This is a genomic window from Pseudomonas sp. SDO5215_S409, assembly GCF_054071325.1.
This window is the reverse complement of sequence record NZ_JBSVWN010000026.1, coordinates 1-56,094: the sequence shown is the minus strand read 5'-3', so window position 1 is coordinate 56,094 and position 56,094 is coordinate 1. Positions and strand designations below refer to the sequence as shown.

51 protein-coding genes and 3 tRNA genes (1 of these 54 only partly in view) are annotated in these 56,094 nt (G+C 63.7%); 19 read left to right on the top strand and 35 right to left on the bottom strand.

Going from position 1 to position 56,094, the window contains the following annotated elements; all coding sequences use genetic code 11:
- The 11 genes from ACW9H9_RS15255 to ACW9H9_RS15205 all read right to left on the bottom strand — a co-directional run.
- On the bottom strand, positions 1-2 hold a 2-nt sliver of the coding sequence (locus ACW9H9_RS15255; protein WP_457344009.1) for a Zn-dependent hydrolase. Its footprint begins 1,267 nt before the window's first position; just 2 of its 1,269 coding nucleotides fall inside the window; only part of the start codon is in view: it crosses the left edge, with 2 bases visible at positions 1-2; its stop codon lies off the left edge, out of view.
- Positions 3-15: 13 nt separating this feature from the next.
- Positions 16-711, bottom strand: coding sequence for an ABC transporter ATP-binding protein (locus ACW9H9_RS15250; RefSeq protein WP_457344010.1), 696 nt, complete (start codon positions 709-711; stop codon positions 16-18).
- On the bottom strand, positions 711-1,460 hold the full coding sequence (locus tag ACW9H9_RS15245) for an ABC transporter ATP-binding protein (RefSeq protein ID WP_457344011.1): 750 nt from the start codon (positions 1,458-1,460) through the stop codon (positions 711-713). The genes ACW9H9_RS15250 and ACW9H9_RS15245 overlap by 1 nt, the downstream gene beginning before the upstream one ends.
- Positions 1,457-2,467, bottom strand: a complete 1,011-nt coding sequence (locus tag ACW9H9_RS15240; RefSeq protein WP_457344012.1) for a branched-chain amino acid ABC transporter permease — start codon at positions 2,465-2,467, stop codon at positions 1,457-1,459. Before ACW9H9_RS15240 ends, ACW9H9_RS15245 begins: the two co-directional genes overlap by 4 nt.
- A gap of 1 nt (position 2,468) precedes the next feature.
- The gene (locus tag ACW9H9_RS15235; protein ID WP_457344013.1) at positions 2,469-3,329 is read right to left on the bottom strand and encodes a branched-chain amino acid ABC transporter permease; all 861 of its coding nucleotides are present in this window, start codon (positions 3,327-3,329) and stop codon (positions 2,469-2,471) included.
- 62 nt (positions 3,330-3,391) lie between these two features.
- A complete protein-coding gene (locus ACW9H9_RS15230) occupies positions 3,392-4,594 on the bottom strand; it encodes an ABC transporter substrate-binding protein (protein ID WP_457344014.1) in 1,203 nt (400 codons plus the stop codon).
- A 105-nt stretch (positions 4,595-4,699) separates the two neighbouring features.
- Positions 4,700-5,467 (bottom strand): FadR/GntR family transcriptional regulator, encoded by a 768-nt coding sequence (locus ACW9H9_RS15225; RefSeq protein ID WP_457344015.1) that lies wholly within the window; start codon positions 5,465-5,467, stop codon positions 4,700-4,702.
- 103 nt (positions 5,468-5,570) lie between these two features.
- Positions 5,571-6,284 (bottom strand): alpha/beta hydrolase, encoded by a 714-nt coding sequence (locus tag ACW9H9_RS15220; protein WP_457344016.1) that lies wholly within the window; start codon positions 6,282-6,284, stop codon positions 5,571-5,573.
- Positions 6,285-6,393: 109 nt separating this feature from the next.
- Positions 6,394-7,791, bottom strand: coding sequence for an efflux transporter outer membrane subunit (locus ACW9H9_RS15215; protein ID WP_457344017.1), 1,398 nt, complete (start codon positions 7,789-7,791; stop codon positions 6,394-6,396).
- A complete protein-coding gene (locus tag ACW9H9_RS15210; protein WP_457344018.1) occupies positions 7,784-9,751 on the bottom strand; it encodes a MacB family efflux pump subunit in 1,968 nt (655 codons plus the stop codon). The genes ACW9H9_RS15215 and ACW9H9_RS15210 overlap by 8 nt, the downstream gene beginning before the upstream one ends.
- Before the next feature lies 1 nt (position 9,752).
- Positions 9,753-10,925 (bottom strand): efflux RND transporter periplasmic adaptor subunit, encoded by a 1,173-nt coding sequence (locus tag ACW9H9_RS15205; RefSeq protein ID WP_457344019.1) that lies wholly within the window; start codon positions 10,923-10,925, stop codon positions 9,753-9,755.
- A gap of 269 nt (positions 10,926-11,194) precedes the next feature.
- Between ACW9H9_RS15205 and ACW9H9_RS15200 the strand changes: the two genes are divergently transcribed.
- The 4 genes from ACW9H9_RS15200 (at position 11,195) to ACW9H9_RS15185 (ending at position 15,331) form a co-directional block, all read left to right on the top strand.
- The gene (locus ACW9H9_RS15200) at positions 11,195-11,677 is read left to right on the top strand and encodes a sigma-70 family RNA polymerase sigma factor (protein WP_457344020.1); all 483 of its coding nucleotides are present in this window, start codon (positions 11,195-11,197) and stop codon (positions 11,675-11,677) included.
- Positions 11,678-11,817: 140 nt separating this feature from the next.
- On the top strand, positions 11,818-13,155 hold the full coding sequence (locus ACW9H9_RS15195) for a lysine N(6)-hydroxylase/L-ornithine N(5)-oxygenase family protein (RefSeq protein ID WP_457344021.1): 1,338 nt from the start codon (positions 11,818-11,820) through the stop codon (positions 13,153-13,155).
- 101 nt (positions 13,156-13,256) lie between these two features.
- A complete protein-coding gene (locus tag ACW9H9_RS15190) occupies positions 13,257-14,477 on the top strand; it encodes a putative DNA modification/repair radical SAM protein (protein WP_457344022.1) in 1,221 nt (406 codons plus the stop codon).
- Positions 14,474-15,331 (top strand): TIGR03915 family putative DNA repair protein, encoded by an 858-nt coding sequence (locus ACW9H9_RS15185; RefSeq protein WP_457344023.1) that lies wholly within the window; start codon positions 14,474-14,476, stop codon positions 15,329-15,331. The genes ACW9H9_RS15190 and ACW9H9_RS15185 overlap by 4 nt, the downstream gene beginning before the upstream one ends.
- 119 nt (positions 15,332-15,450) lie before the next feature.
- Here the strand turns inward: ACW9H9_RS15185 and ACW9H9_RS15180 are convergent, their stop codons facing one another.
- The 5 genes from ACW9H9_RS15180 to ACW9H9_RS15160 form a co-directional block, all read right to left on the bottom strand.
- Entirely contained in the window at positions 15,451-16,470 is a 1,020-nt protein-coding gene (locus ACW9H9_RS15180) for a branched-chain amino acid aminotransferase (protein ID WP_457344024.1), read from the bottom strand.
- A gap of 104 nt (positions 16,471-16,574) precedes the next feature.
- Positions 16,575-17,954, bottom strand: coding sequence for a dihydrolipoyl dehydrogenase (gene lpdA / locus ACW9H9_RS15175; RefSeq protein ID WP_457344025.1), 1,380 nt, complete (start codon positions 17,952-17,954; stop codon positions 16,575-16,577).
- 3 nt (positions 17,955-17,957) lie between these two features.
- A complete protein-coding gene (locus tag ACW9H9_RS15170; RefSeq protein ID WP_457344026.1) occupies positions 17,958-19,187 on the bottom strand; it encodes a dihydrolipoamide acetyltransferase family protein in 1,230 nt (409 codons plus the stop codon).
- Positions 19,188-20,246 carry an alpha-ketoacid dehydrogenase subunit beta gene (locus ACW9H9_RS15165; protein WP_457344027.1) on the bottom strand — a complete coding sequence of 353 codons (1,059 nt, stop codon included), beginning with the start codon at positions 20,244-20,246 and terminating at the stop codon, positions 19,188-19,190.
- A 1-nt stretch (position 20,247) separates the two neighbouring features.
- On the bottom strand, positions 20,248-21,483 hold the full coding sequence (locus tag ACW9H9_RS15160; RefSeq protein ID WP_457344028.1) for a thiamine pyrophosphate-dependent enzyme: 1,236 nt from the start codon (positions 21,481-21,483) through the stop codon (positions 20,248-20,250).
- A gap of 194 nt (positions 21,484-21,677) precedes the next feature.
- Between ACW9H9_RS15160 and bkdR the strand changes: the two genes are divergently transcribed.
- A complete protein-coding gene (gene bkdR / locus ACW9H9_RS15155) occupies positions 21,678-22,166 on the top strand; it encodes a Bkd operon transcriptional regulator BkdR (RefSeq protein ID WP_457344029.1) in 489 nt (162 codons plus the stop codon).
- Between the two features lie 33 nt (positions 22,167-22,199).
- On the opposite strand, the gene ACW9H9_RS15150 is transcribed toward bkdR, so the two are convergent.
- Positions 22,200-23,063, bottom strand: a complete 864-nt coding sequence (locus ACW9H9_RS15150) for an MBL fold metallo-hydrolase (RefSeq protein ID WP_457344030.1) — start codon at positions 23,061-23,063, stop codon at positions 22,200-22,202.
- 95 nt (positions 23,064-23,158) lie between these two features.
- Here ACW9H9_RS15150 and ACW9H9_RS15145 point away from each other — a divergent pair, with 95 nt between their 5' ends.
- From ACW9H9_RS15145 to ACW9H9_RS15125, 5 genes are all read left to right on the top strand, one after another.
- Positions 23,159-23,494 carry an ArsR/SmtB family transcription factor gene (locus tag ACW9H9_RS15145; protein WP_060756802.1) on the top strand — a complete coding sequence of 112 codons (336 nt, stop codon included), beginning with the start codon at positions 23,159-23,161 and terminating at the stop codon, positions 23,492-23,494.
- Positions 23,495-23,545: 51 nt separating this feature from the next.
- Positions 23,546-24,790 (top strand): FAD-dependent oxidoreductase, encoded by a 1,245-nt coding sequence (locus ACW9H9_RS15140; protein ID WP_457344031.1) that lies wholly within the window; start codon positions 23,546-23,548, stop codon positions 24,788-24,790.
- Positions 24,791-25,597: a sulfite exporter TauE/SafE family protein gene (locus tag ACW9H9_RS15135; protein ID WP_457344032.1), complete on the top strand. Its 807-nt coding sequence runs from the start codon at positions 24,791-24,793 to the stop codon at positions 25,595-25,597.
- A 70-nt stretch (positions 25,598-25,667) separates the two neighbouring features.
- The gene (locus ACW9H9_RS15130) at positions 25,668-27,314 is read left to right on the top strand and encodes an MFS transporter (protein ID WP_457344033.1); all 1,647 of its coding nucleotides are present in this window, start codon (positions 25,668-25,670) and stop codon (positions 27,312-27,314) included.
- Positions 27,311-28,453 (top strand): HlyD family secretion protein, encoded by a 1,143-nt coding sequence (locus tag ACW9H9_RS15125; protein ID WP_457344034.1) that lies wholly within the window; start codon positions 27,311-27,313, stop codon positions 28,451-28,453. Before ACW9H9_RS15130 ends, ACW9H9_RS15125 begins: the two co-directional genes overlap by 4 nt.
- 53 nt (positions 28,454-28,506) lie before the next feature.
- Here ACW9H9_RS15125 and ACW9H9_RS15120 read toward each other — a convergent pair whose 3' ends face one another.
- From ACW9H9_RS15120 to copC, 8 genes are all read right to left on the bottom strand, one after another.
- Positions 28,507-29,787 carry a TRAP transporter large permease gene (locus ACW9H9_RS15120; protein ID WP_457344035.1) on the bottom strand — a complete coding sequence of 427 codons (1,281 nt, stop codon included), beginning with the start codon at positions 29,785-29,787 and terminating at the stop codon, positions 28,507-28,509.
- Complete coding sequence (locus tag ACW9H9_RS15115) at positions 29,787-30,314, bottom strand: TRAP transporter small permease (protein ID WP_457344036.1); 528 nt, start codon at positions 30,312-30,314, stop codon at positions 29,787-29,789. Before ACW9H9_RS15115 ends, ACW9H9_RS15120 begins: the two co-directional genes overlap by 1 nt.
- 68 nt (positions 30,315-30,382) lie before the next feature.
- Positions 30,383-31,354, bottom strand: a complete 972-nt coding sequence (locus tag ACW9H9_RS15110) for a TRAP transporter substrate-binding protein (RefSeq protein ID WP_457344038.1) — start codon at positions 31,352-31,354, stop codon at positions 30,383-30,385.
- A gap of 51 nt (positions 31,355-31,405) precedes the next feature.
- Complete coding sequence (locus ACW9H9_RS15105) at positions 31,406-32,281, bottom strand: SMP-30/gluconolactonase/LRE family protein (RefSeq protein WP_457344039.1); 876 nt, start codon at positions 32,279-32,281, stop codon at positions 31,406-31,408.
- Between the two features lie 34 nt (positions 32,282-32,315).
- On the bottom strand, positions 32,316-33,137 hold the full coding sequence (locus tag ACW9H9_RS15100; RefSeq protein ID WP_457344040.1) for an NAD-dependent epimerase/dehydratase family protein: 822 nt from the start codon (positions 33,135-33,137) through the stop codon (positions 32,316-32,318).
- 88 nt (positions 33,138-33,225) lie between these two features.
- Positions 33,226-34,485 (bottom strand): OprD family porin, encoded by a 1,260-nt coding sequence (locus ACW9H9_RS15095; protein ID WP_457344041.1) that lies wholly within the window; start codon positions 34,483-34,485, stop codon positions 33,226-33,228.
- Between the two features lie 245 nt (positions 34,486-34,730).
- The gene (gene copD / locus ACW9H9_RS15090; protein WP_457344042.1) at positions 34,731-35,588 is read right to left on the bottom strand and encodes a copper homeostasis membrane protein CopD; all 858 of its coding nucleotides are present in this window, start codon (positions 35,586-35,588) and stop codon (positions 34,731-34,733) included.
- 3 nt (positions 35,589-35,591) lie between these two features.
- Positions 35,592-35,957, bottom strand: a complete 366-nt coding sequence (gene copC / locus ACW9H9_RS15085; RefSeq protein WP_457344044.1) for a copper homeostasis periplasmic binding protein CopC — start codon at positions 35,955-35,957, stop codon at positions 35,592-35,594.
- A gap of 227 nt (positions 35,958-36,184) precedes the next feature.
- Between copC and ACW9H9_RS15080 the strand changes: the two genes are divergently transcribed.
- A complete protein-coding gene (locus ACW9H9_RS15080) occupies positions 36,185-36,805 on the top strand; it encodes a TetR/AcrR family transcriptional regulator (protein WP_457344045.1) in 621 nt (206 codons plus the stop codon).
- Positions 36,806-36,843: 38 nt separating this feature from the next.
- Here the strand turns inward: ACW9H9_RS15080 and preA are convergent, their stop codons facing one another.
- From preA to hydA, 3 genes are all read right to left on the bottom strand, one after another.
- Positions 36,844-38,118: an NAD-dependent dihydropyrimidine dehydrogenase subunit PreA gene (preA, locus tag ACW9H9_RS15075; RefSeq protein WP_457344046.1), complete on the bottom strand. Its 1,275-nt coding sequence runs from the start codon at positions 38,116-38,118 to the stop codon at positions 36,844-36,846.
- Positions 38,118-39,485, bottom strand: coding sequence for an NAD(P)-dependent oxidoreductase (locus tag ACW9H9_RS15070; protein WP_457344047.1), 1,368 nt, complete (start codon positions 39,483-39,485; stop codon positions 38,118-38,120). The genes preA and ACW9H9_RS15070 overlap by 1 nt, the downstream gene beginning before the upstream one ends.
- Before the next feature lie 112 nt (positions 39,486-39,597).
- Positions 39,598-41,037, bottom strand: coding sequence for a dihydropyrimidinase (hydA, locus tag ACW9H9_RS15065; RefSeq protein ID WP_457344048.1), 1,440 nt, complete (start codon positions 41,035-41,037; stop codon positions 39,598-39,600).
- Between the two features lie 598 nt (positions 41,038-41,635).
- On the opposite strand from hydA, the gene ACW9H9_RS15060 reads away from it, so the two are divergent.
- Both ACW9H9_RS15060 and ACW9H9_RS15055 read left to right on the top strand, forming a co-directional pair.
- Complete coding sequence (locus ACW9H9_RS15060) at positions 41,636-43,138, top strand: NCS1 family nucleobase:cation symporter-1 (RefSeq protein ID WP_457344049.1); 1,503 nt, start codon at positions 41,636-41,638, stop codon at positions 43,136-43,138.
- 25 nt (positions 43,139-43,163) lie between these two features.
- The gene (locus ACW9H9_RS15055; protein ID WP_457344050.1) at positions 43,164-44,444 is read left to right on the top strand and encodes a Zn-dependent hydrolase; all 1,281 of its coding nucleotides are present in this window, start codon (positions 43,164-43,166) and stop codon (positions 44,442-44,444) included.
- A gap of 10 nt (positions 44,445-44,454) precedes the next feature.
- On the opposite strand, the gene ACW9H9_RS15050 is transcribed toward ACW9H9_RS15055, so the two are convergent.
- Genes ACW9H9_RS15050 through ACW9H9_RS15040 form a run of 3 tightly spaced genes read right to left on the bottom strand, consistent with a single transcriptional unit; the run spans position 44,455 to position 50,234 of the window.
- Complete coding sequence (locus tag ACW9H9_RS15050) at positions 44,455-45,873, bottom strand: efflux transporter outer membrane subunit (protein WP_457344051.1); 1,419 nt, start codon at positions 45,871-45,873, stop codon at positions 44,455-44,457.
- Positions 45,857-47,023, bottom strand: a complete 1,167-nt coding sequence (locus ACW9H9_RS15045; RefSeq protein WP_457344052.1) for an efflux RND transporter periplasmic adaptor subunit — start codon at positions 47,021-47,023, stop codon at positions 45,857-45,859. Before ACW9H9_RS15045 ends, ACW9H9_RS15050 begins: the two co-directional genes overlap by 17 nt.
- A complete protein-coding gene (locus ACW9H9_RS15040) occupies positions 47,013-50,234 on the bottom strand; it encodes an efflux RND transporter permease subunit (protein ID WP_457344053.1) in 3,222 nt (1,073 codons plus the stop codon). Before ACW9H9_RS15040 ends, ACW9H9_RS15045 begins: the two co-directional genes overlap by 11 nt.
- Positions 50,235-50,447: 213 nt before the next feature.
- On the opposite strand from ACW9H9_RS15040, the gene ACW9H9_RS15035 reads away from it, so the two are divergent.
- On the top strand, positions 50,448-50,858 hold the full coding sequence (locus ACW9H9_RS15035; protein ID WP_457344054.1) for a PA0061/PA0062 family lipoprotein: 411 nt from the start codon (positions 50,448-50,450) through the stop codon (positions 50,856-50,858).
- Positions 50,859-50,862: 4 nt separating this feature from the next.
- Here ACW9H9_RS15035 and ACW9H9_RS15030 read toward each other — a convergent pair whose 3' ends face one another.
- On the bottom strand, positions 50,863-51,021 hold the full coding sequence (locus ACW9H9_RS15030; protein WP_457344055.1) for a hypothetical protein: 159 nt from the start codon (positions 51,019-51,021) through the stop codon (positions 50,863-50,865).
- A 210-nt stretch (positions 51,022-51,231) separates the two neighbouring features.
- On the opposite strand from ACW9H9_RS15030, the gene ACW9H9_RS15025 reads away from it, so the two are divergent.
- A complete protein-coding gene (locus ACW9H9_RS15025) occupies positions 51,232-51,906 on the top strand; it encodes a peptidase C39 family protein (RefSeq protein ID WP_457344056.1) in 675 nt (224 codons plus the stop codon).
- 42 nt (positions 51,907-51,948) lie between these two features.
- Here the strand turns inward: ACW9H9_RS15025 and pbpG are convergent, their stop codons facing one another.
- Together pbpG and ACW9H9_RS15015 are read right to left on the bottom strand one after the other, a co-directional pair.
- A complete protein-coding gene (pbpG, locus tag ACW9H9_RS15020) occupies positions 51,949-52,884 on the bottom strand; it encodes a D-alanyl-D-alanine endopeptidase (protein ID WP_457344057.1) in 936 nt (311 codons plus the stop codon).
- A gap of 209 nt (positions 52,885-53,093) precedes the next feature.
- Positions 53,094-53,384, bottom strand: a complete 291-nt coding sequence (locus ACW9H9_RS15015; protein ID WP_457344058.1) for a hypothetical protein — start codon at positions 53,382-53,384, stop codon at positions 53,094-53,096.
- A 105-nt stretch (positions 53,385-53,489) separates the two neighbouring features.
- Between ACW9H9_RS15015 and ACW9H9_RS15010 the strand changes: the two genes are divergently transcribed.
- Positions 53,490-54,455 (top strand): GlxA family transcriptional regulator, encoded by a 966-nt coding sequence (locus ACW9H9_RS15010; protein WP_457344059.1) that lies wholly within the window; start codon positions 53,490-53,492, stop codon positions 54,453-54,455.
- Positions 54,456-54,514: 59 nt separating this feature from the next.
- Here ACW9H9_RS15010 and folD read toward each other — a convergent pair whose 3' ends face one another.
- Positions 54,515-55,369, bottom strand: coding sequence for a bifunctional methylenetetrahydrofolate dehydrogenase/methenyltetrahydrofolate cyclohydrolase FolD (folD, locus tag ACW9H9_RS15005; protein WP_457344060.1), 855 nt, complete (start codon positions 55,367-55,369; stop codon positions 54,515-54,517).
- A 275-nt stretch (positions 55,370-55,644) separates the two neighbouring features.
- On the opposite strand from folD, the gene ACW9H9_RS15000 reads away from it, so the two are divergent.
- From ACW9H9_RS15000 to ACW9H9_RS14990, 3 genes are all read left to right on the top strand, one after another.
- Positions 55,645-55,721 (top strand) — tRNA-Arg (locus ACW9H9_RS15000).
- A 32-nt stretch (positions 55,722-55,753) separates the two neighbouring features.
- Positions 55,754-55,829 (top strand) — tRNA-His (locus tag ACW9H9_RS14995).
- 57 nt (positions 55,830-55,886) lie between these two features.
- Positions 55,887-55,971, top strand: a tRNA-Leu gene (locus ACW9H9_RS14990).
- Positions 55,972-56,094: the final 123 nt, after the last annotated feature.

Genomic DNA, 56,094 nt, shown 5'->3' with positions numbered 1-56,094 from the left:
ATCAGCGGTCTCCGGTCAGGCACTCAGGGCCAGGTAGCGGTTCTTGATCGTGGGGTCGGCGCGGAACGCAGCAGCGCTGTCTTCGTACACCACGCGGCCCTGTTCGAGGACGTAATGGCGGTCGGCGAGCGTGTCGCAGACCATCAGGTTCTGTTCCACCAGCAACACCGGCAGGCCTTGTTCCTTGACCGTGCGCAGGATCTTCACCAGCTCGTCGACGATCACCGGCGCCAGGCCCTCGGTGGGCTCGTCGAGGATCAAAAGCTTGGGGTCGTTGAGCAGGGCGCGGGCGATGGCGAGCATCTGTTGCTCGCCGCCCGACAGCGCATGGCCGGCATTTTTGCGGCGCTCTTTAAGGCGCGGGAACATCGTGTACACATCGTCCATCTGCCAGCGGCTGCGCTTGCGCACGGCAATGCGCAGGTTTTCCTCGACGCTGAGCAGGCGGAAGATCCCGCGGTTTTCCGGCACCAGCGCCAGCCCCTCACGGGCGATTTCGAAAATCTTGCGCCCCACCAGGGGCTGGCCGTTGAAGTGGATCTGCCCCTGGCGCGGGCAGATGATCCCCAGGATGCTGCGCAGGGTGGTGGTCTTGCCGGCGCCGTTGCGCCCCAGCAGGGTCACCAGCTCGCCAGGGTTGACGCTCAGCGACACGCCTTCGAGTACGTGGCTTTTGTCGTAGTAGGAATGGATATTGTCGACAGTCAGCATCAGGCGGCCTCCCCCAAATAAGCGCTGCGCACGCGCGCATCGTTGCGCACGAACTGCGGTGTGCCTTCCACCAGGATCTGCCCGTGGCTCATCACAGTGATGCGCTGGCTGATGGTCATGACGATGCTCATGTTGTGTTCGATCAACAGCACCGTGTGATCGCGACCCAGGTCGCTGATCAGTTGGGTCATGATCGGGATGTCATCGATGCCCATGCCCGAGGTGGGCTCGTCGAGCATCAACAGCTTGGGCTTGGCGCAGATCGACATGCCCACCTCCAGCACCCGCTGTTGGCCGTGGGACAACTCGCCCGCCAGGGTGTGGGCGCGTGCGGTGAGCTGCAGGCGCTCCAGCACCTGGTCGGCGGTTTCAAGGTGCTCGCGCGCGCTGTCCACGTGTCGCCAGAAATTCAGCGCCCGCATGCCGTCACGGCCCTGTGCGGCCAGGCGCAGGTTTTCGCGCACGCTGAGGTTCTGGAACAGGCTGGTGAGCTGGAACGAGCGGGCCATGCCCAGCGCCACACGGCCGTGGGCCGGTTTGCGCATCAGGTTCTTGCCATTGAACAGGATCGCCCCGGCGGTGGCCTGGCGTTCGCCGGTAAGGCAGTGGAACAGGCTGGTCTTGCCCGCGCCGTTGGGGCCGATGATGGTGTGGATGGTGCCGGCTTCGACCTTGAGGTTGACGCCGTTCACCGCATGGAAGGGGCCGTAGGCCAGCTTCAGGTCGCGGGTTTCCAGGAGTAGGCTCATGACAGTTCCTCCGGGCGGGTAACAGGCGCTTTGCGCCCGCCGCGTACACGTTCGAATAACGACGACAGCCCGCCCCACAGACCGCCGCGCATAAAGATGACCACCAGGATCAGGATCGCCCCCAGCAGCATCAGCCAGCGTGGCCACAGGTCGGAGAGAAAGTCCCCCAGCAGCACGATGGAGCCTGCGCCCAGCAACGAGCCGAACAGCGAGCCGGTGCCGCCGACGATGGTCATGATCAGAATGTTTTCGGACATCGCCAGGTCGATGTTCGACAGCGGCACAAAGTGCAGCAGCATCGCGTACAGCGCCCCGGCCATGCCGGTGACGGCGCCGGACAGCACAAACACCAGGATCTTGAAGTGGCGGGTGTCGTAGCCGATGGCCGAGGCGCGGGTTTCGTTTTCGCGAATCGCCATGAGGGTGCTGCCAAACGGCGAGGCGATCACCCGGCGGGCGCCGATGAAGATCAGCAGGAACACCACCGCCACGAACACGTAGAAGGCATGCGCGTCGGCGAGGGACAGCAGCACGTGGTCGCCCACGCGGATCTCCGGGCGTGGCACGCTGAGCAGGCCGTTGTCGCCGCCGGTCCAGTCGCTCAAGGTGTAGGCGACAAAGTAGGCCATCTGGCTGAACGCCAGGGTCAGCATCACGAAGTAGATGCCGGTGCGGCGGATCGCCAGGGCTCCGACCAAAAACGCCAGCACGCCCCCGGCGAGCGCAGCGCCCAGGAGCGCGCTGAACAGGCCCAGGTGCAGGTGCATCATCAACAACGCGGCGCAGTAGGCGCCGCCGCCAAAAAAGATGCCCTGGCCGAACGACAACAGCCCGGTGTAGCCCAGCAGCAGGTTGCAGGCCAGCGCCGCCATGGCAAAGATCAAAATCTCGGTGGCCAGCGTCGCCGAGGGCAACACCCACGGCAGGCCGATCAGCACGGCGAGCACCAGCAGCAGCAAGTAGCGCGACTGGGTGCGGGCGAACGGCATTGGGTTTTTATCGCTCATGTCAGGCTCTCCCGAACAGGCCGTAAGGCCGCACCAGAATCACCACGGCCATCGCACCGTAGATCATCAGACTCGCGCCTTGGGGCCACAGGCTGGTCATCAGGCTTTGCACCACGCCCACCAACAAACCGCCGACCAGCGCGCCGCCAAAGGAGCCCATGCCGCCGATCACCACCACCACAAAGGCCACGCCGAGAATCTCCGGCCCCACAAAGGGCTGGGCACCGCGCAGCGGGGCGAACAGCACACCGGCCACACCGGCCAGGGCCACGCCCAGGGCGAAGGTCATGGAGAATAGGCGGAAAATATTGGTGCCCAAGAGCGACACGGTTTCAGTGCTTTCACTGCCCGCGCGCACCAGGGCGCCAAACGTGGTGCGCTCGAGCAGCAACCACAGGCCCAGGCCGATCAGCGCCGAGAACGCAATCAGGAACAGGCGGTAATGGGGGTAGACGAAGTCGCCGACGATCAGCACCCCGCGCAGCAGTTCCGGCACGGCGACGCTTTTGCCCACCGGGCCCCAGATCATCACGCTGGCTTCCTGGATGATCAGCGCGATGCCCAGCGTCACCAGGATCTGGAACATGTGCGGCAGGTGATAAACCCGCTGGATCAGCACCCGCTCGATCACCCAGGCCAGCGCGGCCACCACCAGCGGCGCGATCAACAGCGCCAGCCAGAAGTTGCCGGTGAGGCTGACGGCGGTGTAGCACAGGTAGGCGCCGAGCAAAAAGAACGCGCCGTGGGCGAAGTTGACGAAGTTGAGCAGGCCGAAAATGATCGTCAGGCCCACCGCGATCAGAAAGTAGATCATCCCCAGCCCAAGGCCGTTGAGGATCTGGAACAGGTAAAGATTGAGCATGCAGGAACCCTCGGGCCGCAGGTCACGGCCCTTGCTGTGCTACCAGGTAGGTGACGGGGGAATCAGGCCAGCGTGCAGCCGGTGTCGGTGACCGGCGGGAACGACTGGCCGGCACTCAGCACTTTGGCCAGGTCGTCCTTGTCGGCCATCTCGCTCGCGGCCTTGCCCACCATCAGGTAGTAGTCCTTGATCACCTGGTGGTCGCCCGCGCGGATCGACTCCTTGCCGGTGGGGCCTTCGTAGCTCAGGCCTTGCAGGGCCTTGGCCACGGTGGGGCCGTCGAAGCTCTGGGTGGCCAAGATGGTGTCGAGCATGATCTTGGTGCTGATGTAGTCGGCGGCCAGCGGGTAGGTGGGGTTGATGCCGTATTTGGCCTGGGTGATTTTCACCAGCTCGCGGTTGAGCGGGGTGTCGACCTGATGCCAGTACTGCGCGCCCAGGTACACGCCTTCGAGCACGTCGCTGCCCAGTTCCTGGAACTGGTCCAGCCCTGCGGACCACACCAGCAGCACCTTCATGCGCGACTTGATGCCGAAGTTCACCGCCTGGCGCAGGGTGTTGGACGACTGGCTGCCAAAGTTGAGCAGCACCAGTACGTCGGGCTTGGCGGCGATGGCGTTGGTGAGGTAGCCGGAGAACTCCTGTTCCTGCAACGAGTGGTAGCTGTTGCCGGTGTGCTCCAGGCCATGTTCCTGCAGCACCGCCTTGGCACCTTCCAGCAAGGCTTCGCCAAACACGTATTGCGGGGTGATGGTGTACCAGCGCTTGGCGTCGGGCAGCAGTTTGATCAGCGGCACCAGGGTTTCGCGGATTGCACCGTAGGTGGGCACCGACCAGCGGAACGTCGCGGCATTGCAGTCCTTGCCGGTGACTTCGTCGGCGCCCACCGGGGTCATGAACACGCCGTCCACCTTGGCCACTTCCTTGGCCACCGCCAGTGCCGATGACGACAGCGTGCAGCCCTGGAAGAAGCGCGCGCCGTCTTGCTGGATGGCCTCCTGGACCTTGCGCACGGCTTTGCCGGCGTTGCCTTCGGTGTCGATCACCTTGTAGTTCAGCGGCCGGCCAAGCACCTCGGGGTACTGGGCCACGGCCAGGCGCGAGCCCATGTCGGCGAACTTGCCGTAACTGGCAAACGCGCCGGACATCGACTTGAGGCCGTAAAAGGTAAAGGGCTCGGCGGCGAACGCAGACCGCACGCTCAGCGGAAGGCTGAGGGCGGCTGCGGCGGTGAGGCTGGCTTTCAACAACGTACGACGCTGCATGGGGTGACTCCCTTTGTGTGGTTTTATTGGCAGGAGCGGCAAGGGCGATACGGTGGAGCAGGGCCTGTGGGCAGGCCTGTTATTGGGTTGGGGGACGCGGGTGTTTCAGTGGCGGTCGAACTCCAGCAAAAAGTGCGGGCTGACTTCGCCTTCCAGGGCGGTCATGTGGTGTTCGGCGTCGCACATGTGTTCATGCATCAGGCTGCGAACCGCCGCTTCATCGTTGGCGCGAAACGCCAGCAGCAGTTGCTTGTGGTAGTCCAGGTTGGCGGCGTCGAACTGCTTGCGCTTGGGCTTGTAGGCTTTTTTCAGCACCACCAGGTCGCGCAGCAAGTCGTTGAGAAATTGCGCCATGAAACTCAGCAGCGGGTTGGGGCACGCCCGGGCCAGCAGGTTGTGAAACTCCAGCTCGGCAATGCGCTGCTCGCGTTGGCCGGCTTCGCTGTCTTCGGGGGCGCTGCAAAAGTCCACGTTGTCTTGCAGGGCCTGGTAGTCGGCCTCGCTCAGACGGCCCAGCACCGACACCGCCAATTCCACTTCGATGACCTTGCGCAACTGGTAGACCTGCTCGCCGTCCAGGTGCTGGAAGTGCAGGTAATTGCGCAACGCCCGGCTCGCCGGTTCCGTGCCGGCCTGGTTCAGGTAGGCCCCGCCGCTGGGGCCGGTGCGGGTGTTCACCAGGCCTTCGACTTCCAGCGCCTTGAGCGCCTCGCGGGCCGAGCCTTTGGAGCACTGGAAGCTTTCCATCAGCTCGCGCTCGGTGGGCAGGCGGTCGCCGGGCTTGAGCGCGTCAGTGACGATGGAGCGCTTGACCGACTCGACGATCACATCGGAAAGCTTTTGGCGTTTGCGTCGCAGGGGGCGGCTGAGCATGGTGTCGATTTATCGTATTAATGCGGATTAATACAACTTAATGAGCCGGGCGCCGGGGCGTCAATCAAGGCTGTCGTTTTCAGCCAATAAAGGTCGTAAACGGTTACTCGGCGACAGCGTTGGCCCCGCAACGGGCGCGCGTGCCCTGGGCCAGGTAATTCGCCACCGCCTGCGTCAGGCAGGCATCGGTGCCTTGCCAATACGCGCCCTTGAGCCGCAGCCAGGGGCCGGCAGGGGCGTCGCTGTCGAGCAGCACCATGCGGTTCACCCGGCCGGGATACAGCTGGGCATAACGCACGCCGAGCCGGGCCGTGTCGGCGCTGCCCAGGTAGTTGAACTGCTCATCGGCCAATTGCGTGCGCACCAATTCCAGGTCACGGGCGGACTGTTCCAACTGCGCCGCGTCGTCCAGGTTGCGCGGGCTCAGCTCAATGAGGTCGTAGCGGTTGGCCAGCGTGCGGTCGGCTGGCGTGTCGTGGTACTGCCACAGGCTGGCCAGGTGCACGGCGAGTACACCGCGGGGCACGCGGCTGTGTTGTGCCACCACCACACCCAGGCGGTTGTGCGGCTGCAAGGCGCCGACCCGGGTGAGGGTCAGGTGCAGGTTGCCGCGTTCGGGGGCCTGGTGGTCGCGGGGGACGGTGACGGTGGCGCATTGGGTGCGGGCCAGTACGTGCGGGTTGGGGGCCCGGCCGGGCAGCGGTGGGCAGTCCACTTGCCAGTCGATGGGCGATTGCGGCCATTTATCGACGGCCTCGGCGCAGGGGCTGAGCACGCCGGTGAAGACCACGAGGGCCATGGTTTTTAAGTCGATCATCCGCGCACCCGGCCAGCCGTCTCAGTCAGAGAGGCTTTTTACCAAGGCACACAGCGAAGCAATGCAGGAAGGGGAGCATGCAGGTTGTGAGAAAACGGATTTTTACCCGTCAGGGGGACGCCCACCCACCCCCCAACGCCTTGTACAACGCAATGCTCGCCTGCAACCGCTGCAGGCGCAGTTGCACCGTCATGTCTTGCGCCGCGTACAGCGTGCGCTGGGTGTCGAGCACGGTCAGCCAATCTTCGGCGCCGTCCTGGTAGCGGCGCTGGGCAATCTGGAAGGCGTTTTGCGCGGCTTGCAGTTCCTCAGCTTGCCAGTGGCGCTGTTGGTCCAGGCGTGTGATGGCGCTGAGGGCTTTTTCCACGTCGGCAAAGCCGTTGATGATCGCGGCTCTGTAGGTGTGCAGCAGTTCTTGCTGGCGGGCGCTGGCCTTGTCGCGTTCGGCGCTCAGGCGGCCGTTGTTGAAGACCGGGGCGATCAGCCCGGCGGTGAGGGTGTAAAACGGGCTGCGCAGCAGGTCGGCGGCCTGGTAGGCACCTGAACCCACCGTGGCCCCCAGGGTGACAGTGGGCAGCAGCGCGGCGCGGGCGACGGTGACGTCGGCGCTCGCGGCCGCCAGTTGTGCTTCGGCCCGGGCGATGTCCGGGCGCCGACGCAGCAGCTCGCTTGGCACGCCCGCGCCGAGGCTGGGCCAGCGCAGCGCCTGGAAGGGCTCGTCGCCCAGGTCGACGGCTTGCACCGGCTGGCCAAGCAGGGCGGCAAGGGTGATTTGCGCGTCTTCGGCCTGTTGCTGGATCAGCGGCAATTGCCGTTGCTGGCCGGCCACCAGGCTGCTTTGTTGGGCCAGTTCCAGCGCGGTGGCGGCGCCGGCGTCGTAGCGGGTCTGCACCACGCCCAGCACTTGGCGGGCATTGGCCAGGTTGCGTTCGGCGATGCGTTGGCGTTCACGTGCTGCCAGGGTTTGCGCGTAGCGGTCTGCGACGTTGCTGAGCACGGTGAGTTCCACCGTGGCTCGGTCGAACTCGCTGGCGCGCAGGGTGTGCAGGGCGCTGTCACGGGCGGCGGTGCGGGCGCCCCAGAAGTCCAGCTCGTAGCTGGCGGTGAAGTTGGCGCCGTAGCTGTTGACGGTGTGGTTGTCTGCGTTGGCATCGAGGTCGGCGTTACCGGCGCCGCGCAGCAGTTTTTCACGGCTGGCGCTGAGGTCCAATTGCACCTGGGGCAACAGCGGCGCGCCAGCGATCACGGCGCTGGCCTGGGCCTGGCGCACCCGTGCGGTGGCGGCGGCCACGTCGAAACTGTCGCGCCGCGCCTGTTCGATCAGGCGGTCGAGCTGTGGGCTTGCGAACTGCGTCCACCACTGTTGGTTGACGGCCTGGGCTGCGTCGCGCTCGGCGAATTGCCAGGCCGTGGGCACCACGAGCGGCGCGTCTGTACCGGCGGGCGTGCCGCTGCAGGCCGAGAGCAGCAGGCCTAGGAGCGGCAGGTAGAACGAAGGTTTATTCACGGGTCAACGCCTTGACTGGATCGAGCCGGGCCGCTTTGCGGGCGGGCATGAAGCCGAATACAACACCGGTGACCAGCGCGCAGCCAAAGGCGCCCAGCACCGCCGGCAGGGAAAACTGCACGGCCACCTTGGCCAGCACCAGCACGCCGCCCACCAGCAGGGCCAAGGCCACGCCGCACAGGCCGCCGACCACCGACAGCATCACCGCCTCGGTGAGAAACTGGCGCAGGATGTCGCGCTGGCGGGCGCCGGTGGCCATGCGGATACCGATCTCACGGGTGCGCTCGCGCACGGTCATCAACATGATGTTCATCACGCCGATGCCGCCCACCAGCAGCGAAATGGCGGCAATCGAGCCCAGCATCAGCGAAAGGGTGTTTTGGGTGCGGGCCTCGGCCTGGATCATCGCGGCGTTGTTGGTCAGCTCAAAATCGTGCTTGTCGTTGTGCAGGCGCAGCAGCAGGTCGTTGATCGCCACTTCGGCGTTGCGCACATCACGGGCATCGGCGGCGGCGATGACCACGTATTCGGGGTTGTAGCTGCCGAACAGGCGCACGCTGGCGGCGTTGTAGGGGATGGCGACGCGGTCGTCGCTGTCTTTGTCGCCGGAGCTGGAGCCTTTTTCGGCGAGCACGCCCACCACCTGGAACGGCACGTTTTCGATCAGGATGTATTGGCCGATGGGGTTCAGCCCGTCCTTGAACAGCTTGTCGCGCACGCGCTTGCCGATCACGGCCACGGTGGCGCCGTTGCGCTCGTCGGCTTCGGTGAAGTAACTGCCTTCGACCACTGGCCAGTTGAAAATCGCCGGGAAGTTGGTGTCGTTGCCGCCCACATACGCCAGGTGATCGACGTTGCCAAAGCGCACCCCCGCCTCGGCGCCGTTGACCGGCATGATGCGCTTGACCTGGGGCAGCGCGGCGATGGCGGCCACATCGTTCAGGGTGATGACGCCGCGCGGCGTTCGCGGGTTGGGCGCCGAGCCGCCCACGTAGAGGATGTTGGAGCCAAAGGCGCCCATCTGCGCCATGACCTGGCGCTTGCTGCCTTCGCCCACCGCCAGCATCACCACCACGGAGGCCACGCCGATGACAATGCCGAGCAACGTCAGGGCGGTGCGAAAGCGGTTGATCCACATCACCCGCCAGGCCGCGTGCACCGCGTCCAGCAGTTCGGCTTTCCAGGCGCCGTTGTGTTCGGCGCCGTCGACCAGGCGCTGGCGCAACTCCACCGCTTGCAGTGCACCGCCAGCGGCCACGGGTGGGGCGCTGCCCTGGGCGCTGTCGCTGATGATCTGGCCGTCGCGGATTTCGATGATGCGCTGGGCGCGGGCCGCCACTTCGCGGTCGTGGGTAATCAGGATGACCACGTGGCCCTGGCTGGCGAGCTCGTCGAGCAGGCTCATGACCTCGGCGCCGCTGTGGCTGTCAAGGGCGCCGGTGGGTTCGTCGGCCAGAATGATGTGGCCGCCGTTCATCAACGCCCGGGCGATGGATACCCGTTGCTGTTGCCCGCCCGACAATTGGTGCGGGCGGTTGCCGGTGCGCTCGGCCAACCCCAGGCGCGTGAGCAGGGCGCTGGCGCGGGCGTGGCGCTCGGCGGCGCTGATACCGGCGTAGATCGCCGGCATTTCGACGTTTTCCTGGGCCGAACCGGACGGGATCAAATGGTAGCCCTGAAACACAAACCCGAAGGCCTCGCGACGCAGCCAGGCGAGGGCGTCGCTGTCCAGGTGCGCGACGTTTTCCCCGGCGAACAGGTACTGGCCTTCGCTGGGGCGGTCCAGGCAGCCGAGGATATTCATCAACGTGGACTTGCCGGACCCGGACGCGCCGACAATCGCCACGAATTCCCCGGCGTGAATCGCCAGGTCCACGCCGCGCAGCACGTCTACCTGCGGGCTGTCGCCGCCGCCGTAGGATTTGCGGATGCCCTTGAGTTCGATCAACGGGGTGGTCACATCAACCCCCGTTGCCGCGGGCGGGGCCGATCAGCAGGTGTTCACCCTCGCTCAGGCCGTCCAGCACCTGCACGCGCAGGCGGTCGCTGATGCCCAGGCGGATCTCGCGTTGCTCGATGTCACCGTTTTTAGCCACCACCCGGGCGATTTGCCGCTCGGCATGGGCCGAACCTTGCAGGGCGGCGACCGGGGCGGTGAGGGCGTTCTTGACGCTGCTGGCGACAAAAAACACCTGGGCGGTCATGTCGGCCATCAGGGTGTTGTCGCTGTTGTCCACGTCCAGTAACACCGTGTAGAGCACCACCCGGCCGGTGCCGCTCTTGCTCGAACTGCTGGGGCTGCCGCTGCCTTGGGCGGTTTCATTCAACGGCTTGGGCGGCACCGGCAAGATCTGCCGCACGGTGCTCGTCCAGCGCCGTCCGGCACCGCTCAAGGTGGTGAAGTAGGCGTTCATGCCGGGTTTGACGTGGCCGATGTCGGCTTCCGAGACTTCGGCCCATACGGTCATGGGCGACAGTTTGGCGATGCGCAGGATCAGCGGGGTTTGCTGCTGGGCATTGAGGGTCTGGCCGACGCGTGCGTCCACCGCCACCACGGTGCCGCTCATGGGCGCGTAAATGCGCGTGTAGCCAAGCTCGGCTTCGTCGCTGCGCAGGCTGGCCCTGGCCTGGCCGATCTGCGCCACAAACATGTCGACCCGTGCCTGGGTGGCGCTGAGCTCGGCCCGGGCGGTTTGCACGTCTTCTTCACGGGTGGCGTTGCCGCTGGCCAGGCGCTGCTGGCGTTGGTATTTCTGCCGCGCCAGGGCGTGCAGGGCTTTTTGCTCTTGCAACTGGGCTTGCAGGTTTTCGATGGCGTAGCGGCTGGCGTCGAGCTTGGCCTGTTGCGTGGACGGGTCGATTTCGACCAGCAGTTGGCCTTCCTTGACCTGATCGCCAGCCTCCACATGGATCTTGCGGATCTGCCCGGAGGCTTGCGCGCCCACGTCTACGTAGCGCCGGGGTTGCAGGGTGCCTAGGGCGGTGACGCTGCTTTCGATGTCGCCACGGGTCACGGTGACGGTGGCCAGCTGGTCACGGCCCGACGGCAGGGCCTGCCAGGCGGCAACAGCGATGACGGGGATCAGGCACGCGACCACAAGCAGGGCGCGTCGGGCAGGGCGAGGGCGTTTCATGCTTGGGTTCCAGCCGGGAAAAATCGGACCGCAAGGAGCGGGAGGCTGTGAGGTAAACGAGGTCAATGCGTGGGAATTTAGCCCGAAAAATATGCAGTTACAGGTACAACAAGTAAAAAAAAGCGTTTTGACGTGAAGTCTTCTTTAAAAGTAGATGAGAATTACTATAAATTGCATCCGTGCAAACTGCCATCATGGTGGGCGGCACCGATCAACTGTCATTTTCTGCACGCAAGGGCCTGGGGCCGCCTCGCGGGCGGTGGGGAGTCATGTTGGAAAGCTACTATCGCGAGCTGGTGTGTTTTCTCAATGCCAAGCTGGGCAACCGTCAGGTGGCCGAAGATGTGGTGCATGACGCGTATGTGCGGGTGCTGGAGCGCTCCAGCGACACCCCCATCGACCAGCCGCGCGCGTTTCTGTACCGCACCGCGTTGAACCTGGTGATCGACGGCCATCGGCGCAATGCCGTGCGCCAGAGCGAACCGCTGGAAGTGCTGGACAGCGAGGAACGGTTTTCCACGGCCTCGCCCCACGCAAGCTTCGACCACGGTCAACAGGTGGACATGCTCGACCGCGCACTGGCCGAGCTGCCGGCGTTGTGCCGCGACAGTTTTCTTTTGCGCAAGCTCGATGGCCTGTCGCACGTGCAGATCGCCGAACGCCTGTGCATCTCCCGCGCCCTGGTAGAAAAACACATCGTCAACGCCATGAAGCACTGCCGCGTGCGGATGCGCGAGTGGGACGCGCACTGAGCCGGTGCGCCGAAACAGCCTGTGGCTAAATTTTTTTTCACTGTCCTCGTCTCCTATCAACACACGACCTGTTGAGCTGCCTTCAGGTCTCTGCGGTTTTTCCGCCCCACTGCCCCGGGGCTTATCCAGAGGACACTGGAATGACACAGGCAATTGCATCGCCCGCGGTTCACGACCTGATCGGTATTGGCTTCGGCCCTTCGAACCTGGCGCTGGCCATCGCCCTGCAGGAGCGCGAAAAGGCCCAGGGCAAACTCGACGTGCTGTTTCTCGACAAGCAGGCCGACTACCGCTGGCACGGCAATACCCTGGTCACCCAGAGCGAATTGCAGATCTCGTTCCTCAAAGACCTGGTGACCTTGCGCAACCCCACCAGCCCGTACTCGTTCGTCAATTACCTGAAGGCCCATGGCCGTCTGGTGGACTTCATCAACCTGGGCACTTTTTACCCGTGCCGCATGGAGTTCAACGACTACCTGCGCTGGGTCGCCGGGCAGTTCCAGGCGCAGAGCCGCTACGGTGAGGAAGTGCTGGCCATCGAGCCGATCCTGCACCAGCAGCAAGTTGAAGCGTTGCGGGTGATTTCCCGCGATACCCACGGCGAGCAGCACGTGCGCACCACTCGCTCGGTGGTGGTCAGCGCTGGCGGCACGCCGCGGGTTCCGGAGTCGTTCAAGGCGCTCAAGGACGATGCACGGGTGTTCCACCACTCCCAGTACCTGGCGCAAATGGCCAAGCAGCCGTGCGTGGACGGCAAGCCGATGCGCATCGCGATCATTGGCGGTGGCCAGAGCGCCGCCGAAGCCTTTATCGATTTGAATGACAGCTACCCGTCGGTGCAGGTCGACATGATCTTGCGCGGTTCGGCGCTCAAACCTGCCGATGACAGCCCGTTCGTCAACGAAGTGTTCTCGCCGGCGTTCACCGACCTGGTGTTCCAGCAGGCCGGCAGCGAGCGCGAGCGGCTGGTCAACGAGTACCAGAACACCAACTATTCGGTGGTGGACCTGGACCTGATCGAGCGCATCTATGGCATTTTCTATCGCCAGAAAGTCTCCGGCATCGCCCGCCATGCGTTCCGCACCATGACCACCGTGGAAAAAGCCGTGGCCGGGCCGCTGGGTGTCGAGTTGACGCTGCGCAACAACGCGACGGGCGAAAACACCCTGGGCCACTACGACGCCGTGGTACTGGCCACCGGCTATGAGCGCCAGGCCCACCGCCAATTGCTTGAGCCGCTGCGCACCTACATGGGCGAATTTGAGGTGAGCCGCGATTACCGCATCGTCACCGACGAGCGTTGCAAAGCCGGTATCTACATCCAGGGTTTCAGCCAGGCCAGCCATGGTTTGAGCGACACGCTGCTGTCGATATTGCCGATCCGCGCCGATGAAATCGCCGCCTCGCTCCACGACCACGACCGCCGCCGCGGCCAGGGCCGCTCCCTACACGACCTGCTACTGGCCACCGCCAGCTGAGCAAGCCTGGCTGGCGCCGCCCGCTGCAGGCTTGAGGTTTCAGGCTTGCAGCTTGCACCGGGCTCCTATACTGTACAAAAAAACAGTATTCGGTAGCTCCCATGCAGTTGATTGAAAAACTCAGCATTCTCGCCGACGCCGCCAAGTACGACGCGTCCTGCGCCAGCAGCGGCGCGCCCAAGCGCAGCTCCGAGGGCAAGGCGGGGCTGGGTTCTACCGACGGCATGGGGATCTGCCACAGTTACACCCCCGATGGGCGCTGCGTGTCGCTGCTCAAGGTGTTGCTCACCAACTTCTGTCTTTACGACTGCCAATACTGCGTCAACCGCCGCTCCAGCGACGTGCCCCGGGCGCGTTTCAGCCCGGAGGAGGTGGTGACCCTCACCCTGGATTTCTATCGGCGCAATTGCGTGAGCGGGCTGTTTCTGAGCTCCGGCATCATCCGCTCGGCTGACTACACCATGGAACAGCTGGTGCGGGTGGCCAAACTGCTGCGCGAAGCGCACGGCTTTCGCGGCTACATCCACCTCAAGACCATCCCCGAGGCCGACCCGGCGCTGATCGCCGAGGCGGGGCGGTATGCCGATCGCCTGAGCGTGAACATCGAGTTGCCCACCGACAAAAGCCTGCAAACCCTGGCCCCGGAAAAACAGATTGGCTCGATCAAGCAGGCGATGAACACCATCTACACGGGCGAGCAGACCGTCCGTAATGAGCCGCGCGCGCCCAGGTTTGCGCCAGCGGGGCAGAGCACGCAGATGATCGTCGGCGCGGATGACACCGACGACAGCACCATCCTTCATGGCGCCGAGGCGCTGTATGGCAACTTCAAATTGCGCAGGGTCTATTACTCGGCGTTCAGCCCCATCCCCAACAGCCCGAAGAGCGTACCGCTGGCCGCGCCGCCGTTGATGCGCGAACACCGCTTGTACCAGGCCGATTTTCTGCTGCGCAGCTACGGCTTCAGCGCCAATGAATTACTCAAGGGGCCGGGCCACCTGGACCTGGACATCGACCCCAAGCTGGCCTGGGCGCTGGCACACCGCGAGGTGTTCCCGCTGGACCTGAACCGCGCGGAGCCAACGCTGATCGCCCGCATTCCGGGGATCGGCCTGCGTACCACCCAGCGCCTGGTGGACCTGCGCCGTGAACGTCGCATCCGCTTTGAAGACGTGGCCCGCATGCGCTGCGTGCTGGGCAAGGCCAAGCCGTTTTTCATCACCAGCGATTACCACCCCCAGCAGGCCGAGAGCTCCAGCGTGTTGCTGCGCGAACAACTGCGCGATCGCCCGCAGCCCCAGCAAATGGGGTTGTGGGGATGATCAGCCTCGATTGCGACAACCTGTTCGGCACCTGGCGCGAGCAGGCGCGTTGGCTGCTCAGCCATCAGGTGGACCCGAGCCGGGTGAGCTGGGGCGTGGCGCAAGTGGCGGACCTGTTTGCGTCCGACGAGCAGTACCCGGCCGAGTGCGGGCCGTTTCAGGCGCGTATTCCCAAGGCCTTGCTCGAACTGCTGGAGCAAGCGGCCTGTTATCACGGCGAACAGCGCTGGAGCCTGTTGTACGAGGTGTTGTGGCGGGTGAGCCACGGCGACCGCACGGCGATGCTCGCCGGTGACAAGCTGGGCAGCGAATTGCAGCGGCGCATCAAACAGGTGAGCCGCGAGGCTCATCATTTGCACGCGTTCCTGCGGTTTATCGCCGTGCCAGCGCAGGCGGGTGTGCAACTGCCGGAGTATGTGGCCTGGCACGAACCGGCTCACGACATCCTCAAATCGGCCAGCCAGCATTTTGTGGGGCGCATGGGGCGCCACCGCTGGATGATCGCCACACCGCTGGATGGGGTGTATTACGACGGCGAAACGCTGACCCACCACCGACGCTGCCCCCTGGAGTGGCAACAACTGGCCCAGACCATCGAAGACCCGCACGGCGCCATGTGGCTGACCTACTACAGCCATATCTTCAACCCGGCGCGCTTGAACCCCAAAGTCATGCAAGGGCACCTGCCGAGCCGTTTCTGGAAAAACCTGCCGGAGGGCAAGTTGATCCCGGGGTTGATCAGCGAGGCCCGCACCGGCAAACAGCGCGACGGGCAGGCGAAGCAGATTGGAGCACGGGCTGGTAAAAAAATCGCAGGACCGGCGAGTGTCGGCGCGGGTGGGGCGGCGTCCTGAAGCACGGTTGCAAGGGGTGTAGCCGCTTCGCGACCTGGCGCAGGCCACGTCCGCTCATGAGGTCCTGAACGAGAAAACCCGCCGGATGGGCGGGTTTCTGGTGGTGGGTGGTGCAGGTCTTAGACCTTGACGATCCAACCCGCTGGCGCTTCCACGTCGCCGGTCTGTACCCCGGTCAGCTCTTTGTAGAGCTTCTGGGTCACTGGGCCGACGTCGGTGGTGCTGTGGAACACGTGCAGTTTGCCGTTGTACTCAATGCCGCCGATCGGCGAGATCACAGCGGCAGTGCCGCAGGCGCCGGCTTCCTTGAATTGGTCCAGTTGGTCGATGAGCACGTCGCCCTCGACCACTTTGAGGCCCAGGCGCGAGCCGGCCAGTTCCATCAGCGACAGGCGGGTTATGCCGGGCAGTACCGAGGCCGATTTTGGCGTGATGAACTGGTCGTCATGGGTGATGCCGAAGAAGTTGGCGGAACCCACTTCCTCGATTTTGGAGTGGGTGGCCGGGTCCAGATAGATGGCGTCGGCAAAACCAGCTTTTTTGGCTTCCGAGCCCGGCATCAGGCTGGCGGCGTAGTTGCCACCGACCTTGGCGGCACCGGTGCCGTTGGGCGCGGCGCGGTCGAAGCTGGAGATGGCGAAGTTGTGCGGCACCAGGCCGCCCTTGAAGTAGGCGCCGACCGGGATTGCGAACACCGAGAAGATGAACTCGGGCGCAGTGCGCACGCCGATGTTATGACCGGTGCCGATCACGAACGGGCGGAGGTACAGCGCGCCACCGCTGCCGTACGGCGGGATGAAGCGCTTGTTGGCGCGTACCACGGCCTTACAGGCTTCGATGAAGTCTTCGGTGGGTACGTGCGGCATCAGCAGGCGGGCGCAGCTGCGCTGCATGCGGGCTGCGTTCTGGTCCGGGCGGAACAGGTTGATCGAGCCGTCCTTGCAACGGTAGGCCTTGAGCCCCTCGAAGCACTGCTGGCCGTAGTGCAGCGCGGTGGAGCCTTCGCTGATGTGCAGCGTGTTGTCTTCGGTCAGGGTGCCTTCTTGCCAGGCGCCGTCTTTCCAGGTCTGGAGAAAACGTTTGTCGGTCTTGATGTAGTCAAAACCCAGCTTGTCCCAATTAATGCTTTCGTTACCCATGACACCCTCTATCTCTGGTCAACCGCCTGGTCGAAGGCAGGCTTGTCGGTTTTTTTCTGGATGGGCGCAACAATACTTCATTCCCCGGTGTGTCCGCACCCCCTTCAAAGGTGCAAGGCGTGCCCCAACGCCCGCAGCGCGGCTTCCTGCACGGCTTCGCCCAGGGTCGGGTGGGCGTGGATGGTGCCTGCCACGTCTTCCAGGCGCGCGCCCATTTCCAGGCTCAGGCCAAAGGCTGTGGACAATTCCGACACGCCCACCCCGACGGCTTGCCAGCCGAGAATCAGGTGATTGTCACGGCGCGCCACCACCCGTACGAAGCCGGTCTTGGATTCCAGGGTCATCGCCCGGCCATTGGCCGCGAACGGAAAGCTCGACACGAGGCAGTCCAGCCCCTCTGCCTTGGCCTGGTCCGGGGTTTTGCCGACCACCACCACTTCCGGGTCGGTGAAGCACACCGCCGGGATCGCGGCCGGGTTGAATTCGCGGTGTTTACCGCTGATCAGCTCGGCCACCATCTCGCCTTGGGCCATCGCCCGGTGCGCCAGCATGGGTTCGCCGCTCACGTCGCCGATGGCCCACACATTGCGCATGCTGGTCTGGCAGCGGTGGTCGATCTTGATCGCCGCACCGTTCATCTCAAGGTTCAGGGCCTCAAGATTCCAGCCTTGGGTGTTGGGTTTGCGGCCCACGGCCACCAGCACCTGGTCGGTGTCCAGTGACAGGGTGTCACCGCTGGGGTCCCGCACCTGCAGCGCGTTGCCTTCAAAGCCGGTGACGCTGTGCTTGAGGTACACCTTCACGCCCAATTGCTTGAGCGACTCGGCCACCGGCTGCGTCAATTCCGCGTCGTAGGCGGGCAGGATGCGTTCTTGCGCTTCCACCACGCTCACCTCGGCACCGAGCTTGCGATAGGCGATGCCCAGCTCCAGCCCAATGTACCCGCCGCCGACCACGATCAGCCGCTTGGGCACGTGCGTGGGCGCCAGGGCCTCGGTGGACGAGATGATCGGCCCGCCCACCGGCAGCATCGGCAGGTTGACGCTTTTGGAGCCCGTGGCCAGCAGCAGGTGCTCGCACTGGATACGCTGGCCGTCCACCTCGACGTGCTTGCCGTCGATGACCTTGGCCCAGCCGTGAATCACCTGCACCTTGTGTTTTTTCAGCAGCGCGGCGACGCCGCTGGTCAGGCGATCGACGATGCCGTCTTTCCAGGCCACGCTGGTGGGGATGTCCAGGCGAGGCGCCGCCACCTCGATGCCCAACGGCGAACCCTGGCTGTGGTGCAGCGTGTGCTGAAACTGTTCGGCCACATGAATCAGGGCCTTGGACGGGATGCAACCGATGTTCAGGCAGGTGCCGCCCAGGGCCTGGCCTTCTATCAGGATGGTCGGGATGCCCAGTTGCCCGGCGCGAATGGCGGCCACGTAACCGCCGGGGCCGCCGCCGATGATCAGCAGCGTGGTGTTCAGAATCTGACTCATGCCTTACTCCAGAAACAGGCTGGCGGGTTGTTCGAGCAGGCCGCGCACGGCCTGGATGAATTGCGCCGCGTCCATGCCGTCGACCACGCGGTGATCGAAGGAGCTGGAGAGGTTCATCATCTTGCGGACCACGATCTGGCCCTTGATCACCATGGGCCGCTCGACAATCCGGTTCACGCCCACAATCGCCACTTCCGGCAGGTTGAGCACCGGGGTGCTGACAATGCCGCCCAGCGCGCCGAGGCTGGTCAGGGTGATGCTCGAGCCCGACAACTCGTCGCGGCTGGCCTTGCCGTTGCGCGCGGCGGTGGCCAGGCGGCCGATTTCCTGCGCGGTGCTCCACAGGCTGCGGGCCTCGGCGTGGCGCACCACCGGCACCATCAGGCCCACGTCGCTTTGCGTGGCGACGCCCACGTGCACTGCGCCCAGGCGGGTGATCACCTGCGCTTCGTCGTCATAGCGGGCGTTGATCTGCGGGAAGTCCCGCAAGGCCACCACCATGGCCCGCACGATGAACGGTAGCAGGGTCAACTTGCCGCGGCTGGCGCCGTGTTTCTCGTTGAGGTGCACGCGCAGCTCGTCGAGGGCGGTCACGTCGATTTCTTCCACGTAGCTGAAATGCGCGGCGCGCCGGGTGGCGTCCTGCATGCGCTGGGCGATCTTGCGGCGCATGCCGATCACCGGGATCTGCGCTTCGTCGTGGCGTTCGGTGTACGGGTTGGCCGACACCTGGGCCTTCGCGCGGCCTTGTTGCAGGTACGCGTCAAGGTCTTCATGCAAAATTCGCCCGGCAGGGCCCGACCCCTGCACCAGGCGCAACTGAATACCGGCATCCAGCGCGTGCTTGCGCACGGCGGGGGAGGCCAGCGGGCGGACCGGCGCTTGAACGGCCACAGGCGTGCTTGGGGCAGCCACCGGCAGGGTTGGCACCGTGGGGGCGGGCGCGGCTTTCACCGGCGCCGCGACGGGCGCGTCCTTGGCATTGCCCGCGCCTTCCACCTCGATGCTGATCAAAATACTGCCCACCGCCATGACCTCACCCGGGTCGCCACCGAGGGCAATCACCTTGCCGTGCACCGGCGATGGAATGTCCACCATCGCCTTGTCGGTCATCACATCCGCCAGCACCTGGTCTTCAACCACCAGGTCGCCGACCTTTACGTGCCACACCGACAATTCGACTTCTGCGATGCCTTCGCCAATGTCCGGCATCTTGATAACGTGCGTGCCCATTCAGACCTCCATGACCCGTTTCAACGCCGCGCCCACTCGGGACGGGCCTGGGAAATACGCCCACTCTTGCGCGTGCGGGTAGGGGGTGTCCCAGCCGGTGACGCGTTCGATCGGCGCTTCCAGGTAGTGGAAGCAGTGTTCCTGCACCAGCGACACCAGCTCGGCGCCAAACCCGCAGGTGCGCGTGGCTTCGTGCACCACCACGCAGCGGCCGGTCTTTTTCACCGACTTGACGATGGTGTCCAGGTCCAGCGGCCACAGGCTGCGCAGGTCGATGACTTCGGCGTCGATGCCGGTTTCTTCGGCGGCCACTTGCGACACATACACGGTGGTGCCGTAGGTCAGCACGGTCACCGCCTCACCCGGGCGGGCGATGGCGGCCACGTCCAGGGGCACGGTGTAGTAGCCGTCCGGTACTTGCGCCTGGGGGTGTTTGGACCACGGGGTGACGGGCCGGTCGTGGTGGCCATCGAACGGGCCGTTATACAGGCGCTTGGGTTCCAGGAAGATCACCGGGTCATCGTTCTCGATGGAGGCAATCAGCAGGCCCTTGGCGTCATAGGGGTTGGACGGCATCACCGTGCGCAGGCCGCACACCTGGGTGAACACCGCCTCGATGCTCTGGCTGTGGGTCTGGCCGCCATAGATGCCGCCGCCGCAGGGCATGCGCATGGTCAACGGCGCGGTGAACTGGCCGGCCGAGCGGTAACGCAGGCGCGCCGCTTCCGAGATGATCTGGTCGGTGGCGGGGTACACGTAGTCGGCGAATTGAATCTCGGCCACCGGGCGCAGGCCATAGGCGCCCATGCCCACGGCCACGCCGATAATGCCGCTTTCGGAAATCGGCGCGTCAAACACCCGCGAGGTGCCGTACTTGTTTTGCAGGCCTTCGGTGCAACGGAACACGCCGCCGAAATAACCAACGTCCTGGCCGAACACCACCACGTCGTTGTCACGCTCGAGCATCACGTCCATGGCCGAACGCAGGGCCTGGATCATGGTCATCGTGGTGGTGGTCATGGCGGTGTCCAGCTCGATGCTGTTGTTGTGATCGTTCATGTCAGATCCCCAACTCCTGACGCTGGCGCTTCAAGTGCTCCGGCATCTCTTTGTAAACGTCTTCGAACATGGTGGCGGCGCTTGGAATCTGCCCACCGGCGAGGGTGCCGTACTGTTCGGCTTCTTTTTGTGCCGCGATCACATCGGCTTCAAGTTCAGCGCTGACGCGCGCGTGTTCCTCTTCAGACCAGTGGCCCTCGCGGATCAGGTGCTGCTTGAGACGCGCAATCGGGTCGCCCAGCGGGAAGTGGCTCCAGTCATCGGCGGGCCGGTACTTGGACGGGTCGTCAGAGGTGGAGTGCGGGCCCGCACGGTAAGTGACCCATTCGATCAGCGTGGGGCCCAGGTTACGGCGCGCTCGTTCGGCGGCCCAGGCCGAGGCGGCGTACACCGCGATAAAGTCATTGCCGTCGACGCGCAGGGAGGCGATGCCGCAGCCCACGCCGCGCCCGGCAAAGGTGGTGGCTTCACCACCGGCGATGGCCTGGAAGGTGGAAATCGCCCATTGGTTGTTCACCACGTTGAGAATCACCGGCGCGCGGTACACGTGGGCGAAGGTGAGGGCGGTGTGGAAGTCCGACTCAGCGGTGGCGCCGTCGCCGATCCAGGCCGAGGCGATCTTGGTGTCGCCCTTGATCGCCGAGGCCATGCCCCAGCCCACGCCCTGTACGAATTGGGTGGCGAGGTTGCCGGAAATAGTGAAGAACCCCGACTCTTTCACCGAGTACATGATCGGCAACTGGCGGCCCTTGAGCGGGTCGCGCTCGTTGGACAGCAGTTGGCAGATCAGGTCCACCAGCGGCACTTCGCGGGCCATCAGGATGCTTTGCTGGCGGTAGGTGGGGAAGCACATGTCGTCGATGTTCAAGGCCAGGGCCTGGGCGCTGCCGATGGCTTCCTCGCCCAGGCTCTGCACGTAGAACGACATTTTTTTCTGGCGCTGGGCCACCACCATGCGGTTGTCGAAAATGCGCGTCTTGAGCATGGCGCGCAGGCCGCTGCGCAGGACCTGCACCGGCACGCCTTCGGCCCAGGGGCCCAGAGCCTGGCCCTGGTCGTCGAGCACGCGGATCAGGCCACGGGCGAGGTCGGCGGTGTCGGCCGGTTCTACATCGATAGGGGGTTTGCGCACGGTGCCCGCGTCGGTGAGACGCAGGTACGTGAAGTCGGTTTTGCAGCCGGGCCGGCCCGAGGGTTCAGGGACGTGCAGGCGCAGGGGGTCGTACTGCTGGGTCATGGCTTCTACGCTCGATCTTGTGAATTTCTTGTAATGGGCGCGCTAGCTGACAGTCCGTCTTCGGGTAGAAGAATTCTTGTCCTACAACAATCATAGGCGGGGGCTTGAAGAATATTTTTCTGTGTTTGATTGCACTGAGGATCAATTGGGGATAAAAAAACTGCATAAACATAATAAACAGGTGATTTTGTCTCATGCGTAAACTGGACCGTATCGATATCGGCATTCTCAACGCCTTGCAGGAGAATGCCCGCATCACCAACGCCGACCTGGCCCGCTCGGTGAACCTGTCGCCCACGCCGTGTTTCAACCGGGTCAAGGCGATGGAAGAATTGGGTCTGATTCGTGACCAGGTGACGCTGCTGGACGCCGACCTGTTGGGGCTGCACGTGAACGTGTTCATTCACGTCAGCCTGGAAAAACAGAACGAACTGGCGCTGCAACAGTTTGAAGGCGCGATCGCCGACCGGCCGGAGGTGATGGAGTGCTACCTGATGGCCGGGGACCCGGACTACCTGATCCGCGTGCTGGTGCCGTCGATCCAGGCGCTGGAGCATTTCATGATGAGTTTTCTGACCAAGGTGCCGGGCGTTGCGAATATCCGCTCCAGCTTTGCGCTCAAGCAAGTGCGCTATAAAACGGCGCTACCCCTGCCAGCCAATGGCATCAGCCTGGGCCAATGACCCGCAGGTTCCCGACGTGCCGGGCGCCGGCCCTCAAAGCTGGTTGAGCGGGATCTTGAGGTACGTCACGCCGTTGTCTTCCGCGGCGGGCAGATTGCCCGCCCGCACATTCACCTGGATCGCCGGCAGCAACAAGGTCGGCATGCCCAGCCCTGCGTCGCGCTGGGTGCGCATCTGCACGAACGCGGCTTCATCGACCCCGTCATGCACATGAATGTTGCCCGCGCGCTGCTCGGCCACGGTGGTCATGCAGCGGGCCGCGCGGCCTTCGGGGGGGTAGTCGTGGCACACGTACAGCTGGGTTTGCGGCGCGAAGGCCAGCAGTTTGCGCATCGAGGCATACAACTGGCGCGCATCGCCGCCGGGGAAGTCGCAGCGGGCGGTGCCCACGTCGGGCATGAACAGCGTGTCGCCCACCAGAATCAACTGGCCTTCGATCACGTACGCCATGTCGGCGGGGGTGTGCCCGGGCACATGCAGCGCCTGGGCCGTCAGCTGGCCGATGTGAAAGACTTCGTCGGGCGCGAACAGGTGGTCGAACTGCGAGCCATCCACGCAAAACTCAGGCTCAAGATTGAACAGTTGCTTGAACACGCCCTGGACCTGGCGAATGGCCTGGCCGATCGCAATCTTGCCGCCCAAGTGCTTGCGCAAATAGGGCGCGGCGGACAGGTGATCGGCATGGGCGTGGGTTTCCAGCAGCCACTGCACCTTGAGGCGGTGCTCGCGCACGAAGGCGATCACGCGGTCGGCCCCGTCCGTGCGGGTGCGGCCTGCCGCCGGGTCGTAGTCGAGCACCGAGTCGACAATGGCACAGGCGCCGCCGTCGGTTTCGTAGATGACGTAGGTGTAGGTCGACGACGCGTCGTCCAGAAAGGCTTGAATCAACGCTGGCATGAGGACGGTCCCCGATCCTGAAAATAAGTGGTTACAATCACTTTACGTTTACACATAATGTTTTCAGCTTAAGTGACACAGAGAGCGCCAAGCAAATGGAATCTACCCTGAGTGAAGGCGAAGTCGCCCAACTGCGTGCCTCGGCCTCCAAGGCCTGCACCTTGCTCAAGGCCCTGGCCAACGAAGACCGGTTGTTGATCCTCTGTCAGTTGACCCAGGGCGAGCGTAACGTGGGCGAGCTGGAAACCATGACCGGCGTGCGCCAGCCCACCCTGTCGCAACAGTTGGGCATCCTGCGTGACGAAGGCCTGGTGGCCACCCGCCGTGAAGGCAAATACATTTTCTACGGCTTGGCCAGCCACGAAGTGATTCAAGTGATGAAGACGCTGTCCGGCCTGTACTGCGGCGCGGTGATGAAAAGCTGGGCGTGACGCTATCCGGCAGCGCCTCTTGTGTGCACTCACGATAAAAAGGCAAAGACCATGAATGACCAACACTGGGGACCGACCATCAGTGGCGACATCGTTGTCATCGGCGGCGGCTCGGCGGGTATCGGCCTGGCGGCCAGCCTGCTCAAGCGCGACCCCCACCTGAACATCACCCTCATCGAACCGTGCGACAAACACTACTACCAGCCCGCCTGGACCCTCGTGGGTGGCGGCGCGTATGACCTGGAAAAAACCGTGCGGCCCCTGGCCGACGTGCTGCCCAATGGCGTGACCTGGGTACAGGCGGCCGTCACCCAAGTGCAACCGGACGAACGCACCCTGGTGCTCGACAGCGGCCAACGCGTGACCTGGCAGCACCTGGTCGTGTGCCCCGGCCTGCGCCTGGCCTGGGAAAAAATCGAAGGCCTGGCCGACACCCTCGGCCAGCACGGCGTGACTTCCAACTACGCCTACCAGCACGCCGCCTACACCTGGCAACAGGTGCGCGAGCTCAAGGGCGGCACGGCGATCTTCACCCAGCCCGCCATGCCGATCAAATGCGCGGGTGCGCCGCAAAAGGCGATGTACCTGTCGTGCGACCACTGGCTGCGGCAGGGCGTGCTCAAGCACATCAATGTTGAATTCAACCTGGCCGGGGCCGTGCTGTTTGGCGTGCCGACGTTTGTGCCGCCGTTGATGCAGTACGTCAAGAAATACGCGGCGCAATTGGCGTTCAACTCCAACCTGGTGAAAGTCGACGGCCCGGCGCGCAAGGCCTGGTTCGAGGTCAAGGACGCCGACGGCAACGTCACCCTCCAGGAAAAAACCTTCGACCTGCTGCACGTAGTGCCGCCGCAAGTCCCGCCCGAGTTCATCCGCCAAAGCCCGCTGGCCGACGCCGCCGGTTGGTGCGAGGTCGACCCCCACAGCTTGCAGCATGCGCGCTACCCGCACATCTTCGGCCTGGGCGACGTGTGCTCTACCCCCAACGCCAAGACCGCCGCTGCGGTGCGCAAGCAAATCGTGGTGGTGGCGCAAAACCTGCTGGCCCTGCGCAAACAGGCGCCGATGCCGCTCAAGTACGACGGCTACGGTTCCTGCCCATTGACGGTCGAGAAGGGCAAAGTGGTGCTGGCCGAGTTCGGCTACGGCGGCAAGCTGTTGCCCACGTTCCCGCTGGACCCCACCCGGGCCCGGCGTTCGGCGTGGTTTCTCAAGGCCACGTTGCTGCCCTGGTTCTACTGGAACGGCATGCTCAAGGGCCGCGAATGGCTGACCCGTCTGTCCAAGGTGGATTAAATGCTGCTGGCCACTGTGTTGGGCGGGTTGATGGGGCTGGTCATGGGGCTGACCGGCGCCGGGGGCGGAATTCTTGGCGTGCCGGCGCTGGTGTTGGGGCTGGGGTTGACCATGACTCAGGCGGCGCCGGTGTCGCTGTTCGCGGTGGGCGCGGCGGCGGCTGTCGGGGCCATCGACGGTCTGCGCCACGGTTTGGTGCGCTATCGGGCGGCGTTGTTGATTGCATTGCTCGGCGCGCTGTTTTCGCCGGTGGGGGTGTACCTGGCCCATCAACTGCCCGAGATGCTGCTCATGGGCCTGTTCAGTGCGCTGATGGTGCTGGTGGCCTGGCGCATGCTGCGCCGGGAAAAAACCGAGGCCGGGCCCAGTGACCATGGCGCCGCCTCCTGGGGCCAGAAGAACTGCATGCTCGACCAGCACACCGGGCGCTTTTCCTGGACCGCCAAATGCTCCGCCACCCTGGCCGCCCTGGGCGCGGTGACCGGCGCAGTGTCCGGGTTGCTGGGCGTGGGCGGCGGCTTTTTGATTGTCCCGGCGTTCAAGCAACTGACCGACGTGCAGATGCGCGGCATTGTCGCCACCTCGTTAATGGTCATCAGCCTGATCTCGTTGATCGGTGTGGTGGGCGCGTTTCAGGCTGGGGTCACGATCATGCCCACCGGCTGGGTGTTCATTGGCGCAAGCATCGTCGGCATGCTGGCGGGGCGGCGCTTGTGTTCCGTGATCCCGGCGCGCACCTTGCAGGTCGGCTTTGCGGGACTGTGCGCGGTGGTGGCGGCAGGCATGCTGTTCAAGGCGCTGGCATAACGCCGTGATGGCAAGATGAACTCCTCTCAGGTTTACTGGTCCCTGAGTCAGGTTTCGCCAAGGTCACGGAATGGACAAGTACAGCCCCCACAACTGGCAACCCCACGAGCGCCCGAGCCTGCCCGGCTCGCCGTCCACGCCGCTGCACGCCACGCACAAGCGCTGGGCTTTTGCGCTGGTGGGCATTCTGGTTGCTATCACTGGTGGCTTGGGTAACGCGCTGGTCATCGCCAACCTGCCGTATCTGCAAGGCGCCCTCGGCGCCACCACCGCCGAAATGGCCTGGCTGCCCGCCGCGTATGTCATGACCAACGTGTGCATGAACCTGTTGCTGGTCAAGTTCCGCCAACAGTTCGGCCTGCGGGCGTTCACCGAAGTGTTCCTAGTGCTGTATGCGCTGGTCGCGTTCGGGCATCTGTTCGTCAACGAACTGAGCTCGGCCATCGCCGTGCGGGCGGCCCACGGCATGGTCGGCGCGGCGTTGAGTTCGCTGGGCCTGTATTACATGGTGCAGGCGTTCCCGGCCAAATGGCGCTTGAAAGCCTTGGTACTGGGCCTGGGCACTTCGCAACTGGCGCTGCCGCTGGCCCGGCTGTTTTCCGAAGACCTGCTGCAAATCGCCGAATGGCGCGGCCTGTACCTGTTTGAGTTGGGCATGGCGCTGATCTGCCTGGGCTGCGTGTTCCTGCTCAAGCTGCCGCCGGGCGACCGCTTCAAAACCTTTGAAAAACTCGACTTTCTGACCTTTGCCCTGCTGGCCAGCGGTGTGGCGCTGCTGTGTGCGGTGCTGTCCCTGGGGCGTATCGACTGGTGGCTGGAAGCCCCGTGGATCGGCGTGGCCTCGGCGGCCTCGATCGTGCTGATCCTGGCGGGCCTGGCCATCGAACATAACCGCAGCAACCCCATGCTCATGACCCGCTGGCTGGGCAGCGGGGCGATGATTCGCCTGGCGCTGGCGGTGATCCTGATTCGCCTGGTGCTGTCGGAGCAGTCCACCGGCGCGGTGGGTTTCTTGCAAGCGCTGAACATGAGCAGCGAGCAGATGCGCACCCTGTACCTGGTGATGCTCGCGGGCGCGGTGGCGGGCCTGGCCACCAGCGCGTTGACCATCAACCCGGCGCACCTGTTCATGCCGCTGATCATCTCCCTGGCGCTGATGGCGGTGGGGTCGGTGATGGACAGTTTTTCGAGCAACGTCACGCGGCCGCAGCAGATGTACCTGAGCCAGTTTTTGCTGGGCTTTGGCGGGACGTTTTTCCTGGGGCCCACCCTGGTGCTCGGCACACGCAACGTGCTGACCAACCCGCGTAACCTGGTGAGTTTTTCGGTGTTGTTCGGCATTTGCCAGAACCTGGGCGGCCTGATCGGCGCGGCATTGCTCGGCACGTTCCAGATCGTGCGGGAAAAACTGCATTCGAGCCTGATCGTCGAGCACCTGACCCTGCTCGACCCGCGCGTGGCCGCCCGGGTGCAAAGCGGTGGTTCGGCCTATGGCTCGCTGATCGCCGACCCGCAGCTGCGCCAACTGGCGGGCATTCGCAGCCTGGCCACGGCGGCCACCCGCGAAGCCAATGTGATGGCCTACAACGATGTCTTCATGCTGATCGCGATCATCGCGGTGCTCACCATGATCTGGATCTTCATTCGCAGCCTGTGGCTCATGAGCACCACCCAGGCCGCGCCCCCCGTCCAACCCAGCGGCGTATCTTCTCGATGACCACACCCACCACCACGACCAACGCCATTGCCTCCACCCCCGAAGGCGCCACGCCACCGGGCATGACGGCCACCGAACCGCGCTCTTTGCGGGTGCGCATCGTCTCGGCACTGGGGTTTGCCGCGATCGCCATCGTCGGCGTGCTGATCGTGCTGTACGCCTGGCAATTGCCGCCGTTCAGCAGCGCAGTGCAAACCACCGAAAACGCCCTGGTGCGCGGCCAAGTGACGATCATCGGGCCGCAACTGAGCGGCTACGTGTACGAGGTGCCGGTGCAGGACTTCCAGTTCGTCAAGGCCGGGGATCTGCTGGTGCGCCTGGACGACCGCATCTACCAGCAACGCCTCGACCAGGCGCTGGCGCAATTGGCCGTGCAAAAGGCTGCGTTGGCCAACGTGGTGCAGCAGCGCAACAGTGCCGAGGCCACCATCAAACTGCGTCAGGCCGCATTGGCCGACAGCCAGGCCCAGTCGCGCAAAAGCACCGCAGACCTGCGCCGCAACGAAGCGCTGATCCGCGATGGCTCGGTGTCCCAGCGCGAGCTGGACGTAACCCGCGCCGCCAACGCACAGACCGTCGCCGGGGTGGCGCAGGCCCAGGCCACGCTGGACATCGCCCGGCAAGACCTGCAAACAGTGATCGTCAACCGTGGCTCGCTCGAAGCGGCGGTGGCCAGTGCTGATGCGGCGGTGGAGCTGGCGCGTATCGACTTGTCCAACACCCGCGTGGTGGCCCCGCGTGACGGGCAACTGGGGCAGATCGGCGTGCGGCTGGGGGCCTATGTGAACAGCGGCGCGCAACTGATGGCGCTGGTGCCCCAGCAGTTGTGGGTGATTGCGAACATGAAAGAAACCCAGATGGAACACGTACAGGTGGGGCAGCCGGTGACGTTTACCGTGGATGCGCTGGGCCATCGCAGGTTTCACGGGACGGTGGAGCATATTTCTCCCGCGACGGGGTCGGAGTTCAGCTTGTTGCAGGCAGACAACGCGACCGGGAATTTCGTCAAGATTGCCCAGCGGGTGCCGGTGCGCATCAGTGTGGAACCCGGGCAGGTGCAGAGCGAACGGCTGAGGCCGGGGCTGTCGGTGGTGGTCAGTATCGATACCGCCGGGCGGCCGAAGAACTCGCCGCCGTGACAGGGGCGGGGGCCATTGCCGTGGGTACAGCAACGGCAATGGCCCCCCAGGCCTTAAAGCACCACGCCCGGCAACCACAGCGACAGCGCAGGGATGTACGTCACCGCCATCAGCACCAGAAACAGCACGCCGTAGAACGGCAGCAACGTGGTCACGGTTTTCTCGATACTGACCTTGCCCACCGCCGCGCCGACAAACAGCACGGCCCCCACCGGCGGGGTGATCAGCCCGATCCCCAGGTTCACCAGCATGATCATCCCGAAGTGCACCGGGTCTACCCCGATGCCCACGATCACCGGCAACAGAATCGGCGTGAGGATCAGGATCAGCGGCGCCATGTCCATCACCGCGCCCAGCAACAGCAGCATCAGGTTGATGCACATCAAGATCACGTAGCGGTTGTCTGACAGGGTCAGGAACGCCTTGGTGATTTTTGCCGGGATCTGCATCAGCGTCATGATGTAGCCAAAGCTGGCCGCGAAGGCGATCAGGATCATCACGATGGAAATGGTGCGCACGGTGCGGTGCATCAGCTTGGGCAGTTCACGCCATTTGTAGTCGCGGTAGATGAACATGGTCACGAAGAACGCCCACAACACCGCAATGGCCGCCGACTCGGTGGCGGTGAAGATACCCGACAGGATCCCGCCCAGGATGATCACCATGGCCATCAGGCCCCAGAGCGCGTCGGCGCAGATTTTCAGGGCTTGCTTGAGTGGGATCACTTCGCCTTTGGGGTAGCTGCGTTTTTTCGCGAAGATCAGGCACAGCACCATCAGGCAGGCGCTCATCAGCAGGCCCGGGACCACCCCGGCCATGAACAGCGACGCGATGGACACGGTGCCGCCCGCCGCCAGCGAGTAGAGCACCGAGTTGTGGCTGGGCGGGGTCAGCAGGGCTTGCACCGAGCCGCTGATGGTCACGGCGGTGGCGAACTCGCGGGGGTAGCCGCGGCGTTCCATTTCCGGGATCAGCACCGAGCCGACCGACGCGGTGTCGGCCACCGAGGAGCCGGAGATCGCGCCAAAAAACGTCGAGGCCATGATGTTCACCAGCGACAACCCGCCGCGAACGAAGCCCACCAGCACGCCTGCGAACGCCACCAGCCGACGCGACATGCCGCCCTCGGCCATGATCGCCCCGGCCAGGACAAAGAACGGAATCGCCATCAAGGAGAACTTGTTCACCCCACCGGCCACCTGGATCATCAGGGCCTGGAACGGAATGTCGATCCACCACGCGCCGATCAGCGCCGACAGCCCCAGCGCGTAGGCCACCGGCATGCCAATGAGGATCAGGGCCAGAAAACTGCCGATCAGTATCAGTGCGTCCATCAGGCAGCCCCTTCGTTTTCTTCAGCCAGGTCGAACCGCACGACCCGCCGATGGCTCTGGTCGCCGAACAGGAGTTTTTCCAGCACGAACACCAACGTCAGCAACCCGCCCAGCGGGATCGGCATGTAGGTGATGCCCACCCGCAAGGTGGGCATGGCGCTCATGAACTGGTTCCAGGTGGACACGCACAGCTTGGCGCCCCAGACCGTCATGAACAGGCAGATGGTGGCCATCAACAGTTGCGCCACGATGCCCACGACCTTGCGTTGGCCCTGTGGCAGGCGTTCGGTGACCATGGCCACCGACATGTGCGCCCCGGCGCGGTAGCTGGCGGCGGCGCCGACAAAGGTAAATACCAGCATCAGCAGGATGGCGGTGGGCTCCGGCCAGCTTGAGCCGGTGCCCAGCACGTAGCGGGCAAAAATGCCCCAGGGGATGATCAGCGCGACGCCGAGCACCGCAAGCCCCGCGATCCAGATGCAGGTCATGTAAAGGCGATCGTTGATGCGCAGCAATAGATTCTTCATGGCGTTCACCGTAACCGGGCGCGCACGGGCCTGCCGCGCCGGGCCTGTTCAGGGGAGGGCGGGCGGGTTTACTCGACGGCTTCGATACGCTTGATCAGGTCGGCATACGGCGCGCCGTATTTGTCGCGGATCGAGGCGGTGGCCTCATAGAAGGGCTTTTTATCGATGTCGATAAACTCAACGCCCGCGGCCTTGAGCTTGGCTTCGCTGCTGGCGGTCTTGGCGTCCCACAGTTCACGCTCATGGCGCTGCGCGGCCTTGGCGGTGTTCTTCACCAGGGCTTGTTGCTCGGGGGTGAGTTTTTGCCAGGTGATCTTGGACATCACGATGGGCTCGGGCAGGATCAGGTGCCCGGTGAGGCTGTAGAACTTGGCGTTCTGGTAGTGGTTGTGTTCGAGCAGGGTCGGCGGGTTGTTTTCCGCGCCGTCGATGACGCCGGTCTGCAGGGCGCTGAAGATCTCGCCGGTGTCCATGGCAATGCCGTTGCCGCCCATGGCGTTGATGGTTTCGATAAAGATCGGGTTGCCTTGCACGCGGATCTTCATGCCCTTGAGGTCGGCGATCTGGCGCACCGGTTTTTTCGTGTAGAGGTTGCGCGTGCCGCCGTCCATCCAGGCCAGGGCTACCAGGTTGAACTGCGAGTCGGTGATTTTTGCCAGGATCTCGTCACCGATTTCGCCGTCGATGATCTTGCGCATGTGCACCTGGTCGCGGAACACGAACGGCATGTTGAACACATTCACATCCGGCACCACCGGCCCGACGATACCCAGGCTTACCCGGGCCATCTGGATGGCGCCGACCTGGGCCTGTTCGACCACTTCTTTTTCCGAACCGAGCACGCCGCCCGGGAACAGCTTGAAGGTCAGGCTGCCGTTGCTTTCGGCCACCAGGGTCTTGCCCAGTTGTTCTTCGGCCACCACCGTGGGGTAGCCAGCGGGGTGGATGTCGGCGAACTTGATTTCCAGGGCCTGGGCCAGGTTGCCAAGGGAGAAGGTGAGGGGGAGTACGGCGGCGAGCAAGGTGCGTTTGAAGTCCATGGGGTGACACTCCTGTCTTGTTATTTTTTTATTCAAGGCACAACGATGCGTTCAGAGGGTAAACGTGGGCTCCGGCAGGCCCGATACGCCGGGGTTGAGGGCGAATACGCCGCCGGCAACCGACTGTTCACGCAGGTCATCGCGAATTGAGGTGACGAACAACGTGTCCAGCCGGCTGCCGCCAAAGGCGCACATGGTGGGTTTTTTCACCGGCACGGCCAGGGACCGGTCCAGGCGACCGTCGGGGGTGAAGCGGTGGACCAGGCCTGCGTCATTGGCGCAGATCCAGTAGCCGCCCTCGGCGTCCACGGCTGCGCCGTCGGGGCGGCCGGGGTACTGGCGCATGTCGATGAACAGGCGGCGGTTGGAAGGGGTGCCGCTGGCGGTGTCGTAGTCGAAGGCCCACACCTGTTGCACCAGCGGGTGGGAGTCGGAGAGGTACATCGTGCGGCCGTCAGGGCTGAACGCCAGGCCGTTGGCGGTGATGAAACCGCCTAACTGAGCGTGCGGCGCCTGGCCGTTTTGCAGGCGGTACAAGACGCCTTCGGCCGCGTTGGCGCCCATGTCCAGCACCATGCTGCCCGCCCAGAAACGCCCCTGGCGATCACAGCGCCCGTCGTTGAGGCGCATGTCTGGGCGGGGATGTGCTACCCGTGCCAGCAGGGCCGTGTCGAGGCTGCCGTCGTCGTGCGCGGTGAGCTGGAAAAAGCCGGTTTGCATGCCCGCCACCCAGTTGCCCCGTTGGGTGCGGGCGATGCAGGCGAGCATTTGCGGGGCTTTCCAGGCCTGCACGTGGCCGGTGCTGGCGCTCCAGCGTTGCAGCCCGCCGTTGGGAATATCCACCCAGTACAAGGCGTTTTCCTCGGGCACCCACACCGGGCATTCACCCACGGCATTACGGGCATCGACAATCAGTTCAGCGCTCATGGCAACTCATTCCCTTGGGTTGTGGTGGGGGCGTTCAGTCGCCGAACGGGCCGGCTGCGCAAAAGGCGCCGCCCTGGTAGACCCGCGCCGGGTCGTCGGCGGCGGCGGGCATCGGTTGGGCTTCCACCTGGGCGCGGAACACCTCGGAGCTGTCCTTGGGCGCAAACCCCAGGTGGGCGGCGAAGCGGTTGTTCCACCACACGTCGACGTTATCCGACATGCCATAGACCACGGTGTGGCCCACGTTGGGCGCGTACAGCGCGCGTTCCAGCAGGTGGGTGAGGTCTTCAAAGCTCAGCCAGGTGTGCATCATGCGGCGGTTCTGCGGCTCGGGGAACGAGGAACCAATGCGGATGCTGACGGTTTCGATGCCGTAGCGGTCGAAGTAGAAACTGGCCATGTCCTCGCCATAGGACTTGGACAGGCCGTAGTAGCTGTCGGGGCGGCGAGGGGAGCGGGCGTCGAGGCGTTCGTCCTGTTTATAGAAGCCGATCACGTGGTTGGAACTGGCGAAGATCACCCGTTTCACACCGTGCCGACGGGCCGCTTCATAGATATGAAAGATGCCGCAGATATTGGCGCCCAGCACTTCCTCGAAGGAGCGCTCAACCGACACCCCGCCAAAGTGCAGGATGGCGTCGACCCCTTCGACCAATTGGTGCACGGCCTGTTTGTCGGACAGGTCGCACGGCACCACTTCTTCACCGGCGTCGGCGGCGGGTGCCATGTTGGCGATGTCGGACAGGCGCAGCACCTTGGCATACGGGCGCAGCTGTTCGCGCAGGACTTTACCCAGGCCACCGGCGGCACCGGTGAGCAGCAGGCGATTGAAGGGAGCGGGCGTGGTGGCTGTCATGTGGGTTCCGTTGTTGTAGGTTGTCGTATGACTTGCGGGAAGTATCGTTAGGGTATCCCCCGCTTGTCAACGTCAACCTGTGGCGCGATCACAGCAACGAGATCGGGTAACTGATGAATACCCGGTTCTCGTCGAACTCATGGGTGCTGAAGCTGCGGCGAATGCTCGCGTTGCGCCAGCGCACATTGAGGTTTTTCAGCGCACCGCTCTGCACCGTGTAGGCCAGCTCCGATTCGCGACCCCATTCCTTGCCGTCGGTGATGGCCCCGGTGTGCACGTTATCGCCGCTGATGTAGCGGTTCATCAGGGTCAGCCCCGGCAGGCCGAGCACCACGAAGTTGAAGTCGTGGCGCAGTTGCCAGGAGCGCTCGCGGGCGTTGTCGTAGCTGGCGTTGTAGCTGTCGTTGGCCAGGGTGCCGCCGCTGGTGCCGTTGACCCGCATCCAGGGGCTGTCGCCGCTGAGTTTTTGCAGGCCCACATAAAAGGTGTGGCCGCCGTAGCGCGCCGAAAGCAGGGCGAAGGCGGTCTGGTTGTCCAGGTCGCCTGCCAGGGCCTTGCCGTCTTCCTTGCCGGTGAAAAAACCCAGGTTGGCGCCCAGGGTCCAGTCGCCCACGGGCTGGCTGTGGGTGAGGTTGAAATACTGTTGCTGGTAGAGGTCGCGCAACTCGGCGTACCAAACGCCGACCTGGGTGCGTTTGTCGTTGAAGGTGTATTCGCCGCCGCCGAAGTTGAAGCGGTTGGAGGTAAACGCGGCTTTGCCGTTCAGGAACAGGTCGTCCATGCTCGCGTCATTGCGCGGGCTGTTGCCGCGAAATTGCCCGCCGTAGAGGGTCAGGCCGCTGATCTCGCTGGAGGTGAGCTGCCCGCCGCGAAACGTCTGGGGCAGGGAGCGGCCATCGTCAGCGCGCAGGATGGGCAGCACCGGCATCCATTCGCCCACTTTCAACTCGGTCTTCGACAGCCGGGTTTTGAGCGCCACGCCCAACCGCCCGAAGTTGTCCACGGGCCGCCCGTTGCTGTGGTTGGGCAGCAACTGGGTGCCCGCGGTGCCTTTGCCGCCGTCGAGCTTTTGCGAATACAGGCCGAGCACGTCCAGGCCAAAACCAACAGTGCCTTGGGTGAAGCCGGAACGCGCGTCGAGGATGAAGTTTTGCGTCCACTCCTCGGCCTTGGCCTGGGGGTAGCCGGGGTGGGTGAAGTTGCGGTTGAAGTAGGCGTTGCGCAGATTCAGCGTGGCCTTGGTGTCATCCAGAAAGCCTTCGGCCAGTGCGCTGGTGGGCAGGGCGAAGGCCAGGCTGCTGAAACCGATAAGACCCAGGTGCGAGGAATGGCGGACGAGTTGACTCACAGTGACGCTCCCTTTTGTTATTGTTATTCGATGTTATACGTTGTCGTACAACATTGGAGGCGATAGTTGCGAGGATTGGCCGTGGCTGTCAAGGGTGGTTGTAGGACGACTTTAACGGTGGCGATTGGCGTGGAGGGTGGGTGGCCGGGCAAGGTGAAGCAGGCTGCGCCGCCGTGTTTCTGACAGGCCGACGTGTCTGAATCGCGGGCAGAGCGGCGCTGATTCTGGCAATGCCCGCTAAAAACCTACGTCGCCATGACCATCGGCGGCAGGGTGCCCAGCAGGGAAACCGCCGCTACCGCTGAAACACCTAGTAACCATTCAGCAATCACACTGGCCTTCAATGCCCCGTGTCGCTGCTCACAGTTGGCGATGCGCAACCGGTTCAACAGGGCCAGTGCCAACATGCCGAACACCAGCAGCACCTTGATCAGCAAAATCAGCGCAAACCCGCTGAACAGCGGGGTGGGCCACAGTTGCCCGGTGAGGACGCGCACGTTGATCAAGCCGGTCACCAGCAAGCCGGCCACCAGCACGTACCCGGCGCCGCTGAAGCGTCGCAACACCGGTTCCAGCGCGAACCGGCCCGGTTGGCACAGGATCAGCGCCAGCAACAACAACCCGCCCAACCAGGCGCCCACGCACACCAGGTGCACCGCTTGATTGAGGATCAGCAATTGCCCGCTCAAGCCATTGAGCATGGCGCCATGCCCCACCGGCGCCAGCGTGGCCAGCAGCAGGGTGATCAACGGCAGGCGCAGAGCCTGCCAGGGCGTCATCAACAGCACCACCAGCAGGGCGTTCAGCAGCAGGTGCCAGGTCCAGACCTGCCCAAAGAAGGTTTTGCCCAGCACCAGTTGCACGGTGGGCAGTTGCAGCTCGAAAAGCCCGGTGTCCGCCATGCTGGCGCTGATCAGCATCAGCCAGGCCACCCCCGACACCAGCGCCAGCCAGGCCAGCCCCTGTGTCACGCGTTGGAGCGGCAGGTCGAGTACCGGCTGAGGTGTGTTGCCCAGCAACCAGGGCCGAAACACCCGGGCGCCAAACATCAACAGCACCGTGATGAAGTGCACAAAGCGGCACGCGACCAGCAGGGTGGCCATGGGTTATTGACCGACCTTGAAGCTGTACTCGCCGTTGCTCTTGTGGGTGTCGACCGAGACGGCGTTCCACACCACCTTATACGTACCGGCGGCCAGCGGCGCGGCGGGGGTCACGACCAGTATCTTTTTGTCGGCGTCCGGGGTTTCCAGGCCTTTGATGGCCACTTCGGTGCCATCCTTGCTCAGCGATACCTTGGTGAAGGTGGTTTCTACCCCTTCGGTAAAGGTCAGGCGCAGGTCGGCAGGCGCTGCGACGGTGCTGTCGGCGGCAGGGGTGGCGCTTTGCAGGTGGGCGTGGGCAAAGGCCGCCGAGGCACCGAGCAGGGAGGCCAGCAGCGCCACGGTGGTCAGGGTTTTCTTGATCAACATTGTTCAATACCTTCAGGTGAGGGAGTCGGTAAAGCCCTGTGCAACCAGAGGAAGGGCTTGCCTTCGGCGTCCAGCGAGCGGCCCGCCCGGGTTAATGGGCCGGGAGGGCGATGCTAACCAATCCGATTTCGACGGGAAAGGCTGTTGTAAGAAGTTTCATCGTGGCGTGTCGCCGCGTTCTAGAGCCAGTGGTAGTCTGCAACTCACGTTGCTGACAGGGAGGCTTCATGGGCAATCACAAGATCGGTATTCGTCGCGCCAACGTCGAAAAAATCCTGCAGGCGGCGGAAAAGATCTTCGCCGAGAAGGGTTTCGGCAGCACCGCCATGGCGGACATTGCCGAAGAGGCTGGGCTGCCACGGTCCAATCTGCATTACTACTTCACCACCAAAAACGAGCTGTACAGCGCGGTGCTGTTCGACCTGCTGGAGGTGTGGAAACAAGACGCGCTGTGCTTCGAGATGTTCGACGACCCGCGCGTGGTACTCAGCAGCTACATCCGCGCCAAGATGCAGCGCTCGCGCAGCCGGCCGCATGGCTCCAAGGTCTGGGCCAACGAAATCATCCACGGCGCGCCCACCTTGGGTGAGGTACTGGACGTGAGCCTGTGCGACTGGGCCAAGATGAAGGAAGCGAAAATTCGCCAGTGGGTGGAAGACGCCCGCATCCTGCCGGTGGAGCCGTCGAGCCTGCTCTATATGATCTGGGCCTCGACCCAGCACTATGCGGACTTTGATCACCAGATAAACATTCTGAACGGGCACCAGCCGTTGTCGGACATGCAGTTTGAACGGGCGGTGCAGACCGTCACCGGGGTGATCTTGCGCGGGATCGGGCTGGAGCCCTGAGTGTCGCCGGGGACGGGCTGCGTCCCCGGTGTACCCGATCACACAGCCTCGCGGTACGGGTTGCGCGGGTCCTGTGTCCAGTTCAGGAACGGCTTGCCCGTGTCCACCGCCACCATCTCGATGCAATCTGCCACCGGGCAGGTGATCTGGCACAGGTTGCAGCCCACACATTCGTCATCAATGACCTCGTATTGGTGGGTGCCGTCCGCCAGCGTGTGGTTGGCGATGGCCTGGTGCGAGGTGTCTTCACAGGCGATATGGCAGCGCCCGCAGCCGATGCACGCGGCCTGGTCGATCTTGGCGATCACCTGATAGTTGATGTCCAGGTACTTCCAGTCCGTGGTGTTGCCCACCGCCTTGCCGGAAAAATCCTGCAGGCTGTGGTAGCCCTGGCTGTCCATCCACCGCGACAGGCCATCTTTCATTTCCTCGACAATCCGAAACCCGTGCAGCATCGCCGCCGTGCATACCTGCACCGCGCCGCAGCCCAGGGCGACGAACTCCGCCGCGTCGCGCCACGTGCCGATGCCGCCGATCCCGCAGATCGGCAAGCCGCGCGTTTCGGGGTCGCGGGCGATTTCGGCCACCATGTTCAGGGCAATCGGTTTTACCGCCGAGCCGCAGTAGCCGCCGTGGGTGCTCTGGGTGCCGACCACCGGCAGGGCGACCATGCGTTCCAGGTCGATGCTGGTGATGGAGTTGATGGTGTTGATCAGCGACACCGCATCCGCCCCGCCCCGGTAGGCGGCGCGGGCCGAGGTGCGGATGTCGGTGATATTGGGCGTGAGCTTGACGATCACCGGCAGCGCGCAATAGGTCTTGCACCAGCGCGTGATCCTTTCCACGTACTCGGGCACCTGGCCCACCGCCGCGCCCATGCCGCGTTCGGGCATGCCGTGGGGGCAGCCGAAATTCAGCTCGATGCCGTCGCAACCAGTGGCCTCCACCAGCGGCAGGATGTGTTTCCAGGCCGCTTCGTCGCACGGCACCATCAAGGACACGATGAGGGCGCGGTCGGGCCAGTCCTTTTTCACCTGGGTGATTTCTTGCAGGTTGATGGCCAGCGAACGGTCGGTGATCAGTTCGATGTTATTGATGCCCAGCACTTCCCGGTTGGCGCCGTAATGCGCCGAGTAGCGCGACGACACATTCACCGCCGCCGGGTCTTGCCCCAGGGTTTTCCACACCACGCCGCCCCAACCGGCTTCAAAGGCGCGGACCACGTTGTAGGCCTTGTCGGTGGGTGGCGCGGAGGCCAGCCAGAACGGATTGGGGGCCTTGATACCGGCGAAGACAATCGAGAGATCGGCCATTACGCAGCCTCCACGTCGAGCATGAGTTGGGCGTGCATGGCTTCGGCGGCCAGCTTGCCGTGTTGCACCGCTTGCACGGTGAGGTCCTGGCCGAGACTGACGCAGTCGCCGCCCGCGTACACGCGGGGAAGGCTGGTGCGCAATTGCGCGTCCACCAGAATGCGCTCGCCCTGGCGCTTGAGTTCCCTGGCCAGTGGGTCGTGCAGGGCCTGTTGGTCAAAGCCCTGGCCGATGGCCTTGAAGATGGCATCGGCGGGCAGCTCGAAGGTTTCGCCGGTGGCCTGCAGGCGACCGTCCACGCTGTGCGTGCGAGCAAAGCGCATGCCGCGCACCTGGCCCTGGTCGTCCAACAGCACCGTCTCGGGCTGGGCCCAGGTCAGCAGGCGGACCTGGTTGGCCTTGGCGATGTCCTGCTCGTGGCCGGTGGCGCCCATGTCTGCGAGGCCGCGGCGGTACACCAGGTTGACGTCACGGGCGCCGAGGCGGGCCATTTGCACGGCCATGTCGATGGCGGTGTTGCCCGCGCCGATCACGATGCAGCGGTCGGCCAGCGGCAGTTGGCTGAGGTCGTCGGCCTGGCGCAGTTCGCGGATGTAATCGGTGGCGGCGAGCAGGCCGGGGGCATCCTCGTCGGGCAGGCCCAGTTGCTTGCTGGCGGCCAGGCCAAGGCCCAGGAACACGGCGTCAAATTGCGTGTGCAACTGGCTCAGCGTCAGGTGGTGGCCCAGGCGCTGGCCGTGGCGAATTTCGATGCCGCCGATCTGCAACAGAAAGTCCAGTTCTCGCTGGGCGAAGTCATCCACCAGCTTGTATTTGGCGATCCCGTATTCGTTCAGGCCGCCGGCTTTGTCCTGCGCTTCGAAGATCACCACGTCATGCCCGTGCAAGGCGCTGCGGTGGGCGCACGCCAACCCCGCAGGCCCGGCGCCGACCACGGCAATGCGCTTGCCGGTGGCGGCGGCGCGTTTGAACGGGTGTTCGCCAAAGTGCGCGTTGTCCACCGCGTAGCGCTGCAACAGGCCGATGAGTACCGGGGCGCATTCCTCGCTGTTGTTGCGCACGCAGGCTTGCTGGCAAAGGATTTCGGTGGGGCAGACCCGTGCACAACTGCCGCCCAGGATGTTGGCCGAGAGGATCGTGTGCGCGGCGCCCTGGACGTTGTCGGTGTGGAGTTTGCGGATGAACGACGGGATGTCGATGTCGCTGGGGCAGGCGTTGACGCACGGCGCATCAAAGCAATACAGGCAGCGTGACGCTTCAAGCTGCGCCTGGCGGACATTGAGCGGCGGCGCCAGGTCGGTGAAATGGCGGGCGAGTGTGGCGGCATCCTCAGGGGGATGAGGAAGGTGGGTCAGGGTCTGGATCACGGTGGTGGCCTCACGGTTATTGAGGTAGCGCCTCTGGTGGGCGTTGGTGTATTGCCTGCACCGGCCTTATCGCGGGCACGCCCGCTCCCGCTGTGGTGGGCGCAGGCCTGTCTCAGCGTTTCACGGCCACGGGCCTGGACTGCTCGGCCCGCTTGCTCAACTGCTCATAGATGGCGGGGTACGCGGGCCGCTCCACATAGCGGCCCGCGCCGCGCTCGGCGCGCAAATCACCGTCGGCCCAGACCAGCTTGCCCTGGCTGATGGTGTGGCTGGGCACGCCGCGCACGGTCTTGCCTTCAAAGATGTTGAAGTCGACCTGTTGATGGTGGGTCTTGGCCGAAATCGTGCGGGTGCCTTGCGGGTCCCACAGCACCAGGTCTGCATCGGCGCCTACACGGATCGCGCCTTTGCGCGGGTACAGGTTGAAGATCTTCGCGGTATTGGTGGAGGTGAGGGCGACGAACGCTTGCATCGACAGCCGCCCGGTATTGACCCCCTCATCCCACAACACGGCCATGCGGTCTTCGATACCGGCGGTGCCGTTGGGGATCTTGCTGAAGTCGTCGCGCCCGGCGGCTTTTTGGTCGGCGCAAAAACAGCAGTGGTCGGTGGCGGTGGTGTGCAGGTTGCCCGATTGCAGGCCGTGCCACAGCGCCTCCTGGTGCCCGCGTGGGCGAAAGGGCGGGCTCATCACGTAACCGGCGGCGGTGTTCCAGTCGGGGTGTTGGTACACGCTGTCGTCGAGCAGCAAGTGCCCGGCGAGCACTTCGCCGTACACGGCCTGGCCCTTGGCCCGGGCGTAGGTGATTTCGTCGAGGGCTTCACGGGTGGACACGTGCACGAGGTAGAGCGGGGTGCCAAGGGTTTCGGCAATTCGGATGGCCCGGCTGGCGGCTTCGCCTTCGACCTGGGAGGGGCGCGACAACGGGTGCGCTTCGGGCCCGGTGATGCCCTGGGCGAGCAGTTTGCGCTGCAGGTGAAACACCAGCTCGCCGTTTTCTGCGTGCACGGTGGGCACGGCGCCCAGCTCCAGGCAGCGCTCGAAACTGCCGACCAGGGTGTCGTCGGCGGCCATGATCGCGTTCTTGTAGGCCATGAAGTGCTTGAAGCTGTTGATGCCATGGTGCTTGACCAGTTCGCCCATTTCTTCGCGAACCTGCTCGCTCCACCAGGTGACGGCGACGTGAAAGCCGTAGTCGCACGCCGATTTCTGCGCCCAGCCACGCCATTGGTGAAAGGCTTCGAGCAGCGATTGCTGCGGGTTGGGAATCACAAAATCAATGATCGAGGTGGTGCCACCCGCCAACCCGGCGGCCGTGCCGCTGAAAAAATCTTCGCTGGCCACGGTGCCCATGAACGGCAATTGCATGTGGGTGTGGGGGTCGATGCCGCCCGGCATCAGGTATTGGCCGCTGCCGTCGAGTACTTCGGTGCCAGCGGGAATATCCAGGTTCGTGCCAATGGCGCGGATCAGGCCGTCGGCGCACAACACATCGGCGCGGTAAGTTTCATCATGGGTAATAACGGTGGCGCCACGGATCAACAGCGACATGTCGAATTCCTCAGGGGCTTGACCGGCTGGTGCCAGTTCTAAGTGTTGTAGTGCGGCGTGGCCGACCACAGATTTATTCTTGTCATCGGTGACAGGAATAAAAACTAGCCTGAGTTTTTAGAATGAGCAAGCGTATTTTTAATAGACTTATATTTTAAATAAGTCGTTGTTTTTAAACGATAAAATATAATAATCACCAAAATGTGGCAGCCGTTCACTGTTTTGACGCACTTGACAGGTTGGCTGCATGGTCAACATTTCTTATTGCAAATCAGATGCTTGAGATATGCCGCTTGACGAGGGCAGAAAATAAAAATAATGGTGATGCACCAGAGTGACTCCTCAACCTTCGGATAACCGACGCGTTAGTTGGCCTGACTCACGCGGCAAGTACCAGAGCTGCACTCGGGTGTTGCAACAAAGCTGATCAACATCAGCACGTTATAAAGCGGTAAAGGCCCGGCGCGTTGTGACGGCATGGTTTTTGAGTGCAGTGGCGGCTGGTCGGAGCCTGATGTCATGTTGTCGATGAGGTACTCCGGCCGTCCCGGCTCCTGCCGGGATGCGCAAAAATAATTCGAAAAACCGTGGAGCGGCCATGCAACAGAACAGATCGCAAGTCATTGAGCGCAACGGGCTGTACGAACTCGACGCCGGTGATGACGTCCTCGACAGCCCCCGATACAACCACGACATGGCGCCCACCCGGGTGCATGAGCGCACCTGGAACAAATGGCACATCACCGCGTTGTGGGTGGGGATGTCGATCTGTGTGCCCACGTACACCTTGGGCGGGGTGTTGACCGCTTACTTCGGCTTGTCGGTGGGCGAGGCGTTGATCGCGATTTTGCTGGCGAACATCGTGGTGTTGATCCCGCTGACCCTCAATGCGTTTCCTGGCACCAAATACGGCATCCCGTTTCCGGTGTTGCTGCGTTCCTCGTTCGGCATCATCGGCTCCAACGTGCCGTGCCTGATCCGGGCGTTGGTGGCGTGTGGCTGGTTTGGCATTCAGACGATGTTTGGCGGGCTGGCGATCCACTTGTTTCTGGGGTCGATTTTCGAGGGGTGGAAGTCCCTTGGCGGCACCGGCGAAGTCATCGGTTTCATGCTTTTCTGGACGCTGAACCTGTGGGTGGTGTTGCGCGGTGCGGAGTCGATCAAGCGCCTGGAAACCCTGTCGGCGCCGCTGTTGGTGGCGGTGGGCATTGGCCTGTTGGTGTGGGCGATGCCGAACGTGTCCCTCAGTGAACTCATGGCCATTGCGCCCAAGCGGCCCGAAGGGGCGGGCCTGGGCGGTTACTTCATGGCGGGGCTGACGGCGATGGTGGGGTTCTGGGCCACCTTGTCGCTGAATATTCCGGATTTCAGCCGGTATGCCAAGAGCCAGAAAGACCAGATCCTGGGGCAGATTTTCGGCCTGCCGCTGACCATGTTTCTGTTCGCCGCCCTGGGCGTGATCATGACCGCCGCGTCGGTGAAACTGGTGGGCGTCAGCGTGTCCGATCCGGTCAGCCTGATCGGGCATATCCAGAGCCCAGTGTGGGTCGCGGTGGCGATGGCGCTGATCATCGTGGCGACCTTGTCCACCAACACGGCGGCGAACATCGTCTCGCCCACCAACGACTTTCAGAACATCGCGCCCAAGCTGATCAACCGCACCACGGCGGTTATCCTGACCGGGTTGGTGGGGCTGTTGTTGATGGGGCACGAGTTGCTGAAAAAGCTTGGGTTGATTGTCTCGGACGTGAGCCTGGAAACCGTCTACTCCAACTGGTTGCTGGGCTATTCGAGCCTCTTGGGGCCTATCGCGGGGATCATGGTGGTGGACTATTTCATCACCCGTAGACAGCAACTGGACCTGGCCGGCCTGTACCGCGACGACACGTACCCGGCGTGGAACTGGCACGGCTTCATCGCCTTCGCCGTGCCGGTGGTGCTGACGCTTTTGTCATTGGGCAGCAGCGCCTTCAACTGGTTCTACAGCTACGGCTGGTTCACCGGCTCGGCCTTGGGCGGGGTGTTGTATTACGCGCTGAGCACCCGGTTGCGCACCCGCCCGGCACCCTTGAGTGCACCGTTTGACCGTGCTGACCCCTAACAAAAAACAGCCTGAGGAGAACCCCATGAACGCGGCCTTCGACGTTCTGCAATCCACCGACCGGCCTATCAACCGTGACCGCTTGTGGCAGTCCCTCATGGACCTGGCCCGGCTCGGCGCCACGCCCAAGGGCGGCGTGTGCCGCCTGGCCCTGACCGACCTCGATCGCCAGGCCCGCGACCTGTTTGTGCAGTGGTGCGAGGAGGCCGGTTGCACCGTGACTGTCGATGGCATCGGCAACCTCTTCGCGCGCCGCCCCGGGCGCAACCCCGCATTGCCCCCGGTGATGACCGGCAGCCACATCGACACCCAGCCCACCGGCGGCAAGTTCGATGGCTGTTTTGGCGTGCTCGCGGGTGTGGAGGTGTTGCGCACCTTGAACGACCTCAAGCTAGAAACCGACGCACCACTTGAAGTGGTGGTGTGGACCAACGAGGAGGGCTCGCGATTTCCGCCGTGCATGATGGGCTCGGGGGTGTTTGCCGAGAAATTCACCTTGGCCGAGACGCTGGCCAAGGTGGACGCCCAGGGCGTGACCGTGGGGCAGGCGTTGAATGCCATCGGCTATGCGGGTTCGCGGCCGGTCAGCGGGCACCGCGTGGGGGCGTATTTCGAGGCGCACATCGAGCAAGGGCCGATTCTTGAGGACCAGCAAAAAACCATCGGCGTGGTGCTGGGCGCGCTCGGGCAAAAGTGGTTTGACCTGACACTGCGCGGCGTGGAGGCCCACGCCGGGCCTACCCCCATGCATTTGCGCAAGGACGCGCTGGTGGGCGCCGCGGCGATAGTGGCGGCGGTCAACGCCGCAGCGCTTAGCCATCAGCCGCATGCGTGCGGCACGGTCGGGTGTTTGCAGGCGTATCCGGGCTCACGCAATGTCATCCCGGGCGAGGTGCGCATGACCCTGGATTTTCGTCACCTGGAGCCTGCGCGGTTGGACGCGATGATCAGCCAGGTGCGCCAGGTGATCGAGGACACCTGCCAGACACACGGCCTGAGCTTTGACCTGCAACCCACCGCGGATTTCCCGCCGCTGTATTTTGACCCAGGGTGTGTGGCGGCCGTGCGAGACGCGGCCAACGGCCTGGGCCTGTCGAACATGGACATCGTCAGCGGGGCAGGGCACGACGCAATCTTCGTCGCCGAACTGGGCCCGGCGGGGATGATTTTTGTGCCGTGTGAAGGGGGCATCAGCCACAACGAAATCGAAAACGCCGCGCCGGATGACTTGGCGGCCGGGTGCGCGGTGTTACTGCGCGCGATGCTGGCGGCCTCGGCGGCCCTTGCGGGCACGCCTGAGGCCTGATAGCGGCTTTTCAGGCGCCCGGTTTCCAGCCGCCGCCCAGGGCGGTGATCAGGCCGACGCTGGCTTGCAACTGGCGCGTCTGCACGGCTTGCAACGTGCGTTGGGCTTGCAGCGCGGCGGTCTGGGCGGTGACGACGTCCAGGTAGCTGACGGCGCCTGCCTGGTAGCTGTTCATCGCCAGGGTTTGCGTATGCTGCGCTGCATCGGCGGCGGCTTGCTCGTCGGTGGCTTCTTGCTGCAAGTCGCGCAGTTGGCCCAGGTTGTCTTCCACCTCGCGGATCGCACGCAATACGTGGCTGCGGTATTGCGCCGAAGCTTCCTCAAACTCGGCCTTGGCCTGGCGTTCGTTGGCGCTCAGGCGCCCGCCGTCAAAGATCGGCAAGTTGACCAGCGGCCCCAGCGCCCAGTAGCGGTTGCCCGCCGAAAACAGGTTGCCCACCCCTTGTGTCTGCCCGCCCAAAAAGCCGGTCAGGCTGAAGTCGGGATACCACGCCGCCTTGGCCACGCCGATGTTCGCGTTGGCGGCAAACACCCGGCGCTCGGCGGCGGCGATGTCGGGCCGCCGTTGCAGCAGTTGGCTCGGCAGGGCGTCTGGAACGCCCGGCAGCGCGATCAGTTGCGGGCTCGGCGGCAGTTGGAAGTTGCCCGCCGGGATGCCCACCAGTTCGCCAATCGCGTGCTCGGTGAGGTTGCGCTGGGCGCGGACTTCATCGAGTTGCGCCTGGGCTTCGGCCAGTTGGTTTTGCGCGCGGGTCAGGTCCAGCTCGGAGGCGATCTGGCCCTGGTAACGGCTGCGGGTCAGTTGCAGGGCTTGGGTGAAATCGTCCAGTGAACTGCTCAGGATTCGGCTTTGCGCGTCCAGCCCGTTCAGTTGCACATACAGGCTTGCCAACTGGTGTTGCAGGCTCAGCCGCGCCACGGCCAGGTCATCGCCAGACGCTTGGGCCTGGGCATCCCCGGCCGCCACCTGGTTGCGGATTTTGCCCCACAGGTCTGCATCGAAGCTCAGCGAGAACGCCGCCGAATTGCTGTTGTACACCGCTGGTTGTTCGCTGCCGCGCAGGGGCCGGTCGTCGGATTGACGCTGGCGTAACGTTTGCCCACTGGCGGTGATTTGCGGGAACAGGCCTGCGTGCAACTGGCCGGCGTACGCTTGCGCCGCATCGAAGTGCGCCAGGGCGGCGGCAAGGTCCGGGTTGGCGGCGAGCAGCTGCGTTTGCAGGTCGTTGAGGTGGGCGTCGTGGTAGAGCAACCACCACTGCGGCGCCAACTGATCGCTGGGCTGCGCGCTGTGCCACGGGCCATCGCTGGTCTGTTCGCGGTAGTGCGCGGGCAGGTCGACGACGGGCGGTTGGTAGGTGGGGGCCAACGAGCACCCCTGCAAGGCCAGCAGCATCAGCGCGGCGATGGGGTTAAGCCTTGGGCGCATTGGCACCTCCGGCCTGGGCCAGTTGTACGGTGTCGCCTTCGCGCAGGGCGTCTGGCGGGTTGTCGATGACCTGGTCGGCCGGTTTGAGGCCCTGGTCGATCACCAGGCGTTCGCCCAGGTCCAGGCCGATGTGGATGGCTTGCAGGTGCACGTGGTGATCTGCGTCCACCACCGCCACTTGGGTGCCCTGGGCACGGAAGATTAGCGCGCTCGCCGGGATGCTTACCCCATGGGTGTCGGCGGGGATGGGCAGGCTGGCTTCGGCGTAGTCGCCGGGCAGCAGTTTGCCGTCGGGGTTGTCGGCGACGAACTGGGCCAGCAAGGTGCCGGAGCGGCGGTCGATGGCGGTGGAGTCGCCGATCAGCCGGGCCTTGAAGTGCTCGCCCGGGTGTTCGGGCACGGTCAGCTGCGCTTCGAGCCCTGGGTGAATCACGGCCGCGTAGTTTTGCGGGATCGGCACGTACAGGCGCAGTTGGTGGGTGTCGGCGATGTTGAACAGTTCCGGGTCACTGTCGGTGTCGGCCTTGATCAACTGGCCAATGTCGGTGTTGCGCGCCGTGATGGTGCCGGAGAACGGGGCGCGCAGGGTCTTGTAGTCTTCCAGCGCCGACAGCCGCGCGTAGTCGGCGGCGGCGGCCAGCACGGTGGCTTTGGCGGCGGCGGCGTTGGAGGTTTTTTCGTCGGCCTCCTGGCGCGATACCGAATGGCTGGCCAGCAGATTTTGCCAGCGCGTGGCGGTGGTGGCCGCCAGGCGCGCGTTGGCTTGCTCTTGCACGAGCCGTGCGTGGGCCTGGGCCACTTGCTGGTCGAGGTCGGGGCTGTCGATCTCGGCGAGGACTTGCCCGGCCTTGACCTGCGTGCCGATGTCGACTTTCCAGTCCTTGAGGTAGCCGCTGACCCGGGCGTGGATCGGCGCCTTGCTCCAGGCGTCCAGGTGCGCGGGCAGGCGCAGGGTGTCGCCGGTCACGTTCTGCTTGGGTTGGAACACCATCACTTGCGGGATGGCGGCCGCTTCGGTCCAGGCGGTGACCGACTCTTCATGGGTGGTGCGGGCGTGCAGGCCGTTGGCGACCAGCAGGGCGGCCAGGGTAAGCCCACCCACACCCATGAGCATCAGACGCTTGCGCGAGGGGTTGTGATCAGACGACATGTGGGGTAGCTCCTGCAACAGCACGGGTAGGATGACGGCCGTGGACCAGGCTGAAGACCACGGGAACAAACAGCAACGTAGCGGTGGTGGCGAGGATCAGCCCGCCGATGACTGCGCGGCCCAGCGGCGCGTTCTGCTCCTGGGACAGGGCCAGCGGCAACATGCCGATGATCATCGCCAGGGCGGTCATGCACACGGGGCGAAAACGGGTGTAGCCCGCTTCGAGTGCGGCTTTGAGGGCATCGCCGTGTTCGTCCAGGCGCTCGCGGCAGAAACTCACCACCAAAATCGAGTTGGCCGTGGCCACGCCCATGCACAAGATGGCCCCGGTCAGCGCCGGCACCGACAGCGAGGTGCCGCTCAGGAACAGCATCCACACGATGCCTGCCAGTGCCGCTGGCAACGCCGTGATGATCACGAACGGGTCGGTCCAGGACTGGAAGTTGACCACGATCAGCAGGTAGATCAGCACCACGGCGCCAAGCAGGCCAAAGCTCAGGCCGCTGAACGCTTCATGCAGCGCGTCGATCTGCCCATGCAGGCTGATCACCGAGCCTTTGGGGCGCATGGACGCGGTGTTGTTCAACACCTTTTGCACGTCGCGGGCCACGCCGCCGAGGTCGCGGCCTTGCACGTTGGCGTACAAATCAAGGGTGGGTTCGATGTTGTAGTGGGTCACCACCGCCGGGCTTTGCACGCGGGAGATGGTGGCCACGCCGCCGAGGATCTGCGACTGCCCGTTGGCACCGGTCACCGGCAAGGCTTCCAGGCTGGGCAGGCTGTCGAGGCGGTATTGCGGGGTGGCCGCGACGATGGAGTACGACACGCCGTTGGCCGGGTTGAGCCAGAACGTGGGCGCCACTTGGGAGCTGCCAGCGAGCGAGGCAACCATGCTGGTGGTCACGTCTTTCTCGGTGATACCCAGGCCGTTGGCGCGCATGCGGTTCACATCGACTTGCAGCGACGGGTAGCCGGTGGACTGCTGGATACGCAGGTCGGCGATCCCCGGAATGTGCTGCAGGCGCCGCTCCAGTTCGATGGCGTAGGCGCGGTTTTCGGCGTCGTTGCGCCCGGAGATTTTCACGTCCAGCGGGGCCGGGGCACCGAAGTTGAGGATCTGGCTGCTGATGTCGGCAGGCAGGAACGCAAAGTGGCTGCCGGGGAAGCTTTGAGGCAAGGCTTCGCGCAGTGTTTTCACGTAGTCGGCGGTGGGGGCGTGCTCGGGTTTGAGGGTGACTTGAATGTCGCCGTCCTGCGGGCCGATGGTGCCGCTGCTGCTGTAGGCCATGTCGATGCCGCTGAGCGGAATGCCGATGTTGTCGACGATGGTGTCCAGTTGATCGGCCGGGATGATTTCGCGAATGCGTGCTTCAATCCGGTCAAAGGCTGCGGCGCTTTCCTCGATACGGGTGCCCAGGGGCAGGCGCACGTGCAGGGCGAGGGCGCCTGCGTCGGTGGCCGGGAAGAAGTCCTGGCCCAGGCTTGGCAGCAACAGGAACGAAAGCAGGATGCAACCCAGAAAGCCCACGATAAAGCGCTTGCGCGCGCCCAGTGCCAGGATCAACAGGCCGTGGTAGGTGTCGCGAACGTTGGAAAAGCGGCGCTCGAAACCCTGCTGGAAGCCCAGCACCGCGCGCAAAAAGGCATTGCGCTGCGGGGTGTGTTGCTCGCCTTCGTGGTGGTTGATAAAGGCATCTTCGGGGTGATGCCCCGCGCCTTGCTCGGGTATGTGGGGCTTGAGCAGGAACATGGCCAGCGTCGGCACCAGGGTGCGCGAGAGGATGAACGAGCTGACCATGGCGAAGATGACCGCCAGCGCCATCGGCCGGAACAGGTAACCGGCGATGCCTTGCAGCATGAACATCGGCACGAACACGATGCAGATACACAGCAAGGACACGAACGCCGGGCCGACGATTTGCTTGGCGCCGTCGAGGATCGCGGTGTTGACCGCCTTGCCTTGTTCCAGGTGCCAGTTGATGTTTTCGATGGTCACGGTGGCGTCGTCCACCAGGATCCCCACCGCCAACGCCAGCCCGCCCAGGGTCATGACGTTGAGGGTTTGCCTGGTGGCGGCCAACAGCGCGATTGCGGAGAGGACGGCCAGCGGAATCGACGCGGCGATGATCAGGGTCGAGCGCCAGCTGCCGAGGAACAGCAGGATCATCGCGCTGGTCAGCAGCGCGGCGATGATGCCTTCACGGGCCACGCTGCCCACCGATTCCTTCACGAACACCGAGGCGTCGCCCAGCAGCGAAGTCTTGAGTGACGGCGGCAGGGTTTCGTTCACCAGCGGCAGCATGTTGCGGATGCCGTCGATGATCGACAGGGTGGAGATGCTGCCGTTTTTAAGGGCCGGCATCAGCACGGCGCGGTGGCCGTCCACGCGCACGATGTTGGTCTGTGGCGGCGAGCCGTCACGCACGTGGGCCACCTGGCCGATGGTGATCAGCGCACCGTCGACGGTCTTGATGGGCAGGTCGTTGAGCTCGTCGATGGCCTTGGGGCTGTTGTTGAGCAGGATCGTGTATTCGTTGGGCCCCAGTTTGGCGGTGCCCACGGGGATGATCTGGTTCTGCAAGGCCAGGGCCTCGCCGACGTCTTGCGCCGACAAGCCCTTGGCGGCCAGGGCCTGGGGGTCGAGGTCGAGGGTGATCTGGCGTTGCTTGCCGCCCATGGGCGTGGGCATGGCCAGGCCGGGCAGGGCGCTCAACGGCAGGCGGATGTTGTTCTGCACCAGGTCACGAATCTTGGCTTCGGAGAGGCTGGGGCTGGAGAACGCCATTTGCAGGATCGGCACGGTGGAGGCGATGTAGTTGAGGATCAGCGGCGGCGTGATACCCGGTGGCATCTGCTTGAGGACGGTTTGTGACACCGCTGTTACCTGGGCGTTGGCGGTGCGGATGTCTACGCCCGGCTGGAAGAAGATCTTCACCACGCCGATACCCGGCAACGACTGGGACTCGATGTGTTCGATGTCGTTGACGGTGGTGCTCAGGGAGCGTTCGTAGGTGTAGATCACCCGGCCCGCCATGGCGTCCGGTGACAGGCCGTTGTACTGCCAGACCACGGCCACCACGGGGATGCCGATATCGGGAAATACGTCGGTGGGCGTACGCAGGGCCGCGAGCGGCCCGATGATGCAGATGAAAATCGCCAGCACGATAAACGTGTAGGGCTTGAGCAGTGCGGTCTTTACCAGCCCGAGCATGCCGTAACCTCCAAAGGAGTGGGATTGCAAACCCCGGCAGTCTTGCCCGACCCACCTAACACGTACCTTTCAGCGAGGTGAAGGGAAATTTAGGCAATCGTTGAAGATCGTTTCATATGTATTCATTTGTTCACAAAGAGGGGGCGTACCAAGCTGGATACCGATCGAACGGGCAAGGTTTCCCGTTCAACGTTTTCCTTCTGGAGTGCTGCCATGTCTCTCAAACCCTTGTTGTTGATCCCGGCCTTGAGTGCGGTTTTGCTGTTGTCAGCCTGTGCCGGCCCCCTGCCACAGCCGGACCCGAGCGAAGCGTGGATTGGCCTGCGCGAAGAAGCGCCCAACGATTTGTTGGCCGAACGAGTGGACGGCAAGCGTGTGGATGACGGCCGGTTTTTTGAGGTGAAGCCGGGTGCCCACAGCCTGGACGTGACCCTGTTTGAGGAAGAGGCCGGGGACGAAAACCAGCAGGATTGCCAGGGGCGTATCAAGTACGACAACTTCAAGGCCGGTGAGCATTACACCTTGGTGGAGTCCAGCCTGGGCAATAACATTCGTGCCCGGCTCGAAGACGGTCACGGCAAAGAAGTGGCCGCGACCCAGGACTTCAACTGCATGCCAGGCTGACCCGCTACGCGTGACGGGCAACCGGCTTGACGGGGGTGTGGGGCGCGGCCTTTGCCTGCGGGTGATGATGCCTGCGGGTGATGCGCAACACGCCCCATAACATCGCGGCGGCGACGGCCAGCCAGCTGAAAACCAGTACCAGAATCGTTGTCGTCAGGCCCATGAGTGCCTCCTTTCGCCCGTACCGGGCACACGCTATGTTCACAATGGACAGTCTAGTCAGCAGCCGGTTGTGTGCTATTGACCAATGGTCGTGTGTGTCCAACTCGTTTGCTCTATCAGCGCTGTTTTACTGCGCCTGAAGGCTATACCCGCACGCAAGAGCACCCTATGATCAGGGCCCCAACCGGCTGTTGATCAAGAGAGTACAAAGTTGCGGTTACGGAAAAACGTCAAGACCTGCTTGTTGCTGGCCTGTGTGCTGGGCCTTGCGGCCTGCGCCGGCAAACCCTCGAAAATCCCGGGCGTGCCTGAGCGTGTCGAGCTCAATGGCGTGCCTGCCTATACCTTGGAAACCTACCAGAGCGGCCCCTCTGCCTTGGCCAGCATGTTGTCGCAGCAAGGTATCCGGATAACACCGGGCCTGCTCGATAAGCCGCTGCATCTGCCCGGCGCCGAGGCGGACCTTGAGCGCAACATGCAGGTGCTTGCCCGCGAGTACGGGCTGCTGGTGTACCCCATGCCCGACCCGTTGCCGGCGCTGTTGGCCCAGGTGGCCGCCGGGTATCCGGTAATGGCGCGCATTACCGAAGGCTCGGCGTTCTGGTCGGGACCCCGGTATGTCGTGGTGGTGGGTTACAACCAACAGAAAAGCACGCTGCTGCTGCGTTCGGGCAAGCAGCGCCGGTTGCTGATGGATTTCGGTGCGTTCGAGTCGGCGTGGAAAAGCGCGGGGCGTTGGGCGGTGCTGATCCAGCGTCCCGGCCAGTTACCGGCCAATGTGGACGCTGCACGTTGGCAGCAGGCCGCGAATGCCACGGCCCAGGCGGGCCAGGAGCAGGCGGCGGCGCAGGCGCTGAAGGTGTTGGCCGAGCGGGTGGGGCAATAAAAAACGGCGCCGAGGGCGCCGTTTTTCATGGGGACAGGTGCATTACAGGTGCGTTTCGGACGCCGGAGTGTGTGCCCGTGGGCGGTTCTTCAGGTTCTTGTCGGCCTTGTAGCGCAATGCGACGTCCGGCACCGAACCGCTCTTGCCGGTTTCGACCCAGTTGCGAATGCGCCCGGCATCGGCAAAGTGCGTGAACTTGCCGAATGCATCGAGGATCACCAGCGATACCGGGCGATTACCCATGCTGGTCACCAGCACCAGGCAGTGGCCCGCCTGGTTGGTAAAGCCGGTCTTGGTCAGCTTGATGTCCCAGTTGGCGCGGTTGATCAGGTGGTCGGTGTTGGAGAAACCCAGGGTGTAGTTGGGTTTGCGAAACGATACGGTTTTTTCCTTGGTGGTGCTCAATTGGCTCAGCATCGGGTATTTACGCGCGGCGGCCAGCAGTTTGCTCAGGTCGCGGGCGGTGGAGACGTTGTGGATCGACAGGCCGGTGGGCTCCACATAGTGAGTGCTGGTCATCCCCAGCGCCTTGGCCTTGGCGTTCATTGCGGCGATGAAGGCGGCATATCCGCCCGGGTAGTGGTGGGCCAGGCTGGCAGCAGCGCGGTTTTCCGAGGACATCAGGGCGATCAGCAGCATCTCTTTGCGCGGCATCTGGCTGCCGATTTTCACCCGGGAAAACACGCCTTTCATTTCTGGCGTGTCCTGGATGTTGATGTCGATGTATTCATCCATGTTCTGCTTGGCTTCCAGCACGATCAGGCCGGTCATCAGTTTGCTCACCGAGGCGATGGGCACGATGACGTCCGGGTTGCTGGCATAGATGATTTTGTTGGTTTGCAGGTCGACCAGCATGGCGCTGCCGGAAGCGATGTGCAGTTGTGAAGTGTCTCGCGGGGCGAGGGTGGATTCGCCAGCGTTTGCGAGGGTGCCTGTAAATGCAAAAAATAGGCTGATGAGGGAAAGACGAATTTTCACGCGGATGAACTCGCTAAAAAGGTAGGTAAATACCGTTCTGCAACGGGGTTTCTGTTAAATAACGTTACATTCTAGAAGTATGGATCAGAAACTGTCGAATGTTCTTCTGAAAACAAAGGAAAGCCCTTAAAAAATAAGAAAAAAGTGGTTTTTCTGTGGGCAATAAAAAGCCCTGCTATAAGGCAGGGCTTTTTCAGTGCGACGGGTTATTAGGCGGTTTGAATCAGCAAGCCCAGCGGCGACAGCGGGCCGACCGGAATCAGTTGGAAGGACATGATCTGCGCCGCCACCAGCGGAAGCGTCGCCAGTTCGGCAGTCGCCTGTTCGATCGACTCGGCATTCATAAGAAACACCGGCCCCGGGGCATCCTGGCGAAACCAGAACTGTTCGATCTTGCCATCCAGGTACAGCTGCAACGTGGCGGGGACTTCGGTGGGCATGTACTTCTGTTTTTGTTCAGGGGAGAAGGCTGCAATGGTGCCGATGGCCATGATTTTCATGCGTGATTCCTGCGTCGTGGATGGTTGAGGTGACGCCGATCAATCTAGGGCTTGGGCGAGCTTTGAGGTATTGTCGTAAACGACATCTTTAGGGTTACTTACGCCATGAAAGTTTTGTTGCTCGCCCTCGATGGGCTGTTTGACACGGCACTGACCGTTACGCTGGATGCACTGGCGCTGGCCAACAAGTTTTCGGTGTCGCTCAAGGGCGGCGAGCCGCCTTTCGAGGTGTTGGTGGTGGGGGTGCGCAAGAAGGTCCGGTCGGGCCAGGGGCTGGTGATTCCTGTCCGGGCCATCACGCCAGCGTTGAAGCCCGATTGGGTGCTGGTTCCCGCGTTAGCGGCGGGCACGCCTGCCGAGTTGGTCCCGGCCCTGGAGCGCGCGGATGTGCGTGACGCCAAGCGGCACTTGCAGGCTTGGCATGCAGAGGGCGTGCATATTGCCGCGGCGTGTATCGGCTCGTTCATTCTTGCGCAAAGCGGGATACTCGATCATCGCGAGGCAACCACCACCTGGTGGCTGGCGCCGCTGTTTCGCGAGCGCTACCCCAAGGTGACGCTCGATGAGTCGCGGATGCTGGTGGCGTCCGGGCAGGTGGTGACCGCAGGCGCGGCCATGGGGCACCTGGATCTGGCGTTGTGGTTGATACGCCGCAGCAGCCCGGAACTGGCGGCGTTGGTGTCGCGTTATTTGCTGGCTGATATTCGCTCCTCGCAGGCGCCGTACATCATCCCCAATCACCTGGCACAGGCAGACCCGCTGATCCAGCGTTTTGAGCAGTGGGCGCGTGACCATCTGCAGGCCGGTTTTTCGTTGCAGGGGGCGGCCAGTGCGCTGGCCACCAGCCCGCGGACCCTTCAGCGGCGTTGCGAGGCGGTGCTGGGCAAGTCGCCGTTGGCGTATTTTCAGGACATTCGCGTGGAGCGCGCACGGTCTTTGATTCAGGGGAGTGACTTGAGCATCGACGCCATTGCGGCGCAGGTGGGGTACGTCGACGGTGCGACGCTTAGAACGCTGTTGCGCCAACGCCTGGGGCGCGGTGTGCGGGCGCTGCGGGCCGACCCGCGTTGATCGGCCGACAAAAAAAATGCCCCGGGCCGGTGAGGCTCGGGGCATGGGGCTTGCGTGTATCAGGCGTGCAGGGTTTCTGCCGCGTACAGGGTGTTTTCCAGCAGGCAGGCGCGTGTCATCGGGCCTACGCCGCCCGGGACCGGGGTGATCCAGCCTGCACGGGGCAGGGCTGTTTCGTACACCACGTCGCCGACCAGTTTGCCGTCGTCCTGGCGGTTGATGCCCACGTCGATGACGATGGCGCCTTCTTTGATCCACTCACCCTTGACCAGCCCTGGCTTGCCAGCGGCGACCACGACCAGGTCGGCACGCCCCACGTGGCCCGCTAGATCCTTGGTGAAGCGGTGGGTGACGGTCACGGTGCAGCCCGCCAGCAGTAGCTCCATGGCCATGGGGCGGCCCACGATGTTGGACGCGCCCACAACCACGGCGTCGAGGCCATACAGGTCGACACCGGTGCTCTCGAGCAGGGTCATGATGCCTTTGGGGGTGCAAGGGCGCAGCAGCGGGATGCGCTGGGCCAGGCGACCGACGTTATAAGGGTGGAAGCCGTCGACGTCTTTGTCCGGGCGGATGCGTTCCAACAGCTTGGAGGCGTCCAGGTGCTCTGGCAGGGGCAGCTGCAACAGGATGCCGTCGATGTTCGGATCGTCGTTGAGGCTGTCGATCAGGTCGGTGAGGGCCTGTTGGGTGGTATCGGAAGGCAAGTCGTAGGCCTTGGAGATAAAGCCGACCTCTTCACAGTCTTTACGCTTGTGCGAGACATAAACCTGAGAGGCGGGATCGCTGCCGACCAGGATCACCGCGAGGCCTGGCGTGCGCAGGCCTTGCTGGCGGCGCTCGGCGACTCGTTGGGCGATCTGCTGGCGCAGGCTGGCGGCGATCGATTTGCCGTCGATAAGTTGTGCAGTCATTACGCGTGATTAACCATCGAGAGGGGGAAAAAAGAGCGCGCATTCTCGCATGTCGAGGCGCAAGGGCAAAGGCGCTTGGTCTGCAAATTTCCCTAAGCCCTTTAATTAAATGAATTTTTTTCAAAAAGGATTTGACGACCTTCGGGTGCCTCTATACTATTCGTCGCACTTGTCGGGCACAGCCTAGCACTGGTTAAGAAGGTCCAGCGAAATCAAGGTTTTGCGAGACTGGAAAGCATTTAGTTTGTAGTCGTAAAAGAATACAGATTAATAAAGCGCCCGTAGCTCAGCTGGATAGAGCATCCGCCTTCTAAGCGGATGGTCGCAGGTTCGAGTCCTGCCGGGTGCGCCATTAGGCAGCTTTGGCACAAGTAGCGCAATATGGTGGGCGTAGCTCAGTTGGTAGAGCACAGGATTGTGACTCCTGTTGTCGTGGGTTCGATCCCCATCGTCCACCCCATATTTCGAAAGGCGCCAGATTTAACGGTCTGGCGCCTTTGCTTTAAAAGCTTCACCCGCGGATGTGGTGGAATTGGTAGACACACTGGATTTAGGTTCCAGCGCCGCGAGGCGTAAGAGTTCGAGTCTCTTCATCCGCACCAAATACGCTTCATCGACACTTAGCGGTGTGGTTGGAGTCAGGCAGGGAAGGTTTTTGATTCTTTGCCATGCAATATGGTGGGCGTAGCTCAGTTGGTAGAGCACAGGATTGTGACTCCTGTTGT

Bases quoted from the DNA above. Each gene is read 5' to 3' on its own strand.
- ACW9H9_RS15245 (WP_457344011.1), bottom strand. From the start codon at position 1,460: ATGAGCCTACTCCTGGAAACCCGCGACCTGAAGCTGGCCTACGGCCCC.
- hydA (WP_457344048.1), bottom strand. From the start codon at position 41,037: ATGTCGCTGTTGATCCGTGGCGCCACCGTTATTACCCATGATGAAACT.
- ACW9H9_RS15060 (WP_457344049.1), top strand. From the start codon at position 41,636: ATGCAACAGAACAGATCGCAAGTCATTGAGCGCAACGGGCTGTACGAA.
- ACW9H9_RS15130 (WP_457344033.1), top strand. From the start codon at position 25,668: ATGGACAAGTACAGCCCCCACAACTGGCAACCCCACGAGCGCCCGAGC.
- ACW9H9_RS15050 (WP_457344051.1), bottom strand. From the start codon at position 45,873: ATGCGCCCAAGGCTTAACCCCATCGCCGCGCTGATGCTGCTGGCCTTG.
- ACW9H9_RS15240 (WP_457344012.1), bottom strand. From the start codon at position 2,467: ATGAGCGATAAAAACCCAATGCCGTTCGCCCGCACCCAGTCGCGCTAC.
- ACW9H9_RS15230 (WP_457344014.1), bottom strand. From the start codon at position 4,594: ATGCAGCGTCGTACGTTGTTGAAAGCCAGCCTCACCGCCGCAGCCGCC.
- ACW9H9_RS15100 (WP_457344040.1), bottom strand. From the start codon at position 33,137: ATGACAGCCACCACGCCCGCTCCCTTCAATCGCCTGCTGCTCACCGGT.
- copD (WP_457344042.1), bottom strand. From the start codon at position 35,588: ATGGCCACCCTGCTGGTCGCGTGCCGCTTTGTGCACTTCATCACGGTG.
- ACW9H9_RS15105 (WP_457344039.1), bottom strand. From the start codon at position 32,281: ATGAGCGCTGAACTGATTGTCGATGCCCGTAATGCCGTGGGTGAATGC.
- ACW9H9_RS15135 (WP_457344032.1), top strand. From the start codon at position 24,791: ATGCTGCTGGCCACTGTGTTGGGCGGGTTGATGGGGCTGGTCATGGGG.
- ACW9H9_RS15220 (WP_457344016.1), bottom strand. From the start codon at position 6,284: ATGATCGACTTAAAAACCATGGCCCTCGTGGTCTTCACCGGCGTGCTC.
- ACW9H9_RS15120 (WP_457344035.1), bottom strand. From the start codon at position 29,787: ATGGACGCACTGATACTGATCGGCAGTTTTCTGGCCCTGATCCTCATT.
- ACW9H9_RS15145 (WP_060756802.1), top strand. From the start codon at position 23,159: ATGGAATCTACCCTGAGTGAAGGCGAAGTCGCCCAACTGCGTGCCTCG.
- ACW9H9_RS15250 (WP_457344010.1), bottom strand. From the start codon at position 711: ATGCTGACTGTCGACAATATCCATTCCTACTACGACAAAAGCCACGTA.
- ACW9H9_RS15180 (WP_457344024.1), bottom strand. From the start codon at position 16,470: ATGGGTAACGAAAGCATTAATTGGGACAAGCTGGGTTTTGACTACATC.
- ACW9H9_RS15170 (WP_457344026.1), bottom strand. From the start codon at position 19,187: ATGGGCACGCACGTTATCAAGATGCCGGACATTGGCGAAGGCATCGCA.
- ACW9H9_RS15225 (WP_457344015.1), bottom strand. From the start codon at position 5,467: ATGCTCAGCCGCCCCCTGCGACGCAAACGCCAAAAGCTTTCCGATGTG.
- ACW9H9_RS15235 (WP_457344013.1), bottom strand. From the start codon at position 3,329: ATGCTCAATCTTTACCTGTTCCAGATCCTCAACGGCCTTGGGCTGGGG.
- ACW9H9_RS15165 (WP_457344027.1), bottom strand. From the start codon at position 20,246: ATGAACGATCACAACAACAGCATCGAGCTGGACACCGCCATGACCACC.
- ACW9H9_RS15140 (WP_457344031.1), top strand. From the start codon at position 23,546: ATGAATGACCAACACTGGGGACCGACCATCAGTGGCGACATCGTTGTC.
- ACW9H9_RS15200 (WP_457344020.1), top strand. From the start codon at position 11,195: ATGTTGGAAAGCTACTATCGCGAGCTGGTGTGTTTTCTCAATGCCAAG.
- folD (WP_457344060.1), bottom strand. From the start codon at position 55,369: ATGACTGCACAACTTATCGACGGCAAATCGATCGCCGCCAGCCTGCGC.
- ACW9H9_RS15010 (WP_457344059.1), top strand. From the start codon at position 53,490: ATGAAAGTTTTGTTGCTCGCCCTCGATGGGCTGTTTGACACGGCACTG.
- ACW9H9_RS15110 (WP_457344038.1), bottom strand. From the start codon at position 31,354: ATGGACTTCAAACGCACCTTGCTCGCCGCCGTACTCCCCCTCACCTTC.
- ACW9H9_RS15080 (WP_457344045.1), top strand. From the start codon at position 36,185: ATGGGCAATCACAAGATCGGTATTCGTCGCGCCAACGTCGAAAAAATC.
- ACW9H9_RS15205 (WP_457344019.1), bottom strand. From the start codon at position 10,925: ATGAAACGCCCTCGCCCTGCCCGACGCGCCCTGCTTGTGGTCGCGTGC.
- ACW9H9_RS15035 (WP_457344054.1), top strand. From the start codon at position 50,448: ATGTCTCTCAAACCCTTGTTGTTGATCCCGGCCTTGAGTGCGGTTTTG.
- ACW9H9_RS15015 (WP_457344058.1), bottom strand. From the start codon at position 53,384: ATGAAAATCATGGCCATCGGCACCATTGCAGCCTTCTCCCCTGAACAA.
- preA (WP_457344046.1), bottom strand. From the start codon at position 38,118: ATGGCCGATCTCTCGATTGTCTTCGCCGGTATCAAGGCCCCCAATCCG.
- ACW9H9_RS15185 (WP_457344023.1), top strand. From the start codon at position 14,474: ATGATCAGCCTCGATTGCGACAACCTGTTCGGCACCTGGCGCGAGCAG.
- ACW9H9_RS15030 (WP_457344055.1), bottom strand. From the start codon at position 51,021: ATGGGCCTGACGACAACGATTCTGGTACTGGTTTTCAGCTGGCTGGCC.
- bkdR (WP_457344029.1), top strand. From the start codon at position 21,678: ATGCGTAAACTGGACCGTATCGATATCGGCATTCTCAACGCCTTGCAG.
- ACW9H9_RS15045 (WP_457344052.1), bottom strand. From the start codon at position 47,023: ATGTCGTCTGATCACAACCCCTCGCGCAAGCGTCTGATGCTCATGGGT.
- lpdA (WP_457344025.1), bottom strand. From the start codon at position 17,954: ATGAGTCAGATTCTGAACACCACGCTGCTGATCATCGGCGGCGGCCCC.
- ACW9H9_RS15040 (WP_457344053.1), bottom strand. From the start codon at position 50,234: ATGCTCGGGCTGGTAAAGACCGCACTGCTCAAGCCCTACACGTTTATC.
- ACW9H9_RS15160 (WP_457344028.1), bottom strand. From the start codon at position 21,483: ATGACCCAGCAGTACGACCCCCTGCGCCTGCACGTCCCTGAACCCTCG.
- ACW9H9_RS15115 (WP_457344036.1), bottom strand. From the start codon at position 30,314: ATGAAGAATCTATTGCTGCGCATCAACGATCGCCTTTACATGACCTGC.
- ACW9H9_RS15125 (WP_457344034.1), top strand. From the start codon at position 27,311: ATGACCACACCCACCACCACGACCAACGCCATTGCCTCCACCCCCGAA.
- ACW9H9_RS15055 (WP_457344050.1), top strand. From the start codon at position 43,164: ATGAACGCGGCCTTCGACGTTCTGCAATCCACCGACCGGCCTATCAAC.
- ACW9H9_RS15195 (WP_457344021.1), top strand. From the start codon at position 11,818: ATGACACAGGCAATTGCATCGCCCGCGGTTCACGACCTGATCGGTATT.
- ACW9H9_RS15190 (WP_457344022.1), top strand. From the start codon at position 13,257: ATGCAGTTGATTGAAAAACTCAGCATTCTCGCCGACGCCGCCAAGTAC.
- copC (WP_457344044.1), bottom strand. From the start codon at position 35,957: ATGTTGATCAAGAAAACCCTGACCACCGTGGCGCTGCTGGCCTCCCTG.
- ACW9H9_RS15150 (WP_457344030.1), bottom strand. From the start codon at position 23,063: ATGCCAGCGTTGATTCAAGCCTTTCTGGACGACGCGTCGTCGACCTAC.